We start from the raw sequence: 57,671 nt of genomic DNA on the forward strand, positions 1-57,671 counted from the left end.
CCTGCCATGAACGCCTCCGACAATTTTGACTGCGACGTACTGGTCATCGGCTCGGGGGCCGCGGGCCTTGCCGCTGCCGTGACCGCCGCCCATGCCGGGCTCAAGGTGATCGTCGCCGAGAAGCACCATCAACTGGGCGGTACCAGCGCCTGGTCCGGCGGCTGGTTGTGGATACCGGGCAACCCGCTGGCCGTGGCCGACGGCCAGGTGGAAGCGCCCGGCGCGGTGGAAACCTACCTGCGCCAGCAATTGCATACCGAGGTGCTGGACGAGCGTCTTCAAGCCTACCTGCGCCATGGGCCGGCGATGGTCGACTTCTTTCAGCGCCACACCCAGGTGCAGTTCTATTCCGGCAGCCGCATGCCCGACATGCATGCCGGCCCCGGCGCTGCCAGTGGCGGGCGCTCGCTGTGCGCGCAGCCCTTCGATGGCCGTCTGCTGGGCGATTGCTTGCCCAGGCTGCGGCCGCCGCTGGGGCTGATCAGCCTGGGCGGCATGGGCATCGCCGGTGGCGCTGACCTGGCGCATTTCTTCAACGCCACGCGCTCGCTGCGCTCGGCCGTCTACGTAGCGGGCCGCTTGCTGCGGCATTGGCGCGACCGCCTGCTGCATGGCCGCGGCCTGCACCTGGTAAACGGCAACGCGCTGGTGGCGCGGCTGCTGCGCAGTGCCCTGGACCTGGGGGTGGAGCTGCGCACCGAGGCGCCCGCGCTCAGCCTGCTATACGACGGTGCGCGGGTAGTGGGTGCGCAGTTGCCCAACGGCCAGTTGCGCGCGCGGCGTGGCGTGGTGCTGGCGGCGGGCGGCTTCGCCCATGACGCCGGGCGCATCGCGGCGACGTTCGGGCACGCCAACCACCTGTCGGCCGCGCCTGTGGCAAACACCGGCGACGGTCTGCGCCTGGGCGAACAGGCGGGCGGCGCAGCCCCGCCGCTGGCCCACGCGGCGGCCTGGGCACCGGTGTCGAAAACCGCCAACGGCGCCTTTCCACACCTACTGGACCGCGCCAAGCCCGGCTTCATCGCAGTGCTCGACAACGGCCAGCGCTTCACCAACGAGGCCGATTCCTACCACGACTTCATGCAGGCGCTGTTCGCTCACGCGCCCCACCCGCGCGCGCCGCACTGCTGGCTGATCTGCGACCACAAGGCCCAGCGCCGCTACGGCCTGGGCGCGGCGCGGCCGTTCCCGTTCCTCAATCTTCGGCTACGACGCGAAGGGTACCTGCTCAAGGGCCGCACCCTGGCCGAACTGGCCGGGCGCTGTGGCATCGACGCGCAGCAACTGCAGCGCACTGTGGATAACTTCAACGCCGGCGCCCGGGACGGCCGCGACCCAGCCTTCGGGCGCGGCGCGTCGGCCTACAACCGCGCCCAGGGCGAAGCGCTGCACGGCCCCAACCCGTCGCTGGGCGAGCTGGCCCGTGGGCCGTTTTATGCGGTAAAGCTGGAACCCGGCAGCCTGGGCACGTTCACGGGCCTGGCCACCGACGCCCGTGCCCGCGTGCTGGGTGCACAAGGGCAGGTCATCGAAGGGCTCTATGCGGTGGGCAACGACATGTCCAGCATCATGGGCGGCCATTACCCCAGTGGCGGCATCACCCTGGGGCCGGCGCTGACCTTCGGCCACATCGCCGGCCTGGACCTGGCCCGGCCGGAGGTCAGGGTTGCAGGTAACGCAGCACCGTCTCCACGATCATCTCGCGATGACGCACCTTGTGCGCTTCCTCGCTGAAGTCGATCTGGAAGATCTCGCCGAAGGTGTGCTTGTTGGACACGCGGTAGAAGCAGAACGAGCTGATCAGCAGGTGCACGTCCAGCGCGGCCAGCCCCTGGCGGAACAGCCCGGCCTTGGCACCGCGTTCCAGCACTTCGTCGAGGGCATGCAGCACGGTCTTGTTCATCGCGCGAATCGCCGAGGATTGCTTGATGTACTCGCCTTTGTGCATGTTTTCGTTACAAACGATGCGGACGAAATCGACGTTGCGGTCGTGGTGGTCGAAGGTGAATTCCACCAGGCGGCGGATACCTTCCTTTGGCTCCAACTCACCCAGGTGCAGGTCCACCTCGGTGCTGCGGATGTCGCCGTAGAGTTTTTCCAGCACCTCGACGTACAACTGCTCCTTGCTGCCGAAGTAGTAGTAGATCATGCGCTTGGAGGTTTGCGTGCGCTCGGCAATGGCGTCTACCCGTGCACCCGCCAGGCCCTGCTGGACGAACTCGGCGATTGCCGCCTGGAGAATGTTCTCGCGGGTTTTCTCGGGGTTGTTCTTGCGGCTCTTGCGTGGTTGCGCTTCGGCGGTGTCCACGGAGCGTTCTGTCATTGTTGTCATTCTGGGCTCACGGCCATCGTTAAACAGCGGCAATTATGGAGCGGCCAGCGCGGCGAAGGAAGCCTGCAAGCCTTGGTATACAACCAAAGGCTTGCAGTTATCTACAAATGGTTACAGTTTGGCGTGGCGGACACCCTTGTTACGCGCCTTGGCCATGGCAGCCAGGCGCACCGCCACGTTAGCCGCGCCATAGCCGGCATAACCATTGCGACGCTGGATGATTTCGAAGAAGAAGCGGTCTTCGAAGGGTTCGGTGTACACGTGGAACAGCTCGCCGCCGTTGGCGTCACGGTCGTAGAGCACGTTGTAGTAGGCCAGTTCGCTGAGGAACTCGTCATCGAAGTCGAAGCGCGCGGCCAGGTCGTCGTAGTAGTTCAGCGGGATGTCCAGCAGCGCCAGCCCGGCTTCCTTGGCCTTGGTGACGGCGGCGAAAATGTCGTCGCAGTCGAAGGCGATGTGGTGCACTCCCGAGCCACGGTAGGTGGACAGCGCGTGGGAAATGGCCGTGTTGCGGTTTTCCGAGATGTTCAGCGGCAGGCGGATGGAGCTGTCGCGGCTGCGGATGGCGCGGCTTTTCACCAGGCCGTAAGGGTCGGGCAGCACCACTTCGTCGTCGGCGGTGAAGTCCAGCAGGCTCTTGTAGAACAGCGTCCAGTTGTCGAGGTTGTCCGGCGGCAGCGCCATGGCCATGTGGTCGATGCGCTTGAGGCCCAGCGGGCTTGGCTTGACTTCCTGGATGCTGAAGTCGGTGTCGTAGATGGTACGGCCCTGGTCGTCCTGGTCCACCAGGTAGATCAGGCTGCCATCGGGGGCACGCACGGCGGCCAGTTCACGCTCGTTGGGGCCTACCAGGCCACGGAACGGCTGGCCCTTGTAGGCCACGGCGCGCTCCAGCGCCTTGGCGCTGTCCTTCACGCGGATGGCGGTGGCGCACAGCGACGGGCCGTGGGACTCGAAGAAGTTGTGGGCGAACGAGTACGGCTCGGAGTTGAGGATCAGGTTGATGTCGCCCTGGCGCATCAGGCTCACGGCCTTGGACTTGTGCTGGCCGGCCTTGGCGAAGCCCAGTTGCTCCAGCCAGGTGCCCAGCTTGGCGCCCTGGGCTTCGTCCACCGCGAACTCCAGGAACTCGACGCCATCGTACTGATCGGCCTCGGGCGGCGAGAACAGGATGTCCAGGTTCGGCACCGGGGTGCTTTCCTTTTCCAGCAGCTTGCGGGTCTTCTCTTCAAGGTACAGCAGCGAACGCAGGCCGTCGGCGGCGTTGGCACGCGGCGGCGCGGCGCGGAAGCCGTCGTTGAAGATTTCCAGCGACAGCGGGCCGGTGTAGCCCGACTTGATGATGGGTGCCAGGAAGCCCGGCAGGTCGAACTCGCCCTGGCCCGGGAAGCAGCGGAAGTGGCGGCTCCACTCCAGCACGTCCATGTTCAGGATCGGCGCGTCGGCCATCTGCACGAAGAAGATCTTGTCGCCCGGGATGTCGGCGATGGCCGCCGGGTCGCCCTTCAGCGACAGGGTGTGGAAGCTGTCCAGCAGCACGCCCAGGTTGGGGTGGTCGGCAGTTTTGACGATGTCCCACACCTGCTGGTAGGTGTTGACGTGCTTGCCCCAGGCCAGGGCTTCGTAGCCGATGCGCAGGTTGCGCTTGCCGGCGTGCTCGGCCAGCAGGTGCAGGTCGTCGATCAGGATCTGGCGGTCGCCCACCGAGTCGGCCGAGGCGTTGCTGCACACCAGCACCAGGTCGGTGCCCAGTTCCTGCATCAGGTCGAACTTGCGCTCGGCGCGGTCGAGGTTGCGGGCCAGGCGGTCGCGGCGGCAGCCTTCGAAATCACGGAAGGGTTGGAACAGGGTGATGGCGATGCCCAGATCGGCGCACATCTGGCGGATCTCACGGGGGCTGCCGTCGTAGTACAGGAGGTCGTTTTCGAAGATCTCGACGCCGTCGAAACCCGCCGCGGCGATGGCTTCGAGTTTTTCCGGCAGGGTACCGCTCAGGGAGACGGTGGCAATCGAACGATGCATGGTTCAGCTCCATGGGGCCGCCGACAGGGCACTTCACGGGTGCGCATCTGGGCAGCTGACCGGTGTCCGTCGCGAGCGTCAGGCGCGCCTGCAACGGGTTGAAAGAATTCTTGGAAGCTAATTTATACCGCAAATTTGACGCGTACGAACCAGTTAGTTTTGTGTGCGATTATCGACCGGAAAGCGGCCTCTTCAATTGACGATTTTTCGGCTGATCGCCAACATCCCAACCCCCATTGAAGTCCGTCACGCGGCCAAAAGCCAACCGACAAGTGAAACTGAATGTCTTATACCCACAGACCTTCAGCGCAGCGCTACTCCATAAAAATTTCAAGAATCGGGTAACTCACATGCACGCTGTAAATGCTCTCGTGCCTCGCCATGCCAGCATGGGCGAGAAAATCCGCGGTGCCCTTGCCGTGGGCAAGACCCGCTGGGGCATGCTCGCCCTGGTGTTCTTCGCCACCACCCTGAACTACATCGACCGCGCCGCCCTGGGCGTGATGCAGCCTATCCTGGCCAAGGAAATGAGCTGGACGGCGATGGACTACGCCAACATCAACTTCTGGTTCCAGGTGGGCTACGCCATCGGCTTCGTGCTGCAGGGCCGGCTGATCGACAAGGTCGGGGTCAAGCGCGTGTTCTTCTGCGCGGTGCTGCTGTGGAGCCTGGCCACCGGCCTGCACGGCCTGGCGACCTCCGCCGCCGGCTTCATGGTGTGCCGCTTCATCCTCGGCCTGACCGAGGCCGCCAACTACCCGGCCTGCGTGAAGACCACGCGCCTGTGGTTCCCGGCCGGCGAGCGCGCCGTGGCCACCGGCATCTTCAACGCCGGCACCAACGTCGGCGCGATGATCACCCCGGTGATGCTGCCGTTGATCCTCACCGTGTGGGGCTGGCAGGCGGCGTTCATCTGCATGGCCTGCCTGGGCCTGACCTGGGTGGTGTTCTGGGGCCTGAAATACTACAACCCCGAAGACCACCCGCGGGTGAAGCAGAGCGAGCTTGAGTACGTGCAGGGCGAGCCGGAGCCTGCGCAGCAGGGCGTGCCGTTCCACCGCATCCTGCGCATGCGCGGCACCTGGGCCTTCGCCCTGGCCTACTCGATTACCGCGCCGGTGTTCTGGTTCTACCTGTACTGGCTGCCACCGTTCCTGAACCAGCAATACCAGCTGGGCATCAACGTGACCCAGATGGGCATCCCGCTGATCATCATCTACCTGAGCGCTGACTTCGGCAGCGTCGGCGGCGGCATCCTGTCGTCGTTCCTGATCGGCCGTGGCGTGTCGCCGGTGAAGGCGCGGCTGACCTCGATGCTGATGTTCGCCCTGTGCATCATCGCCGTGGTGGGGGCCGCAGGCACCAGCAACCTGTGGGTGGCGGTGCTGGCAATTTCCCTGGCGATCGCCGCGCACCAGGCCTGGACCGCGAACATCTGGGCGGTGGTGATGGACTACACGCCCAAGCACATGATGAGCACGGTGTTCGGCTTCGGCGGCATGTGCGCCGCGGTGGGCGGCATGTTCATGACCCAGATCGTGGGCTATATCCTGACCGTGACCAACAACAACTACCACGTGTTGTTCATGATCATCCCGGGCATGTATTTCATCGCCCTGACCTGGCTGTACCTGATGGCCCCGCGCAAGGTGCCCGCAGTCGATTGACCCACACCACTGCGTAGCCGCTGCCGCCAGGCTGCGCTGGCCCTATGCCACGCTGGAGATCTACAGCGTAATTGCGGGCCAGCGCAGCCTGTCGGCAGCGGCTACGGACCGGCGGCGTGGCAATGATCCAGGGTTAGCTGAACAACTCGGACGCCGGGCTGGCGCCAGACAGCTCTTCAGCCGCCGCCAACAAGGCAACCGACAGCTCCTGCAAGCGCCCCTCGCTCAACCGCGCCGTCGGCCCGGCCACGCTCAACACCCCCACCACCTGGCCATCCACCGGCCGGCGTACCACGGCGGCAATGGCCGAGGTGCCCACCGCCGAGCTTTCCATCACCAGCGAATACCCCCGCGAACGCGCCTGCTCCAAATGTTGCAGCAACTCAGTGTTGGATTTCGGCGCGTTCGGCCCGAAGTCCGCCGGGTCGGCGATGCCCTGCTGCTCCACCAGCGCCAACGCCTGGGCGTCGCTCATGCTGGCCAGCCAGGCATGGCCGGAGGCGGTGTAGAACAGCGGCGCGTCGCGGCCCATTTCCGGGTCGTAGCGCAGGCCGGACCGCGCGCCCTGGGACTTGGCGATCCAGGTCTGGCGGTCACCGTCGATCACCCCCAGGCGCACCAGCTCGCCGGTGTGCTGCGCCAGCCGGTCGAGAATCGGCTGGACGATGTCGGCGCCGCTGCTGGCCAGGTAGCGGAAGCCCATGGCCACCAGCTTGGTGGACAGGTGATAGCGGCTGTTGTCCGGGTTCTGGCGCACGTAGCCCAGGCGGATCAGCTCGCCGAGCATGCGGTGGGTGGCGCTCTTGGGAATGTCCAGTTGCTCGGCCAGGGTTTGCATGGGCAAGCCGCGAGGGTCGCTGGTGAGGCTTTCGAGAAGGCTGAAAGCGCGTTCGATCTGACTGCCGGCCATGGTCGTGGGTCCTGGTGAAAGTGTGGCGATTCTAGCCACGGGCGGACGAAGCGCAACCATTGTCCGATCTTCGCCCAACTTCGGCGCCGCACCCCTTGGCCTGGCGGGAAACCCGGCCATAGAATGTGGAACTTGATTCCAGAATATTACATAACCCGTCAGCAAAAACGAATGCAGGGAGATTGCGCATGCAGAGCATCACCAACCGTCACGGGCTGAACATGCCCAAGCTGGGCCTGGGCACCTGGCCCATGGTCGGCGAGGAATGTACCGCCGCCGTGGTGCAGGCGCTGGAGGTGGGCTACCGGCACATCGACACCGCCGCCGGTTACAACAACGAAGACGCGGTGGGCAAGGCCCTGGTGCAGTCTTCGGTGCCCCGCGAGCAGATCCACGTCACCAGCAAGGTGTGGTGGGACAAGCTGGCCCCGGCCGACATGCGCCAATCCTTCGACAACACCCTGAAGGCGCTGCAAAGCGACTACGTCGACCTGTTCATGATTCACTGGCCGACCAAGGACTGGGACCTGGAACGCACCATCGAGACCCTGGTGTCGTTCAAGGAAGACGGCCGCGCACGCAACATCGGCGTGGCCAACTTCCCACTGCCGCTGCTGACCAAGGTGCTGGAAGAACTGGGCGCGCCGCTGTCGGTGCTGCAGGTGGAATACCACGTGACCCTGGACCAGACGCCGCTGCTGCAACTGGCGCGCAAGCACGACATGGCCCTGACCGCCTACAGCCCGATCGTGCGCAACCGCGTGTCGGACATTCCCCAGTTGCAGGCCATCGCCGAGAAACACGGCGTGCTGCCGACCCAGGTGGCGCTGAAATGGCTGCTGGACCAGGACGGCGTGGCCGCCATCCCGAAGGCCGCGAGCAAGGCCAACCAGCTGAGCAACCTGGCGTCGCTGCAGGTGCCGCTGGATGACGAGGACCGCCGGATCATTGCCGCGCTGCCGAAAGACCAGCGCCTGGTAAGCCCGCCGTTCGCCCCGCAGTGGGATTGATGTCCACACAAAAAAACCGCCTTTAAGGGCGGTTTTTTTTGGCTGCAAACAGGCTTAGAAGTCGAAGAACACCGTCTCGCCTTCACCCTGGATGCGGATGTCGAAGCGGTAGGCGGTCTTGCCGTTCACTTCGCAACGGGTGGCGATCAGGGTTTCGCGACGGGCCGGCTGCTCGATCAGGTTCAGCACCGGGTCCTTGGCGTTGGCCTCGGCTTCGTCGCTGAAGTACAGGCGGGTTTGCAGGTGGATGTTGATGCCACGGGCAAACAGGCTGACGTTGATGTGCGGCGCCATCGGCACGCCGGCGGCGTTCTTGACCACGCCTGGCTTGATGGTGTGCAGGTCCCACTCGCCGCCGTCGAAGGTGGTGGCGGTGCGGCCGAAGCTGTTGAACGGCTTCTCCAGGTTGTAGTCCGTGTCGTAGTGGCCGTTGGCGTCAGCCTGCCAGAACTCCAGGAACGAGTCGCGCACCTTGTGGCCGTTGCCGTCGTAGACGTCGCCCAGCAGGATGATGTGCTCGCCGGGCGCACCGGGCTTGGCCATCTGGTTCCAGATTTCCTCGTCGCGCGGCGGGTTGCCGGCAGCGGACAGGGCCAGGCCGATGTGCACGTACGGGCCAGCGGTCTGCGAAGGTGTTTCCTTGAGCAAGGTAATAGGCATGGTGGCGCTCTCCTCAGCAGTTCTCGAAGTGGGTCTTGCGCTGGCCGCGCAGCACGATGTCGAAGCGGTAAGCCAGGCAATCCATCGGGTTTGCGTGGTTCATGTCGAGCTTGGCGATCAGGCTCTGCACGGCTTCAGGGTCGGCGATCGACTTGACGATCGGGCACATCGGGATCAGCGGGTCGCCTTCGAAGTACAGCTGGGTGATCAGGCGCGTGGAGATCGACGGGCCGCTGACCGACACGTGGATATGCGCCGGGCGCCAGTCGTTCGGGCCGTTGCGCCATGGGTACGGGCCCGGCTTGATGGTGCGGAAGTTGAAGTAGCCTTCGCTGTCGGTGACCATGCGGCCGACACCACCGAAGTTGGGGTCCAGCGGCGCCAGGTAGCGGTCGTTCTTGTGACGGTAGCGGCCGCCGGCGTTCGCTTGCCAGATTTCCACCAGGGTGTGGGGGATCGGCTTGCCGTACTGGTCGCACACACGGCCGGCGACGATGATGCGCTCGCCGATGGGCAGGCCACCATTGTTGAAGTTCAGCAGCAGGTCGTTGTCGTACTTGCCGAATTTCAGGTGGGAAAAATCAGGGCCGGTAGACTCGCTGGCCGACTGCGGGATGCTCACCAGCGCCTGGCGCGGGGAACGGGCCACGGAGGTCTTGTAGTCGGGGGTCAGGGCCTTGGGGTGCCAATTGCGATCACGGATAACGAAGCGACTGGTGTCTTGGGAAGACATGCCGTTCTCCTATTATTTGATTTATTGGGTCCTGCGGACAGGCTTCGGACTAGTCTCAATGAAAATTCCCACAACGAAAATTGAATATACCAGTCGGATACATATCCAAATGGTTATCTGAATAGCGGTCGTGGAGGGTACTCACCATGCTGTGGAAAAAAGGCCGGCGCAGTGACAACGTGGTGGACGCCCGCGATGACGACCCTGGCGCAGGCGGCGGAGGCGGCGGGCTGCGCATTGGCGGCAAGGGCCTGAGCCTGACCGCGGTGGTGCTGATCGTCGGCTTCGGCCTGCTGACCGGCCAGGACCCCATGCAGATTCTTGGACAACTGACCGGGCAACTGAGCCAGCCGCAGCCCGCCCCGGTGGACACCCGCAGCCGCCCTGCCCCACCTGCCAACGACCAGCAGGCCGATTTCGTCCGGGCAATACTGGGCGACACCGAGGACACCTGGGGGCAGATCTTCCAGAAGGCCGGCCGCCAGTACCAGGATCCCAAGCTGATTCTGTTCCGCGGCCAGGTCAATTCGGCCTGCGGCTTTGCCACCTCGGCCACCGGCCCGTTCTATTGCCCGGGCGACCGCCAGGTGTACCTGGACATGGATTTCTTCAAGGAAATGGACCAGCGCTTCCACGCCGCCGGCGAGTTTGCCGACGCCTACGTGATCGCCCATGAAGTGGGCCACCACGTGCAGAACCTGCTGGGCATACCAGCGAAGGTGCAGGCCGCGCGCCAGCGTGGCGAACAGATGGAAGGCGCCAATGGCTTGTCGGTAAGGCAGGAATTGCAGGCCGATTGCCTGGCGGGGGTATGGGCGTTCCATGCGCAACAGCGGCTGCACTGGTTGGAGCCCGGCGACGTCGAGTCGGCGTTGAACGCCGCCAATGCCATTGGCGACGATCGCTTGCAGCAGCAGAGCCAGGGACGCGTGGTCCCCGACTCGTTCACCCATGGTACTTCAGCCCAGCGCGTGCGCTGGTTCAAGACCGGTTTCGCCCAGGGTCAGATCAACCAGTGAGATACCTTCGGGACGAAGAACCTGTGATCAGAACGCGGCCTTGACCTGTACGCCAGCCATCAGCGCGTTCTGGGTGTTCACGCCGTAGAAGGCGCCTGGTTCCTTGATGTACTGCACGTCAGGACGCACGGTCAGCCACTTGGTGACTTGCGCGGTGTAGCTCAGCTCGATCAGCTGCTCGCCGCTGTCCAGGTTGTCGATGTCATCAGCTGCGGCAGCAGTGGTGGCAGCGGCGATCTGGTTGTCGCGGGTGCGCTCGTTCAGCACGGCGCGGCCATAGGCCAGGCCGATGGCGTCGTCAGGACGGCTGTCGAACGGTTTGTGCAGCACTACGCCAGCCGAGTACCAGTGACGGAACGGCGAGGTGGCGGCGTCGGTCTGGGTAGCCTGGCCGAACACGTGCAGGTTGCGCTTGGGGTCGGTGGCGGAGCGCCACACGGCTTGGTCAGCCAGCACGTAGGAGCCCGAACGCCCGGCAGCGGTGCCGTTGCCGGCGATGCGCGCGGTGTCGGAGGTGTCGTAGTACCAGCCGAACTTGTACTGGCCGTCGTAGGTGCCGCCACGGGTGTAGATGGCTTCGATCGGCATGATGGTGCCGGTGTAGTGGTCCGGGCTCATGCGCAGCGCGTACTTGGACTCGCTGTTGGTGATCGGGTTGACCTCGAACGCGGCGGTCTGGATAGCCCACTCGTCGTTGATCTTGTACTTCAGCATGCCGCCCCAGTGGCCGGTCGGGGCGTTGGTCCAGCCGCTGCCACCGGACATCGACAACGGGTGGGCGCAGAAGCCGGCGTTGACGAAGTTGGTGAGGATGCTCATGCCGCCGAAGTCGTTACCCATGGGCATGAAGCCCACTTTCATGTCCAGGTTCGGGGTGAAGATGGTGCGCTCGTAGCTGACCTCGCTGATGCGGGTGTACTGGCCGCCGTAGATTTCCTGCACCGGCAGGCGGTTGCCCACCAGGTCGGCCGAGGCGCTGTTGCCGCGACGGTCGGTGACCATGACCTGCACGACGCCGCCATTGTCGATACCCAGGATCTTGCTCAGGTCGAAACGCGCGCCAATACGCAGCTGCTGGGCGTAGCGAGCACCGTGGCTCTCGCCGCCGTGCACGGTGCCGAACGTTTCGGAAACGTAGTCGCTGGTGATCTTGATGCCTTCGTTCTCGAGGCGGGTACGCTCGCCACCCCAGTTACCGGTCATGGTCGAGTCGTCAGCCAGGGCCATGCCCGGGGCCGCAACCACCAGGGAGCCCAGCGACAGGCCGGCCACCAGGCCCGAAGTCTTAATGCAACGCGAGGATTTGATCAGCATGATTCTCTACGATTTGAATTGGTTCTGGGGGGGTATCGGCAGGCAATGCAGTTCTAGCCTAGTGCGAGGGGTGCATCATAATGACGCACCCTGCAAGGATTAAGACCAATGGTAGCAAAAAACTATTTCAAAATTTAAGAAAATGATCGGAATAGTTAGTTTAGTTTCATCTGCTGGTGTGCGAAGGTCCGACGGGGGCAACCGTATCCCCAGTTGCTGCTACATCCTGTGGGAGCTGGCTTGCCAGCGAGCTGTTGGGGCCTTAAAAGCTCGCTGGCAAGCCAGCTCCCACAAGAAAGAAGTGCGCGAATGGCCGGGAAGGTTCAGGCGAGGTTGAGCAGGTCGGTGCAGGTGGGGGCGTGCCAGTCGGCCAGTTCGGGCCAGGGGTTTTCGGGCAGGTTGACCAGTACGGTGTGGGTGCCCGCTGCGCGGCCGCAGTCGAGGTCGAAGCGGTAGTCGCCGACCATCACCATCTGCGCCGGCGCCACGCCCCAGGCCCGGGCCAGCTTGAGCAGGCCGTCGGGGTTGGGCTTGGGCAGCGCGTCGTCACGGCCCAGCACGTCTGCAACGGCAAAACAGTCGGCGATGCCGATGGCTTCCAGGGTGATGTGCGCCAGCTCCCGCGCGTTGCGCGTCAGGATGCCCAGGGTATGCCCGCGTGCTGCCAGGCTGCGCACCAGCGCCACGGCGCCATCGGCGGCGCGGGAGGCCACCGCCAGCTCGCGCTCGTGTTCCAGCAGCCAGGCGTGCTTGGCCGCCGCCACCTCGGCCGGCAAGGCGGCCAGGTGGGTGAGGATGTCGTCCTCGGGCGGAATCTCCAGGGCCACGCGAATGGCCGCGAAGTCATGCACCGCCACGGTCAGGGTGCCGTCCATGTCGAACACCCAGTGGCGGATATCCCGCAGGCTCATGCCCAGTCCTTGCGCTGGCGGATCAGGCCTTCCTGGGCCGCGGACGCCACCAACTGGCCGGCGCGGTTGTACACGCTGCCACGGCAGAAACCGCGGGCGTTGGCGGCCCAGGGGCTGTCCATGGCGTACAGCAGCCAGTCATCGGCGCGCAGGTCGCCGTGGAACCAGAGGGCGTGGTCGAGGCTGGCCAGTTGCATGTCCTTGTGCCACACCGACTTGCCGTGGGGCAGCAGCGAGGTGGTCAGCAGGCCGAAGTCCGAGGCGTAGGCCATGATGTATTTGTGCAGCGCCGGGATGTCCGGCAGGGTGCCATCGGCGCGGAACCACACGTACTTCACCGGGTCGCCAGGCACCGGGTTGTAGGGATCGCGCTCGGTCACCGGGCGCACTTCGATGGGCTTGGGGCACAGCAGCTTGTCGCGGATGTGCTCGGGCAGCAGGTGCGCGTTCTTCTGCGTCAGCTCAAGCTCGGTGGGCAGGTTTTCCGGGCCCACCACGTTGGGCATCGAGGCCTGGTGCTCGTAGCCTTCCTCGTCGTACTGGAAGGAGGCGCTGCAGGTGAAGATCTGCTGGCCCTTCTGCACCGCGGTCACCCGGCGGGTGCTAAAGCTGCCGCCGTCGCGCACCTTGTCGACCATGTACACCACCGGCAGCTGGGCGTCGCCCGGGCGCAGGAAATAGCCATGCAGCGAGTGCACGTGGCGGGCGTCTTCCACGGTCTGGCTGGCCGCCGACAGCGACTGGCCCAGTACCTGGCCGCCGAACAGCTGGCGGAAACCCAGGTCCTGGCTGCGCCCGCGAAACAGGTTTTCCTCGATGGGTTCCAGGGTCAACAGGTCGACCAGGTCGTCCAACACATGGCTCATACGAACTCTCCAAAAAACGCTGACAGTGCCCGTGAAACGAGCCAACCGGGGAAATGATACAGGCTTTACAGGGGCAAACCCCACCGTCGCGACGTTGGTCTAGCCGTGCAGGGTGTGGCGCCACTCGTCGCGGTCGATGCGGTACAGCAGGTGGCGCTGCAGCTCATGGCCGGCAGGCAGGCGCGGGTGATCGAAATCGCCCCTGGGGTCGCGCTGCATGCCGATGGCCTGCATCACCTTCTCCGAGGGCAGGTTGCACTGGGCGGTGAACGACACCACTTCCTCCAGGCCCAGCTGCCCGAACGCCACGCGCAGGCTGGTCCAGGCTGCCTCGCTGGCGAACCCCAGGCCCCAGTGGCGGCGCGCCAGGCGCCAGCCGATTTCCACCGCCGGGGTGAACGGTGCCTCGAAGTTGACGTGGCTGAGGCCGGTGAAGCCGATGAAGGCCCCGGTGTCCTTGCGCTCCAGCGCCCACAGGCCGAAGCCGTACTCATTGAAATGGCCGCGCACGCGGCCAATCAGGGCGGCGCTTTCCAGGCGCGTGAGCAAGGCCGGGAAGTAGCGCATCACCTGCGGGTCGGCCGACATGGCGGCGAACTCCGGCAGGTCCTCGTCGCGCCACTGGCGCAGCACCAGGCGCGCGCTTTCCAGCTGCAAAATCGGCTTCATCGGTGCATTCCCCCGTGCAGTCCTTGAAGTTTATCGTGAGCGTGGCAAGAATCGGACATCCACCTGCCGCGAATTGCTCATGCCGCTGCCACTGATTTATCACGACGACTACAGCCCGCCCTTCCCGCCCGAACACCGGTTCCCCATGGACAAGTTCCGCCTGCTGCGTGACCACCTGGTGACCAGCGGCCTGGTGCAGGACGCGGACCTGCTGCGCCCGGAATTGTGCCCCAACGACGTGCTGGCGCTGGCCCATGACCGCGACTACATCGAGCGCTTCATGAGCGGCGAGCTGGCCCGCGAAGACCAGCGCCGCCTGGGCCTGCCCTGGAGCGAGGCCCTTGCGCGGCGCACCGTGCGCGCCGTGGGCGGCTCGCTGCTGGCCGCCGAGCAGGCGTTGCAGCACGGCCTGGCCTGCCACCTGGCCGGCGGCACCCACCATGCTCATTATGACCACCCTGCCGGGTTCTGCATTTTCAACGACCTGGCCATCATCAGCCACGCCCTGCTGGGCAGCGGCCGGGTGAGCCGGGTGCTGATCTTCGACTGCGACGTGCACCAGGGCGACGGCACCGCGCGAATTCTCGCCGACACCCCGGACGCCATCACTGTTTCCCTGCACTGCGAGAAGAACTTTCCCGCACGCAAGGCTGACAGCGACTGGGACATTCCGCTGCCCATGGGCATGGGCGACGCCGATTACCTGGCAGTGGTGCACGACACGCTCAATTACCTGCTGCCGCTGTACCAGCCCGACCTGGTGCTGTACGACGCCGGCGTGGACGTGCACAAGGACGACGCCCTGGGCTACCTGCAACTGACCGACGCCGGGGTGTCGGCCCGCGACGAGGCGGTGCTGCGGCACTGCCTGGGCCGCGACATTCCAGTCATGGGCGTGATCGGCGGCGGCTACAGCAAGGACCGCCAGGCCCTGGCCCGCCGCCACGGCCTGCTGCACCACAGCGCCCAGCGAGTATGGACGGACCTGGGGCTGTAACTTACCCACATCGGCTGTGGAGCCGCCTGTGGATAACCTGCGGGCAAGCTCTGCGACGCCAGTATCCACGCGGCCTGCAGCCCGCTGTACGTTTTTTATCCACTGGTGATGAGCTACAATGGTCGGCTTATTTCGCACCCGATGGCCGCCCATGTCTCACTCCCTGCCCGCCCCTGTCCACCACGTCGCCATCATCGGTGGCGGCCCTGCCGGGTTGATGGCAGCGGAAGTCCTGAGCCAGGCCGGCGTGCGCGTCGAGGTGTTCGACGCCATGCCGTCGGTGGGGCGCAAGTTCCTGCTGGCCGGCGTGGGTGGCATGAACATCACCCATTCCGAACCCTATGCGGCCTTTGTCGGCCGCTACGCCGAACGCCGCGACGAAGTGGCCGCGCTGCTGCAAGGCTTCAACGCCGAGCACCTGTGCCAATGGATTCACGGCCTGGGCATCGAGACCTTCGTCGGCACCTCTGGCCGCGTATTCCCCACCGACATGAAGGCCGCGCCGTTGCTGCGCGCCTGGCTCAAGCGCCTGCGCGAGCAGGGCGTGGTTATCCACACCCGGCACCGCTGGCAGGGCTGGCGCGCGGACGGCAGCCTGTGCATAACCCATCCTGAGGGTGAATTGACCCTGCGCCCCGACGCCACGCTGCTGGCGCTGGGGGGCGCCAGTTGGGCGCGGCTGGGGTCGGATGGCGCCTGGCTGCCGTGGTTGCAGGCTCGGGGCGTGAACACCGCGCCGTTGCAGGCGGCGAACTGCGGCTTTGAGGTGGCGGGCTGGAGTGAGCTGCTGCGCGAGAAATTCGCCGGTGCGCCGCTGAAGAACGTCGCGATGTTCCTGGCCGGGGCAACGCCACGCCTGGGCGAGGCCATCGTTACCGCCGGCGGTATCGAGGGCAGCCTGGTGTACGCGCTGTCGGCGCAGGTGCGCGAGCAGATCAACGCCAATGGCCAGGCGACGCTGTACCTCGACCTGCAGCCGAACAAGGCTGTGGATAAAGTGGCTGCCGCCCTGGCCCGGCCACGCGGCTCACGCTCCATGGCCAAGCATTTGCACAGCGTACTTGGGCTGGATGGCGTGAAGGCGGCCCTGCTGCGCGAGCTGACCGACAAGGCCACCTTTGATGACCCGCAGGCGTTGGCCCAGGCGATCAAGGCGCTGCCGATCGTGCTGGTGCGGCCACGGCCGCTGGATGAGGCCATCAGCACCGCCGGTGGCGTGCGTTTCGAAGCGCTGGACGCGGGGTTGATGCTGCAGGCGTTGCCTGGCGTGTTCTGCGCGGGGGAAATGCTCGACTGGGAAGCGCCGACCGGCGGCTACCTGCTGACCGCGTGCTTCGCCAGCGGCCGCCGCGCCGCCGAGGGCGCCCTTACCTGGCTGAAGACCCCACACACCCCGTAGCAGCGGCCGCCAGGCCGCGTCCAGGAGCAACGCGGGATGGCCACGGGAGCAGCCTTCGGCAGCTGCTACGCAGAGAGGCCGAAGGCGCTGCGATAGGTCAGGGCTTGCGCTTGCGCGGGCCGGTGTTGAACACGGGCACCTTGCGCACCGGCTTGGCCGCCGGGGCGACGTTTTCGGTGGGGGTGTCGCCGCTGTCCAGCCATTTGCCCAGGGTGCGCTTGCCGCCGGTGACCTTGGGTTTCTTCGGCTTTTTCGGTTTCTTCAGCACTTCGCCGCTGGCGTTGGTTTCCGGCACCCGGTGATCAGGCTCGAAACCCTGCTCTTCGGTGCGCTTGAGGGTCTGGCGGGTCAGCACTTCGATGGCCGACAGCAGCTGCACTTCGTCGGCGCACACCAGCGAGATCGCCTCGCCCGTCAGGCCGGCACGGCCGGTGCGGCCGATGCGGTGCACGTAGTCTTCGGCGACGATGGGCAGGTCGAAGTTGACCACGGTAGGCAGGTCATCGATGTCCAGGCCGCGGGCAGCCACGTCGGTGGCCACCAGAATCTGCACTTCATTGGCCTTGAAGCGGTCCAGGGCGCGCTGGCGCGTGGCCTGGGGCTTGTCGCCGTGGATGCCGTCGGCGTTGATGCCCAGGCCCTGCAGGCGTTCCACCAACGCGTCGACACCGTTGCGGGTCTTGGCGAACACCAGGGTCTGCTTCCACTTCAGGCGCTTGAGCAGGTGGATGAACAGCTCGGGCTTGCGCTTCTTGTCCACGGTCACCACCCACTGCTTCACGGAAGCAGCGGCGACGTTGCGCGGGCTGACTTCGATGCTCAGCGGGTTGTTGAGCATCTGCCCGGCCAACAGGCGGATGGCGTCAGAGAAGGTGGCGGAGAACAGCAGGGTCTGGCGCTTTTTCGGCAGCGCGGCGTAGATATCACGCAGCTCTTCGGCGAAGCCCAGGTCGAGCATGCGGTCGGCCTCGTCCAGCACCAGGGTTTCCAGCTGGCTGAACTTGACCGCGTTCTGGCGGTACAGGTCGAGCAGGCGGCCCGGGGTGGCCACCAGCAGGTCGACGCCCTTGCGCAGTTTCATCATCTGCGGGTTGATGCTGACGCCGCCGTACACCGCGTAGGTGCTCAGCGGCAGGTGCTGGCCGTATTCCTGGATGTTGGCGTGCACCTGCTCGGCCAGCTCGCGGGTCGGCACCAGCACCAGCGCGCGCACCGAGTTGCTGGCCACTTTCGGGCCTTCCATGGTCAGGCGCTGCAGCATCGGCAGGGCGAAGCCGGCGGTCTTGCCGGTGCCGGTCTGGGCCGCGGCCATCAGGTCGCGGCCGGCCAGCACGGCCGGGATGGCCTGGGCCTGTACTGGCGTCGGGGTCTGGTAGCCGAGGGTTTCCAGGGCGCGCAGCAGGGGTTCGATCAGGCCAAGGGTGGCGAATGTCATCAGGGGTACCGTAAGGTCAAGTTCTGCAATGGTGCGCAGTTTACCTTGTCGGCGCCTGTTGCGGTTCGCCGGCGTTCAACCGCGCTGCTTGCGCAGGGCCTCGCCGATCTTAGCCGCGGGGATCTTCTGCAAGGTGCAGAACAGGTCGTGACCGACGTTGCTCAGGCCGTGGGTGCTGCGTAGCTCGCCGGCCAGGTGCTGGATCAGGTTGGCGGCCATCTCGGCGTCGGCCATGGCCCGGTGGGCGGTGCCGGTGTTCGGCAGGCCGGCCCACTGGGTCAGGGTGCCGAGCTTGTGGTTCGGCGCCGCCGGCATCAGGCGGCGGGCCAGCAGCATCGAGCAGGCGAAGCGCTGGCGGCGCTCGCGGCGCAGCAGGCCCAGTTCAAAGTCCCAGAACCGTTGGTCGAATGAGGCGTTGTGCGCCAACAGCGGCGTGTCACCGACGAAATCCGCCACCTCGTTCATCACCTGGGCCACTGGCGGCGCGCTGCGCACCATGGCGGTGGTGATGCCGGTCAGGCTGGCGACGAAGCCCGGCACTGCGACGCCGGCGTTCATCAGGCTCTGGTAACGGTCCACGATCTGCCCGCCCTCGAGCATCACCACGGCGATTTCAGTGGCGCGGCAGTAGGCGTTCGGCGAGATGCCGGTGGTTTCAAAGTCGATGACGGCAATACGTTCCAAAAACAACTCCAGGGGTTCAGTTCTTGAGCAGCAACGCGCCTTCGATGGGCACGTAGCGGCTGGCAGCGCGGATCAGTGAATTGGCGGTGAGCCCCGGCACGCCGTAGGCCACGGCGGTGACGCCGTGCTTGCTGATGATGCGTTCGAGCAGCAGGTCGAAGTCGCCGTCGCCGGAGGCCAGCACCACTTCGTCGACGCGGTCGGCGGCGTCCATGATATCGATGGTAATGCCCACGTCCCAGTCGCCCTTGGCCGAACCGTCGCTGCGCTGGATGTACGGCTTGAGTTTTACCGTGAAGCCCAGGTTGCGCAGGATCTGCTGGAACTGCTGCTGTTTGCTGTCACCACGGTCGATGGCATAGGCGTAGGCCTCGACGATCTGCCCGCCCTTGCTGATGTCAGCCCACAGGGCGGCATAGTTGAAGTGGCAACCATACGCCTGACGAACGGTGTAATAGAGGTTTTGTACATCGGCGAACACCGCGATTCTTTTCACCGCACATCCTCGTGGCGCCAAAGCGCTCGACCTTGATCAGGCCGTCAGTATGCCAGTTGCAACGCGGGTGCTGGGAATTGTCTGGCGAAACGGCCCGCCAGGGGGTGGCGGGCCGCCTGCCGAGGGGGTCAGACGAAGGTGTCGTCGTCGTCGAAGAAGCTGCCGCCGCTATCGTCGTTGAAGTCGGAGTCAGCGAAGCCGCCGCCGTTGTCGCCGCCCCACGAATCGTTGTTGGCGAAGCGCTCGGACTCGTTGCCCCAGCCGCCCTGGTCCTGCATCGGCACTGGCTCTTGCAGCACTTCGACGATTTCCTGGGGCTGGTTGTTGTGGTGGAACAGGCTGCTGATGCCTTCGGCCAGCATCACGCCACCGGCCACGCCGGCTGCGGTCTGCAGGGCGCCACGCATGAAGCCGCCAGCGGCTGGAGCCGCCTGTTGTGGCGGCGGTGGCGGCGCGTACTGCGGCTGTTGCGGCGGTTGCTGGTACTGCTGGTTGCCAGGTTCGCGCCAGCCGCCGGAGGACTGCGGGGCCGGGGCGGATTCACGGGAACCGCCACCGAAAATGCTCGACAGGAAACCGCCGCTCTGTTGCGGCTGTTGCTGGGCGGCAGCGGCCTGGGCCTGGGCTTGCGCCAGGTCGGCCTGCAGTTTCTTCACCTGCTCGTCCATGCGCTTGAGGGCCGCTTCCTGTACCAGGATGGCCTGGGCCATGTAATAAGGTACTGCCGGTTGCGCGGCCACATGTTCCTTGATCCGCTCGAACGCCTGGGCGTCGCGTGGGGCTGCTCCCGTTTCGGCTTGCTTGAGCCGGGTAAACAGACCATCGATCAGGGTTTGCTCTTCGCTGTTCATGGCGACCTCGTTAGATTGCCGGTAAAAATTCGGCCCGGCCCGGTATGGGCGGCCTGCGTACAAAATGGGGCACGTGCATGACGGTTTCAATGGTAGCGCCCCATGAAACTTCCTTCAGGCAGCGACACGCCAGCGCGGTTGGAGCCACCTGGCGCATGGGCTAAAGTGTCGGCCTGCTTTGACTACTGCGATACCGACTGATGAACCCCTTGAGCGTACTGCGCGACTCCCTGTATTTCTTCCGCCGCAACCTGCTGGCCATTGCCCAGCTGTGCCTGCCACTGGTGGTGCTGGAAGCCCTGGCCACCCAGATGGTGCAGCACACGGTGGGCGAAGACGCCTCTCCCATGTATGACATCATCGTGGGCCTGCTGTTCTACCCGCTGTACACCGGCGCGCTGATTCTGTTCCTCGACGCCCGCAGCAAGGGCCTGCAGCCGCTCAAGCGCAACCTGCTGGCCGTAACCCTGCGCCTGTGGCCATTCTTCGCCGTGCTGGCGGCGAGCAGCACCGTGCTGATCATGCTCGGCCTGTCGCTGTTCGTGCTGCCGGGCGTCTACGTCATGATCAGGCTGGTGTTCGCCGAGTATCTGCTGGTGTTGCGCGGCCTGACGCCCATGGCGGCCATGCGCGACAGCTTCCAACTGACCCAGGGGCACTTCGTGCGCATCCTGATCTGCGTGTTCGGCGCGCTGATACCGTTGTGGGCCATCGACCTGGTCAGCAATTCGGTGTGGCCCGAGCCCAGCAACTGGCAGGCGCTGCTGCTGGACAGCGTCAACGGCTTCCTGCAACTGTTCACCAGCGTGGTGCTGTACCGCCTGTTCATGCTGCGCGTGGGCGACACGACCCAGCCCTGAGGCTTGGGCGCGGCGCCTGGCTCGGTTATGCTCCGGTGATACCGCGAAGCCAAAGCCGAGCCCATGACCCGACTCCTGCGCAACACCCTGCTGGTACTGGTGGCCCTGGCGCTGCTGCTGGGCATCCTGGCCTACACCCTGACCTGGCACCCGCCCCAGCGCGAGAAGCTCGCCAACATGTGCCGCGGGCCGGCGCCGCAACTGGTGCCGGGCCAGGCCGTGAAGGTGATGACCTGGAACGTGCAGCACCTGGCGGGCAAGCAGTACGTGTTCTGGAACGACCTGCCCGATGGCAGCGGCCCGGACGACCGCGCCACCGCCGAGGACCTGGCCTATAACCTCGATGAGGTGGCCCGGGTGATTCGCGATGAACAGCCCGACCTGGTGCTGCTGCAGGAGCTGGACGACGGCGCCAAGGCCAGCGACTACCAGGACCAGCTGACCCTGCTGCGCGCACGCATCGTCGACCTGTACCCGTGCAGCGTCGAGGCCTTCGACTGGAAGGCCGACTTCATCCCCAACCCGCATATCCTCGGCAGCGTCGGGCGCAAGCTGGCGACCCTGAGCCGCTTCCAGATCGTGCAGGCCGAGCGCCAGCAACTGCCCCAGGCCGAAGGCCATTGGCTGACCGCACCCTTTGCCCCGCGCCGCGCGCTGCTGACCAGCTACCTGCCGATCCAGGACGGCGGCCAGCTGGCGGTGCTCAACACCAACCTGGATGGCCCTGTACCGGGCGAGGATACCCAGGGCCGGCAGATGCAGGCCATTCTCAAGCGCATCGACCGCATGGAAAGCCACGGCACGCCGTGGCTGCTGGGCGGCGACTTCAACGCCCTGCCCCTGGGCCAGGCGTTGCGCCTGCCGCTCGCGCAGCGCAATGCGTATCCGGCAGACAGCCCCCTGCATCTGCTGTGGGACCGCTATCCGATGATCCCGGCCAACACCGAAGCCAGCGGCGAGGACCGCAGCGACTGGTTCACCCACTACCCCAACGACCCGGCGATACCGGCGCCCGACCGCACCCTGGACTACCTGTTCCACAGCCCCAAGCTCAAGCGCATCGAGGCGCGGGTGCGGCAGGATGACACCGAGGAGATCTCGGATCACCTGCCGCTGACGGCGCGGCTTTTATTGCCGCCCCCCGCCCCCTGACGATCGATACCCGTGTGGGAGCTGGCTTGCCAGCGAGCTTTTAGGGCCTCAACAGCTCGCTGGCAAGCCAGCTCCCACATGGGGTTATTTGCGGGGTTTGATGCGGGCGGTGGCTTCGGCGATCAATGGGTCGTCCGGCCAGTAGTGCTTGGGGTAGCGGCCCTTGAGGTCTTTCTTCACCTCGGCGTAGGTGCTGCGCCAGAAGTTGGCCAGGTCCTGGGTCACCTGCACCGGCCGCCGCGCCGGCGACAACAGGTGCAACAGCACCTGCTGGCGGCCGTTGGCGATGCGCGGGGTTTCGGCCAGGCCGAACAGTTCCTGCAGGCGCACCGCCAGGATCGGCGGCACTTCGCTGTAGTCCAGGCGCACGTTGCTGCCCGACGGCACGGTCAGATGCTGCGGCGCCAGCTCGTCCAGGCGCTGGGGCAGCGGCCACGGCAAGGCGTTGCGCAGGATCGAGGACAGGTCCAGGTTGCCGAAGTGGCTCAGGCGCGTGACCTTGCCCAGGTAGGGTTCCAGCCAGGCTTCGAGGTTGGCCAGCAATGCCAAGTCGCTGACGTCCGGCCATTCGCTGCTGCCGCTGCCGGCCAGGTCCAGCTGGCGCAGCAGGTTCACCCGCGCCTGCCACTGGCGCAGCTCCGGGGTCCACGGCAACAGCTCCAGGCCCTTGCGCCGCACCAGGCCCACCAGCGCCCTGGCCCGCGCGGCGTCGTCCAGGCCCGGCAACGGCTCGCGGCTGAGCACCAGCTCACCGACCTTGCGCTGGCGCTCGGCGCGCAGCACACCCTCGCGCTCGTCCCACTCCAGCTGGTCGACCTGGCGCACCTGCTCGGCCAGCACGCCGTCGAGCAGCCCGGCGTCGAAGTCGGTGGCCAGGTAGATGCGCTCTTCGCGCTGGCCCTGGCGGCTGCCCAGGTCGGCGATGACAATCCACTCGTGCTTCATCAGCGCATCCGGCTCGCCGAACTGCGCGGCGCGGCCGTTGGCCAGGCGGTATTCGCCACCACCGGCACGTCGTTGTTGCGCCACGCGGTCGGGATCGGCCAGCGCCAACAGCGCGCCCAGCCAGCGCGGGTGCTCGGGATCGGCCACAGGCGCGCTGGCGTCGCCGCGCAGGTAGCCACGGTATTGCCGTGCCAGCTGGCGCACTCGCTGCACCCCGCCCTGGCTGCCGCGCGCGCCGCGCTGCTCGCCGGACACCAGGCCCAGGCGGCTGTGCAGGTCGGCGCCGGCGCCACGCAGGATGTCGCGCTCGCCCGGCAGCGCCGCCACGTCACACGCCAAGCCAGCCAAGCCCAAGGCCTGCCCACGCAGCAGCAGATGGGCGATGCGCGGGTGGGCCGGCAGTTGCGCCATGGCCTCGCCGTGTCTGGTCAGCGCCGTGGCGCCCGGTTCGGCCAGCGCCCCCAGGCGCACCAGCAGGTCCAGCGCCTGGCCGTAGGCCGCCGCCGGTGGCAGGTCGAGCCAGCTCAGCTGCTCCGGGGTCACGCCCCAGCGGCTCAGTTGCAGCGCCAGCCCGGCCAGGTCGGCCTGGAGGATCTCGGCCGCGCCATAGGCCGCCAGTTGTTCATGCTGGGCCTCGGACCACAGCCGGTAGCACACGCCCGGCTCCAGGCGCCCGGCCCGGCCGGCGCGCTGGGTGGCGCTGGCGCGGGAGATGCGCTGGGTGTCCAGGCGGGTCATGCCGCTGCCAGGGTCGAAACGCGGCACCCGCGCCAGGCCGGCATCCACCACCACGCGCACGCCGTTGATGGTCAGGCTGGTCTCGGCGATGTTGGTGGCCAGCACCACCTTGCGCTTGCCCGCCGGCGCCGGGTCGATAGCCGCGCGCTGGGCGTTGAGGTCCAACTCGCCGTGCAAGGGGCACAGCAACACGTTGCCATCTTCACCCAGGGCGTCGGCCAGCTGCTGGTGCACGCGACGGATCTCGGCCTGGCCGGGCAGGAACACCAGCAGGCTGCCGCTCTCGTCGTTGAGCGCTTCCAGCACGGTGTTGACCACCCGCGGCTCGATGAACTCGCCCGGCTGGAACGGCCGCCCCCAGCGCATGGCCACCGGGAACATGCGCCCTTCGCTGCGCACCACCGGCGCATCGTCGAGCATGGCCGCCAGGCGCTCGCCTTCCAGGGTTGCCGACATCAGCAAAATCTTCAGCGGCGGCTCGTCGCGCAGCAGCGCGCGGCCGTTGAGGCTCAGGGCCAGGGCCAGGTCGGCGTCGAGGCTGCGTTCGCAGAATTGACCGATTGCACCATCCCGTCACAATGTCAAAAAGCCCTAGATAGAGCGTTAAAAGCGACATTATGCGAGCGATTAGAAATTGACGATTATCAAAAAAACCGCCTCGTTGGCGAACTATCCGTACAAAGCCCTAGCACCGGAAGTTGTAGAACTGCTTGAAAGTACATTTAAGAGGGTTAGCAGGACCGCTAGCCACACCACCGCCCTTAAGCTACTCGAATGCTATTTCGACCTGCAAAACGCCCAGGCCACCTACCCTGATCTCTCCAGCCCCAAATACTTGGATTTGGTCAGGGGATTCATGGGTGCCCTGATGAGTGACGTCTTTGTGGAAATGCACGCTGCCTCGCGCCGCCCCATGGCTCGCCTCATGGCTGTTGCTCATCAGGCTCTTTGCGAGGAGATCCCCGCAATGGAACGGGTGGAACATGACCGTGTGAGCATGGAGCGATACGATGGTATCTGGCAGGAGCATCGTTCGAAACTATGCCCAATACGCATGCAATATTGGAATGGGTGGATTGCAGAAAGCTCTAAAGGCCAAAATTATTACCTTGCCCTTGCAGATCTCTGGACAAGCCATGGTCAAAGTTTTACCGAGGATTATTTCCATCAGTGGCAACAACATTTTAAAAAACTCGCACGGCCTCCATGCTCCTTAGTCAACAGACTGGCACAGTTTCTTTCAGCCAACAGTAATGACTGGCCCGCTGTAACATTCCAGCACCCTCAAATGATAAAAGCATTTTTCCTTGCCTTCATGAAAACCTTCTTTATAGATCTACATACTCGCGGACTTACAATTAATCCAAAAATTTTGTATTGGACTAATTTTATGTCGACCTGTGAGGAAATTTTCATAGAGACCGGCAAGTGGGCAACTCCCTACCAAGGCGGCTTGCCTAAACCAAAGTCAAGGCCTGACCTCGGCCATGACAGCAGAAAGAAAATGGGGGAGGACGGCATACTGGTGCATGAAAAATTAATCACACCTATCCCTCTAAATCTTACTGATGAAGAAGCAATTGAGATTTTATTCAGCAGAATTCACACAGATATTACAATCATAAAAAGCTGGGCTCTCGATCAGAGTTCAAAACTCATTAGCAGTGCTCGTCTGCGAAAGAAGATCGCCGAAACAGGTACCCCAATTAGCTCCGGGATGTCAGCAAAAACCATAGCTGAAATCGCCCCAGAGGATATTTTCGCCACATTTGAAAAAGATGGTTTCCAACGAGGCGAAGATTATCTGCTTACGCGCTTTGGAAAAGATAGCGTCAGAAAAACTGCCGAATTATTGGGATTACCAACAGCTAACAGCCTTCATCCTTATATGTTCCTCCTAGTAAGCGAGCACCCAGAAATCACACCAGGCTTTCTTAACAAATTTCAGCTCCAACATGACAACGGGGACTACATAGGCTACATCAAGTCGAACAACGGCGCAAAGCTAGTAGGTTACAAAGATCGAAGAGGCAGTAAGCTGAGCGAGCAAGTTATCGATCTCAATGAAAACTCCCAGCGATGGATTGAGGAGATCATTGAAATCACAGCACCGCTCAGAAAGGCTCTTCGTGACGAGGGAAGCCCTATTTGGAAGGAGCTTTTCATCACTTGCGGCCAAGGATTTGCTCCTCCATCAAGTTCCAAACAGCCCCTTTGGGGTCGAGCTAGATTGAAATCGCATAGCCACTTACGTGAAGGCCTGCTTAATCAATTTGCTCCATATAAAGAAATGATTCCCTGCGACATACTACTTTTCTTGGAAAGGGTTTCCCTCTCATCTTTCCGATCCTCATGCGGTGCTGAGGTGTACCTTCGGACGAAAAGTGTTACGGAAATGGCAAAAGCTTTGGGTCATGCCAGCTATAATACAGCCCTATTGAGAAGATATCTTCCTGAAGCAATTCTGTCTTTCTTTCAAACCAGGTGGATCAGAATTTTCCAACGCAGCATGATCTGTGAAGCCATGAAGGATAGTCCACACCTGTTGGATGCTACAAGTTTTGAAAGCATGCACGATTTGCACTCCTTCCTCCAAAATCACGCACTTAAAGATATGCCTCATCACCTGAGAAACCCAGAGAACAAGCCAAGCGATAAAAAGACCACATCACAAAATAGCCGGGTCTACATATCAATTAATGCAGGGATCATGACGGCTCTCCTTTCGTTAGAAGCCGCCGTTAAAACTGCCGACCAAGAACAAAATGTTTGCGGCAGAGCTAGGTATTGGGCCGAAGTCTCCAAATACATAAGCGAAGAGATCGAGCGTGGTCATGATAGCTTACTGAAAGAGCATCTGAACACCGCAAAAGCTCATTGCAATCCAAACCGAATGAAAAAGATCATATATGCAACTGCCGGCTGAGCTCGACTTTTTGGAACCATTTTTCGTTGAACCAAGTATTGCACTAAGGCACGCAGATTGGTTGCTCAGTGCGTTCGATGACAATATTTGGAAGTATAGCTTTGGCTTCGCAAAGCCTAAAAGCATTGATTGGAACGTCCTGCTTGATGATAGCAGTCGCCTTACTGAACCTAAAAACAATGACTTGTTAAAAGGATTCAAATACTACCTTTCAGGCTCTACTTATTCTCTCGACCAGTCTGGCTCCGGCACCGGATCGCCTGCAACAAGGGCTATCGATTTTAACCATGCCTTGGACATTATCGATTTTTTGTTACTCAACGCTAAGACCTTTCAATTGGCTAAGTATGGTTTTGCTGGCTTGGGCAGGGACGCACTTAAGACTATTTTATCTGAAATCTGCTCAAGCAAATTCGCAGCAGAGGCAGTGTATGGCTGGAGTAAGAGGTTATCGCTTTTCTGCTTGAACCTCACCCTCAATACGAGCGCAAGCCAAATTGACCACACACTCAAAGAGCTCCCTCACCTAGATGTTGTCACTCCAGACCAAGCTGAGAATAATACACTTGAGATCCCGTTGGAAATGATCCCTCGTGTTCGTGCGGCCTTGCATTTGAACGGTTTCTATAGACACTCCGCGAAAGGCTACAACGCCAACTCTATAAAAATTTCTAAAATCATCTACCGCGACACACTGAAAGGTCGCCACGAACTAAAACCGGCAATCGAAATTCTTACCACGAAAGAGCACGAACTATTTAACCGAGAGCTGCTCCCAATACCGGTAAATACTGGCAAAGCTGAAACGATATGTGACTCCAACTACTACGGGTATAAGAGAATTCTTTATAGTCTTGGCAACCTTCATGAAGTTGGATTGCCTGCACCATCTATAAGCGACCTAGCCGCCGTGAAGCATTTTATGGTTGATACAGGTAAGCGGGGTAGGTTTAGGACTCTACCTTCACGGGTGGTATTCAGCGCGATAAGGAATGCGATTGAATTTCATGTAAAACATGGCAAAACGCTGATTAGTGGCTTATGCAAAATCGCACTGCACTGCAAAGTAAATGGCATAAAAACTGGTGAGCTTGACGACCATTCAGTATGTCACATTATTGGTGAAGACCTTCGAAAGCTTGGGGTTAAGCACCTTGGGCTGTCTCGGCGGGCAGTAGGCAGTGGCTACCGTTGCCGTGTTAAGAAGTCAGTCTCTGAGTATTACTTAGACCTCCGAGCCAACAAAGGCCTACTTGAACTTATCAAAGTTTATATCGGGAGCGCCCAGATCGTTGTCGGAGCCCTAATGGGTCGTCGAGTAGGAGAACTTCAGGAGCTTCACGCATCCAATTGCCTAGATATTTCTGAGCAATGGCTTGTATTTCAAAATCGGAAAAGCACTTCCAATCTCTTCGGAGTTCGTCAGGTTGAGGTCAGACCCATTGAGCCCATTGCGACTCAAATGGTTAAAAATCTTGTTCGAATGCAAAAAATCCTGAAACGCTTAGGATTTATTGATGAACCAATGGAAGTATTCAGCAGCCCATCAATTAATTGCGCTTTAACTCTCGCGAGATCTAACGCACACAACTACAATCAAAACCTTGATTTCTTCTGCGATTACTTTGAAACCGAAAAAAATGAAAATGGCAATCGCTACTACATTCGCCAACATCAGCTCAGACGATTCTTTGCGATGCTATTCTTCTACTCAAGCAGCTTCGGCGGTCTCGAAACCTTACAGTGGATGCTTGGGCACACCGACGTCCAACATGTGTGGAATTACATCACTGAAGCAATAGATGGAGCGACTCTTGCGGGCGCCAAAGTCCAGTATGTGGCTGAAGCTTTGCACAGCGGCGACATTGAAAACTACGAAAGCCTGGCTGCGTTAATTACCGCCCGCTATGGCACTGAGGATTTCACGCTCGCTGATACTAACGAACTGGAAGACTACCTCGCTGATCTGATGGAAGAGGGGGCGATTACCATCGAGCCCGATTTTTTCGAAGATGGCGATGGCCAACGCTTTAAAGTAATCGCAAAAGTCAAAGGGGTTGACGCATGAAGAAGGTTGATGCTCGCGTGGAGAGAAATAACTTGGCATTTAGTGTGCTTTTGGAGTTTCTTCATCAGGTCTATAACTCACCCGATAGTTTCAAGGACAATAAGGAGCTGATCCGGTCCCTCAAGAGCCAAGAGGCGACGGCGCGCCTGAACATCAGCTTCCAGGCGGGAGATACAGCCAAGACGACATCGCCCATGAGCTTGAATACGCTGAAGACCTATGCCGAGCGAAACGTCTCGACAGGGTTTGGTGGGTTTAACAGGCTACGTGTTTCAGCTCTGGAGGCAGTTGCAGCTGCCGAGCGTAGGGCGGAGCGCTCCAATAAGCGGACTAAGGTAGGGCTGACCCTGTGCGTTGAGGAGCTTGAGCACAAGCTCTCTGCGCTGCAGAAGACGAACATGGTGTTGTTACAGGCCCTTAATCGTGCCCTTGATGACATAAAAAGTGTTCGAGACGCATCCACCACAGGCGTCAGGGCGCTACGAGCGACGGAGGCAATCAAGGCGCTATCAGCAATCACATCGCTCAATGCCCCGCCATTTAACAGGCTTGCAAATCCAGATGAGAAGGCCGTCATTAACCTTGCCGAGTATCGATGATGAAAAAGGAGCCCCCTCATCAGCTTCACTCGCTCGTTGATGAGTTAACACTTTTTTCCCACATGGCGCTGGGTAGAATTGAAACCAATACTTTTAGCAGCGTCCCATTTATAACATGGCCAAATGGTTTTCCATGTATTCCAGCGAATCTCTTCATATTGTCTCTGCTTGAGCGTGCAGGTCGCGGCGGCAAGCGTGGTCTATCTACTCGAGGCTCTAAGGGAGGCTCACTTGGTGAATACGCGTCTAAAATAGGTCAACTGATCCGCTATTGCTATTACAAAAACATAGATCTCATACACCTCACAGATTCGACCTTCACGACTTTCATTGATTCATTGAGAGTCGAGAAGTCCCCTATCTACCCAACCGCCAGGAAAAAGTCTGAGCCGACCATTCTAGCGATTGGCCGCCTTTGCCTGGACTTTTTAGAGTTTGTGGGGCGACTCAATGGAAAACCGGAGTTCGTGGCGAAAGGTGGTACGATTCGAATAACCCATGAGACCTTCACCATTACGTCCCGCAATGGTCGAAGCATTAAGAAAAGCTATACCCACCATCATTCCCTTAGCCTAGGGGGACGGACACGAAGCGTATTCCCGATTTCAGACTCCAACATCAAGAAATTGACCGATGCCGTTGATACATTGCCCGGCTCTCGATTCGTTAACATGAGGCGAAAGATTATGCTTCTGCTCTTAGAGCATACGGGGGCTCGGCGAGGGGAAATTTCAAGAATCCGGGTCGAGGATATCCTGAGCGCATTTAATTCTGATAACCCAATGCTTCGATTGGAGACTTGGAAACAGGGAACCTCAAGCGAACGGTTGATTCCGATTCATAAAATGATGCTCAGCGATATAATTTCCTTCATCGATCTGCATCGCAGAAAGGTTGCAAAGAAATTCAACAAAGGTAAAAACGATGGTTTCTTGTTTATAGGTGAAACAACTGGTGAGGGCCTACTGCCGGATACAATCACGTCGGAGGTTACGGCTCTCAAAATAGCAGCAGGCGTTAAAGAGAAAATTTCTCCACATATGTTCAGGCACGCATTCATCACAAAAAAATTCGTGAGGATGATCAAAGAGCATGAGATGTCAAACTCCGATGAGTTCCGACGAGCACTTCTCGACGTCAAAGGCTTTATCGCGGAGGTCATGATGTGGACAGGACATCAATCGCTAGAGTCAGTAGAGCGTTACATCCACCTAGCCTTCAAGGAGATTACAGGTTATTCCGCGACAGTTTCTTCAGTGTATCTCACCAGTGCCATGGAGCTGTTTGATAGAAAACAGGAACAACTTATACAGCGATTAAAAAATAATTTAGCCGTAGAGGAATATGAAGCCGAACTGTTGAAGCTGAAGCGTTTGAGAGATGAGGACTTTGAGATTGCACGCAAGCTCTCTCCAACCTCCTGACACAGTGATCCACTTCGCGCCCCCGTTTTGGAAAATCATGTGGGACAAAATGGCTTAAGGTGCCGTTGTGGGGGCACTTTGACATGCGTTTTCGGCTTCCCCCTCCGGGGGGACGGCGTGAACCAAACCTCGGTTGCGCCCGGTTTTGGCCCACGGGCTTCCATCCGTAAGCGTTCGCCCGACTCACCTGGCGTAAGTCAGGCCGGCACCCACTGATGCGGTAGCAGCTGTCCGATCTCGTTTGCACGCTGCGTGGGCAGCGTTTCCACACATCTTTGAGATATGATTCTAGGGTGTGAACGTAGGTGCACAACGTCCGACTCTCGAAAACGCCTGCGTAAAGTGGTGGTAGGTATCATCCAGGTTCTTGAACAGTGCGAGCCCCGCCCACGCTTTCCCGAAAGGGATACAAGGAAATCTTGTTTCATGGAAAATGCACCAGAGAAAAATTCGGCTAACTTACTGCAGCCGCCCACGACATTTCGAGTGGCGGCGCGAACTATTATCCATCTGGGGCGAGAGCTCATCACCTCAGACGAGATTGCTATCAACGAACTGATAAAAAACGCTTTCGACGCGGGCTCTGAGGTGGTGGATGTCACCATCTGCTGCCCAGTTCCTACCGAATGGCTGTCCCAGCTAATTCGCCACTCACTGGAAAGTCAAGACGACTTCGAGGAAATCAGATCAGGGATTGTCCTCGCCCTTGAAGAGGCACGCCTCGATCGTGAATGCGGTCCTGCGACCGAAGCCCATGTAGACGCAAGCATAAACAGGCTTAATGCGTGTGAGACTCTCGAAGAAGCAGTTGAGATCTTAGAAGAAGTCAATTTTATAGAGGTTGCAGACACCGGCTGTGGAATTGAAGAGCGGGAGATCGTGCCGATTTTTCTCACGGTCGGTACCGATAACAGGCTGAGCAGCCCTAAACCGGATGGCCCAGATCAGTATCTGGGGAACAAGGGAATTGGCCGTCTGGCGATGATGCGGCTCGGACATCGTGCGCGGGTGACGACCTGGACCGAAGGTCAGCGGAGCGCTTACCAAGTGGAGTTCGACTGGCGCGAGTTTGATACCGCGGACCGGCAGATAAGTGATATCCCTTTAAACACCACCCGAGTACGAATAGAAAAGGACAGCGAATCCGGTACTCGCGTGCGCGTACTCGCGCTGCGCAGCGACTGGACTCAAGATGGCGAGCAGGCGACAAACCTGCAAACGTTTGTAAGGAGGCTGAGAAGTCCATTTTCGCCTGTTAGAAAATTTAAAATACGGGTGAAGATCAACGATGGGAAAGCGATGCCATTCCCCAAGCTCTCTGATGAAATCCGAAAGCTTGCAGATCAGCACCTGACACTCGAGTTCTTCCCGCAAAAAGCCTGGACGCTTAAGGACGCGGTATTGTCACTCACTTTAAAGACCGCAGCGGACGCAGAATCGGGAACACCTCAGCTACGCTCCGGTGAAGCGGTTCGTCGAATGTTAATCGACGTTACCAAAACGCGAGACAAAAGTGACGTACCTCTTGACTTGAAAACGCTTCAGGCCATTGGGCCGTTCAAGCTCAACATTCTGCGTTTTAACCGGCGAATACTCCGGGAAAAGGTCAAAACCGACTGGCCTTCGGTGAAAAAAGAGCTCGACTTGTGGGCGGGAGGAATCGCCATCTACAGAGATGGATTCCGAGTCGGGTTCACCGGCTCAGAGCGAGATGGCGACTGGCTGGGACTGGACAGCAAGGCCCTACGAGGAAGCGGTTACGTGGTGAACCGCATCCAAGTCATGGGCGCACTGGAAATCACTCACCGAGGCAACGACCAGCTGAAAGATCTCACCAACCGCGAGGGTCTGGTCTCGACCCCCGAAGCAGACATGCTCAAGGAGCTGTTGCTGCAAGTCGCCATTCAGCCTCTGCGGGCCCACGTTCAGGACGAAGATGAGAAGACCAAGCAGAAACAACTGGAACAACTGGTCAACGATGGAACGGCGACTTTGGCGGATCGACTGCTGCTCGCCAAGCAAGACGTCAACGCTCTGAAGGATGGAGTGCCAAAAGGTCTTAGATCGAGCGTATCGTCCCTCAATGAGCACCTGCACTTCATCACGACGCAGGTGAAAAAGTTTGAAACTGCCATCGAGAAGAGCAATGAAGGTCGCGAGGATATCCTAGAACTTGCGGGGATTGGTAATGTGATGCATGGCGTCATGCATGAACTCACTCGGACGACTGCCCAAACCCGACAGCTTATGCGTGAGTTGGCCCATAACGCCGACAGTGAAACTCAGGAGCTTCTCAACAAACTTGAGACAGAGATCCGAGCTATTAACGTGCGCTTGCAGCAAATGGATCCCCTTATGCCCGGGGCTCGCCACGTCAAGAAACAGATCGAAGTCGAAAAACTGACCAAGACGATCGTCAAGGGCTATGAAAGCTTGTTCGCTCGCAACAACATTGATTGCAGCATATCGGTCTCGCCTGCAGACGCTTCGCTGAGCGTCAAGATGGTACCAGGGTTCCTTAGCCTGGCACTGGAAAACCTGGTAAGTAATTCCACCTACTGGCTCGGGCAACGCGATGACCTACGCGAGCGCGGCCTCATCACGATCGAGATCGACGTCACCGCGAAAACCATCTCCTTTAGAGACAATGGCCCTGGTATCGACTACGCCGACAGAGACAGGGTTTTCCTGCCAGGGTTTAGTCTTCGAAAAGGCAAAGGGTATGGGTTGTACTTGGCTCGAGAGGTTTCCGAATATCACGATGGCCGGCTTTACCTCGACCCACAGACAGACGCTAACGGTCGTCTGCACACTTTTGTACTTGAACTTCCTAGGACGGAATGATGAGCGTTACTGAATTGCTAGTTGGTGCGGGTGTCACCCGCATCCTGATGGTTGACGACGACCTGAGAAATGCCCCCTCCCTATCCGATGTCAATGCATGCGCTCCGTCGGCCCAAGGGAACGTAGAGGCGATTTTGCAAGACCCAGACAACGACGCAACCGAATTTTTGGTTGCTTTGTTGCAACAGAATGATCGTCCCCACACCTCACTTACTGATCTATTTCAGGGCTTAGCGGACGACAGCATTCGAGAGCAGTGCCCGGAGGACCTGCGCAAACCTTACAACGACGCCCTGCGAGACCTTCGCGGATTTCAGGCGCCGTTACGTAAAATTCAGTCTTGGGTGAACGCTCCGGGGCAAATCGAACTGGCCACCTGCTCAAAAATTTCCGAGGTGGAGGAAAATTTCTACGACCTCCTCATCGTCGATTACTACCTCACGGATAACGAAGCCGGGCCCACCCGAGCATTCATCAAAGAGATGATCCAGAGGCACAAGGATTGCGCAAAACCGCTGTTGGTTATCCTGATGTCGTCAAACAAGGAAGGAGTCAGCAACGAACTATCGATGATAAGAGACGAGGTGAGCGCCTCGGCCTCGCGCTTCCGAATCCTCGTCAAACCCAGCAACGCCCAAGGCGAGCCGGAGCCGGTGGTAAAAGAGCGCTGGCTTCAAGCCCTCACTCAATTGGCGAACGAGCGAACGCTAATCCAACCAATCGAAAAATTCATCGCGGCTTGGGAAACCGGCCTGACTCTGGCCACTAAGACTATCATCAAGCGCCTGTACGAGCTCGACGCGAGCGCCTTTGCAATTTTGTCGGCGACGGCCAGCAACGACTCAATGTCCATCGAAGAATACATGGCGGATGTTCTGGCAAAACGTGTTTCAGCAGAAACCGAAGAGCACACCGACGTGTCCAATTTCACCATCGCATTGCAGCAAGCTTTGGCAGCGTCCGCAGCATCAGTTGGTCCGACGATCAATCAAGGCGTGGAAATAAAAAATGCTCAGCATGCTATTCGTCGATTGATGTCGGATGTAGTCTGGCATCGCTCGCCGTGGCATCAACCTCAAACCGAACTGCCCAGCAAAGAGATTTCGCCCCCCGAAGCTGAAGGACCTCAAGCGGAGGTGAAGGACTCACCTGAAGCGAAGACTGAGCCGACTGAAGAATTGCAACTCACGGCTCCCCCCCCCATACCCGAAGCAACTCAAGCCACAATTGACGATGTTACGCCGACGATGCAAAGCAACTCACCCTCTGAGCCGACCGTTGAAACGATCACTCTCGCGGCTGTGGAAGGAGTAGAAAAGCTGGCCGGACTAACGGAAGCCCGAATGGTCTGGATGAAAAGACATCTAAGGTTTGGCACCGTACTGCGCGAAAAAAATGGACTCAAGCGTTATTTTGTCAATATTACACAAGCTTGCGATGTTCAAAACGTAAAGCTCGCCGCCGTCAGCGATTACCATTATTTGTTCGTTCGTGGTGAAAAGCTTCCCGTGGATCGCGTCCCGCTAGGTGAGAAGATTTTTGAATCGCCATACTTTGCCCAAAGCTCAAACGTTGATGCGTTCTCCTCGTTTCATTGGAGCCTGCGACAACCCTTTACCCCGTCAATGGCCGACATACTTGATCGCTTAGAAGACTATTCGATCGAGGGTCAGCTACGAAACGAGAGTGCTTACGCGGTTCTGGCAAAGTTTCTCTCACAGGCTTCTCGAGTCGCCCAACTTCGGATGCCAAAGATCTATCGTTGCCCAATCCATATATTGAAATTCGGGGAAGACGGCTTGCAACCAATCACTTTCGATAGATCTTCGGAGATCTATGCGAGCTGTTGGGAGAAAAAACCAGGGATTTGGTGCAGCCAATTTCAGCTTGACGACGCTTATAGCATCGTGTGCGCTATGAGTAATGTGACCGAGGATATTCAGGCAAAATCAGTGGCTTGCTTGGGGCGCAGCAACCAATTTGATCTGAAGAAGGGTCATGTCATTAAGAAACTGGATGGTAATCGAGTGTACTTGGCACGCATGAAGGCAGATGTAGATATGGACGTCAGTGCTGTGATAGGTCAAATCACGAACAATCCAGCTTTAAAAAATGCGGCAGAGGGGGATTTCGTTGTTGTGGTGAGGACGGCGGAAGGCTTCACATGATCATGGCACCGCCCACACCCACTGCCATTCCAGCTTCCTCCGAGGTGTAAAGCTATGAATGACCCGGGAAGCTAGCCGACACGCGCGTTAGCAACTCCACCGCTCGGTCGTTATCGGTCACCGTGACGGCCGCTGTGGAGACTAAGAGAACGCACAAGCCACTGCAAGGCGCATTGTCACCTGGGATTTGGACGTTGTTTCGCCCGGAAGGGGAGCGAATGGCAATACACCATCATCAACCGGCCCCTCTCAAAGTCGGTCCATGTGCCCTCTGCTGCAACCTGTTCCTGACCCTATGACAAGACATTGCCCGCGTCCGAGGATACAATGCCCCATCGGACCCGCGCGAACTGGATGACCTCTCCAGTCCGCGACCACCTGCGCTGGGGAGGGTCACCAGTTTGGAAGGCTATCAATGATCGGTTCACCACAGGACAAAATCGATGCCCATTTTTCCGGGCATGAGACGTTTCCACTGCGCCAAATGTGGTTGAAAAAAGCAGTCGACAAGGCTGATCCAGAGGGCCGCTTAGCTAAAGAAGTCTTTACGGATGAGCGTGCGATCGCCGACTTCGGTGTCGGGAGAAACATGGTCTCGTCCATACGGCATTGGGCGCTCGCCTGCGATGTGTTGGCAGAGGACGACTCTCGTCGGCATTTCAATGTCACCGACGTTGGCGCGCAACTGTTCAAATCAGGTGGACTAGACCCTTATTCAGAAAGCCCGGTGTCAGCGTGGTATGCCCATTGGTGCCTCGCCGGCCGGGCCACTCGCTCAACCACATGGTATTGGTTGTTTAACATATTCTCCTCTCAAGCTTTCAGCCGAGAAGACGCTCTGCCTACGCTCACAGCTTTTGCCATGTCACTCACTGCGGGTAAGAAGCTGTCAAGCGCTACTCTCGCCCGAGATTTGGACACGTGCCTTCGCGGCTATGCCCCTCGCTCCGCGACGGCGTCAGTCGAGGAGTCGGCCGAATCAATGCTGGCCGAGCTTGGCCTGCTGCAAGAAGAGCGAAAAGGGATTTTCACGTTTCGCCGAGGACCAAAGTCAACGCTGCCCGATGCGCTGTTCGCCTGGGCTCTCCTAGATTATTGGATGCGCCATAGGCGTGCAGAATCATCCTTGACGTTTGAAACAGCAGCTTATGCACAAGGCTCTCCTGGCAGGGTCTTCAAACTTGATGAAGAAAGTGTAGCGGAACGTCTGTTCGCCCTTGCTGACTTGACCAACGGGCGACTTCGTTGGTCTGACACATCGGGGCTACGCCAAGTTCACCGAAGTGACTTCGATCCAGAACTATTGATGACCCAACTTTTAAGAGAATCTTATGCCTGACGGTTTGAGCATCGATGGGAGTGATAATGCGGTTAAAATCGTAAGACATTATCAGCGCTCAGTACGACTTGATTCTGATCTTGGCCGCCAGGACGCGTTAGACGGCTATGTATTAACAGCAACATCGCGCGAAGCTATCTCAGTCATGGCGCGCCAAATTGCCGGCAGCAATCAGCGCGCCTTTACCTGGACGGGGCCTTACGGTGGGGGCAAATCCTCCCTAGCGCTCGTACTCGCAGCTGCCCTTTCACCTGAACCGTCTGTGAGACAAGCGCCTCGAGATCTGTTGACGAACATCCCGCATTTCCAAGACGCCTTTCCTATCGACCAAGGTGAGTGGTTGGTAGTGCCCGTTGTGGGTCGTCGCGTGCCAATTCGCGCCGAATTATCCAAAGCATTGGCTAAAGCGCTGAACACTACGCGCAACGCCAGTGACATCGATTCGCTGATCACTGATCTAGCAGCCGAGTCCGAGAAGCCAGAACGCGGAGGCGTGCTGGTGGTTATCGATGAAATGGGTAAGTTGCTGGAGGCAGCTGCAGCTGGTGGGGATGATGTTCATTTCTTCCAGGATCTGGCCGAAATGGCAGCACGCTGCAATGGCAAACTGGTTATTCTGGGTATTTTACATCAAGCATTTCGCCAATATGCCTCACGCTTAGGCCTCGAGGCGCGGGAGGAGTGGGCCAAGGTTCAGGGCCGCTTTTCGGATGTATCCTTTGTTGCCACGGGCGATGAGGTGGTTGAACTTATCGGCCGCGCCATCGACTGCAAAAAGCTGCACGCTGCCACCCGCCCCCTCAGCGAAGTAATTGGCCAGGCTATCTCTGGTCGGCGCCCTGCAGTTGGCGCTGCGATGGGCGAGCTTCTCGACAAATGCTGGCCTCTGCACCCGATCACAGCTGCCTTGCTGGGTCCGGCATCGCGAAAACAGTTCGGCCAGAATGAGCGCAGCGTATTTGGTTTTTTAACCTCTCTTGAACCCTATGGATTTCAAGACTTCCTACAAACTTGGGACGGCGTCACTCCCTATGGACCCGACCGTTTTTGGGATTATTTAAGAGCCAATCTCGAGCAGGCGATCCTAGCTTCCCCGGATGGTCATCGATGGGCTCAAGCAGTCGAAGCGGTTGAGCGCGCGTCAGCAAAAGGTGCGATTGGCTCAGAAATTTCATTGGCGAAAACGCTTGCCCTTATTGACATATTCCGGGGTGCATCTGGTTTGGCGGCAGAGAATTCGGTGCTGAATACCGTATTCGAACACAGCAGTCGCGAAACGCTCACCGAGTCTCTCGATCGATTAACCGCTTGGCGTGTTGCCTTGTTTCGCAAACACGTCGGCGCATGGAGCATTTTCGAAGGAAGCGACTTCGATATCGATCAGGCGATCTCAAAAGCCCGCTCAACATTCGTCTCAGCGGACATGAAGTCGCTCACCGCACTGGCAAATCTCACGCCGGTCATAGCCAAGCGTCACTATGCCGACAGTGGTTCATTCCGCTGGTTGGGCGTAGCGATGCACTCGCTGCAAGACGCCGAGCGGCTGACCCAAAGTTACCACCCTGAGAGCGGCGAATTTGGACGCCTTGCACTGGTCTTGCCAGAGCGAAATATAACCGCCGAGGAAGCCAAAGGTGTGTTGAGCGCACTTCCTTCCTGCGCCGCAGCACCATTGATTTTTGGGGTGCCCGCCAATCACGAATTGATATCGGACCTGGGCTCAGAGCTATTGTCACTTCGTCTGGTCTTTGAAGGAAGCCCCGAACTTGAGGGCGACACGGTCGCGCGACGAGAAGTAGCTGCGCGGCTTTCCTCGATCAAAGGCGCGCTCGAGGAGGCCCTAAGGGCTTCGCTTCTGAATGCGGAATGGTATGTGGAAGGCTGCTTCAAGCGAATTCCGAGCTTGTCATCAATGGCTTCCGAGCTAGCGGAGCGCATCTTCCCCGACGCGCCCAAAGTATGGAGTGAGCTGGTGAACCGTGATTCGCCGTCATCTAATAGCGTTAAAGCTCGGCGAGACCTGATGCACCGCATGATCAGCGGCACTGCCCATGAACACCTGCAGATTGAGGGTTTCCCAGCAGAGCGTGGGCTGTATGAAACGCTCCTTTCATCGACACAGCTTCATGCACAAAGCTCTGAAGGTGCCTGGGCCTTTTGCGCCCCCAACTCGCAAGATCCGCGAAATCTCCATCCCATGTGGAACGCCACGTTAAAACTAGTCTCGGAAAAACGTGCGCAGCCGGTGCGGATGAAGGACCTGTACGTGCTTTGGGGAGCCGCGCCCTACGGAGTGAAGAGCGGGCTGATGCCGGTGTTTGCCCTCGCCTTCCTGCTGGCTCACGCCAACACAATCGCGGTCTATCGCGACGGTATTTTTGAGCCGAGCATCACCGAGGTTGATGTCGACGAAATGCTCCAAGATCCGAGTCGGTTCTCGTTGCGCTGGGTACAGGAAACGGGGGAACGAAAACGCGCCTTGAAAGCGATCGCTGCCGTCACTGAAACCTTCAAGTTTAAAGCCTCAAGCGCTACGCCACTGGAAGTGGCAAAGTCACTGGTCGCCCTCGCCTTCTCCATTCCCAACTGGTCACGAAGAACGCAGGGACTTGGGTTTAATACCCGGGCGGTCCGCGATGTGTTGCTCAAAGCGTCGGACCCACACCGTTTGCTATTCATGGATCTGCCTGAGGTATTGAAGGTAGGCCCAACCGAACTCGCAGACAAATTAGTGGCCCCGCTTCAGGAGCTACTCGGAGCTTATGAAGGAATGGTTCGCCGGCTCGACAGACGGCTTGCGCAAGCCATTGACGCTCAGGGTGACGACGACCCAGACCTTAGAACGCGCGCCTCGGCGGTTAATAAAGGTTCTGGCGAACTCCGGTTGCGCTCTTTCGCTGCGCGGCTTATGGAACGCGATGGTTCGCTTAAAGGAGCCGAAGGAGTTCTCAGCCTGGCACAAAGTAAGCCGCCGACTGAATGGTCGGACCTTGATGTGCAGATGGCTACGATCAATCTAGCAGAACTTGCTCTGGATTTTCGCAGAACCGAATCGCTCCTCACCATCGAAGGCCGTAGCCCTGGTCGAGAGGTGTTTTCCGTGGTGCTCAGCTCAGGCGGCGACTCCAAACTGATAACCCGGGATTTCGAGGTAGCTAGCCGAGACAAGGCGGCCGTCCAAGGGACTGCCAACAAGATTGTTGAGCTGCTGAAGAGTTCGGGGCTGCAAGGAGATTTGCTTCTAGCGGCCCTCGCACATGCCAGCCAAGATATTGTTCAAAAAGGAGAAGCTGAGCATGCGTGAACGGCACCTTCTCGGGTTGTCAGGCGGCCGGGACAGTGCCGCTCTGGCGGTTTACATCCAGCAAACGCGTCCAGAACTCGACATCGAATATTTTTTTACCGATACAGGTGAAGAGCTTCCTGAAGTCCACGATTTCCTCGGCCGACTAGAGGGCTTTATGGGCAAGCCCATCCTCCGTTTGAATCCGCGGCGAGATTTCCGGTTCTGGCTGCGCGAGTACAACAACTTTCTGCCTTCGGCTCAGACCCGCTGGTGCACTCGACAACTGAAGCTCGCGCCTTTCGAGGAGTGGACCCGGCCAATGCTCGCCGCTGGCGAAAAAGTCTATTCCTATGTCGCTATTCGAGCCGACGAAGATTACCGAGAGGGGTACGCGTCAAAACACAAGAATTTAAAAGTTCTGCTGCCGTTTCGCGATGACGGGATCGACAAGGCAGGGGTGCTGGAGATATTGGAATCTTCAGGTATTGGACTCCCGAAGTATTATGAGTGGCGCAGCCGGAGTGGATGCACCTTCTGCTTTTTCCAACAGAAAATTGAATGGGTTCGCTTACGCGAGCGGCATCCAGCAGCCTTTGAAGAGGCCAAGGCGTTGGAGAAAACCGCATTAGAAAACGGCTCGCCTTTCACCTGGACCAAAGGTGAACCGCTCTCTGATTTGGAGCAACCGCAACGGGTGGAAATGATCTTCAGAGAGTACGATGCCCGCCGCCAAAGAGCCAAGCTAAATCGACCGCGCAATCCCCTCCGCCCTTGGGAGGACAACATGGAAATCGATGATATGTATGGCATAGACGAGGCGGACGGAGGTTGTGCCATTTGCCACAAGTAACCAGGCGCCCTTTGCCGCCAGCTACCACCCAACGCTGGCGCCTTTCCAAGCAACTGCTCGACTACATCGACAGGCGCTTCATTGACTGGAAAGTACGGGCCTTCTTCACTCACAAAAAAACAGAAGGTACTTCTTAGACAATTGCATTCCACTTTTCAATGACGACGTCGGTCCCCCCGAAATCGCAACGGCCAGTGCTCAACTCTAAAGGTTGGTCGAGACGGCCAAAGCCAACGGCCTAGAGGCTTATGCGTGGCTGCGCCACGCATAGCAACGCCCGCCCCAAGCGTCGCCAGTGGAAGACTTCGAGGCGCTACTGCCGTGGAACTGCACGCCACGATCGCGTAGCTGATCGCACTGCCAATCTTTGGTCCGGTGGGGTACATGGAGCGCTTGCAACTAGCTGACGCTGGAGTACTTACAGGCATTGGGACTGTGCTCAAGAGTTAGAGTCCCGATGACAGTCAGGCTTGTTCGCTCAACAGTTCATAATCCTGGTGGGGTGCCTACCCAGGCCTTGGGCGCCACTTTCAAAAACTGAACGAGCTCCGTTAGTATTGTCTCTATCGAGTAACGGCTGTAACCGATGCCTTGGTTTTTCAGAGCAGGCATGATGTGTTGCACGCCATCATAATTCCAGACAACTCCTTTACCCTCCCCCTGCTGCAAAGCATTTGTAAAAATTGCCAAATCTCTACGTGCCCGTGGGATACCTGAGACACGCTCAACCCAGCTTTCATAGCGTTGGCGGATCTCGAGCTGGGAGCCCCTGACCAACGCTAGGACACCACATTTCGTTCTGTTATGGAACGAGATATTCGATAACCCTAGGTACGGGCGATACTGATTGAGCAGTGTAGACTCGGCGGAGGACGGCAAATGGAAGACCGCCAAGTCCACCTCATGATGCTCAACCAACCGTGTGTCGGGATGGTCTAGCAGGCGCTCGGTTCTTTCAAAATGGCTCAAGTTATCAAGATACAACTCTGAAAAATCGTCTATTTTACCTAGCACCTTGGATACCATGGGTAAGACGGCTTGGTACACCTGCAGCAATGCAGAATGCGGATTACCAGCAACATTTGACCTGGCATTTTCGGCCAAAGCGTTCAGTGCAAAACCCACACTCAGCGCCTGCCGCGAAGTACCTCGGGAAAAGTCCCCAAGCTTCGCCACCTCGACCAACACGTTTTTATGAATTAAAGCAGTCTCCGGTGCCAAAAATGCAAAAATGGACGCGACACCGTCAAGGTCGAAATGATCGCTTGTTACAATCACAGCATCAGGTTTGCTTGATTCCTCACAGAGGTAGCGGAACGAACTTTGGGTAGAGAGGTTTGCCTTGTACTGCGCTGGAGTCCTGTTAGCTGGCCAGTGGGACAGCGTTAGCACTGTTGAGGCATTATCGATCGAGTCCAGCGAAATATTGGGTATGTGCCCAGTGCAGCCGAACGGCAAATATCCATATTGGCTGTCTGGGTGGATACGTACAGCTTGCTCAACCCCCAAATGAACCGCAGACAGGCTATTCGGTAGCTCAAGCTTAAATTGGCGACTTTCGACAGGGGCATAGGACAATGTGCCATCACCGCCGATATGGTAGCGCGCGCCTAGCAGGTTTTCACGTCGAACGTCATAGGGTTGCCCATTTACTTGAACAGTGCCAGCCCCACCTATTTTGTTGAGTAGATCAACAAAATGATTGTCAACTATGCCGATTGGGCGCCCACCCAATAACCTGATATCCAATGCACCAATTCGACCCGCGACATCTGCGTCTGCGAGCAGCCCATTAGCACGCTCTAAAAACTGAATCGGCTGGTTCATCGTTGTTCATCCAAGAATAAGTGCCGCGCCTGCTCGCAACGCGGCAAGATAAAGGCCTAAGCACCTCAACCCCATAAGCTATCAGGCTTGGCCAAGCGAACCGTCCTTTATACGGGTACGGATAATCGGTCTTACGGACACAAAGATTAATAACGACAGTGCCGCATAGGAGGTAAACAGCCAGGCCGCAGCCCCAGAAGCCCCTTCAACTCCCCCAGGAGAAGAGAAGCCACCGAGGTTGACAAGCATGCCGGCAAGCGCCGCGCCGGTGGCAGTTGCGATTAGCTGTACTGTGGTTATCGATGCCCCAGCGAGTTCCTTTTCACTCTCTGGAACTGCCGCTAATACGCGAGTCAGGAGGTGCGGCCAACCTAATCCGATACCAATACCAATTATCAACATTGCGGCGCTTACCCCAACTACGTTCATAATGGAAGGCCCCGCAAGTGGCACGAAAATAACGCTGCATACCAACCCCAAAACGATGAAAAATGGCGAAGCAGTAATCGCGATAGGTATTGAGCTCTGCTTGAGGCCAGAGCTATAAATCGCACCAAGCGTCCAACCTGCAGCCATCAGTGCACTGATGTAACCCGCAATGAGCGGGGTCTGAAGGTGCAAAATCTGTAGAAAATACGGGACGAACACTTCACTGGTCATGCCGATGACCATCAGGCTCATGGAGCAGTAGAGTGGGAGAAGCGCACTACCAGATGCCAGTGCGCCCTTTGGCAGAAGACGGACACCAGAGCGAGCCTCAACCCGGAAAACGCAATAGAGCAACAGCAGACCCACCGCTAGGCCGGCAGTGTTGTAAACCGCGCCCGGCTTGATGCTCCCTACCGATATAGCTAGTACGACGCCAATTAAAAGCATGAGCTGGGTTAGCGGTACGCCTGCAGGGTTTGGAGCGTCCGAGCTCTTCCTCGGGAGTAAACACCACGCAAGCAGCATGAACAGAGCGGACACAGGGATCAGGGCCCAAAAAGCTGCTCGCCACTGCCCATATTCAGCGAACAGTCCGCCCACCGCTGGCCCGATTAAGGTGGCCGCCCCCCACATACCTGATATCAACGCCATAGCTCTTGGCCAAAGCTCTTGGACGAATACCAAGCGGATCATGGCGTAGGGCAACGCAAACAACAAACCGCCGCCCAACCCTTGAATCGTCCGACCTAGGACCAAGATGCCCATGTTTGGGGCCAAGCTGCAAACCGCACTACCCAAAACAAAAATGATGCCAGCCCAGACGTAAGCGGCTCGTGCACCCGTTCGAGTCAGAACGTTCGTGGATAGCACTGAGCCAACAATTGAGGCGATCACAAATAACGTGGTGTTCCAAGCGTAGTAGTCCAAGCCGCCTATATCTGCGACCACTGTGGGCAGTATGGTCGTCACTAGGTAAACGTTGATGGCATGAAGCGCGACGCCGCCCGCCAGGGCCGCGGACCGCAGCCCATTCTTTCCGAGTAGGAGGGCTGACCAACCTGTTGCAGTACTCATCATGAGATACCCCGTCTGATTAACGTAACCCCACTCTATTACAAAAGTATTTGCTTGTGTAATTAATTGCCGGCGCCCAGACTCCACCTGGACGCACGGTCAATCGGAGATCGAATCAGCTGGGGCGCAAGCGCAAACGTAGATCCGGCCCAACTTGGCATTGCTCGATAATGCTCAACCTTGGAGCCTGCGCGAGACAGTTCAGGTTGTCTAATTGGAGCAGTGGTCGAGCTTCAGGCCCTAGCAAAAGGGGAGCAACGTAGACCAGCCATTCATCCACTAGCCCAGCAGCGGCCAGGGCCCCGCAGAGTACAGGGCCTGCTTCAACCATCACCTCATTGCACCCTTCTGCGGCAAGCAATTCCATGACCTGAGGCAGGTCTAGGCGACCATCAGCTGTACGCGTCGGCAGGTAGCGCACGGAGGCCGGAGGGGAAGCTCGCGCCTCAACTGCAGAGCCGTGGAATACCAAAGTAGGTGCCTCCCCATCAAACACATGAGAATTGGCGGGTGCGCGTAGCTGCCGGTCAAGAACAACTCGCAGCGGTGGTGAAAAAGCCAATCCAGGGTCTGGCAGGCGCACCGTCAGCCGGGGGTTATCCGCGAGCAGCGTGCCACTGCCCGTTAATAACGCGCAGGATCTGGCGCGCCATAGCTGCACATCGGCGCGCGCCTGAATAGAGGTGATCCACTTGGATTCACCGCTGTTCGTGGCCGTGCGTCCGTCCAAGCTCATGGCCAGCTTCACCCTTACCAGGGGCCGCTTACGCTCTATACGCGAGAAGAATCCAAGGTTTATCTCCTGGGCCTCGGGGCACGGCTGATACTCAACTTTGATCCCAGCAGCGGCGAGGCGCTCAAGCCCGTTGTGTTTATGCTGAGAGCGGTCCATGCTGCCTACGACCACCCGAGCCACCCCCGCTCTGATCAATGCCTCCGCACATGGCGGCGTGCGTCCATGGCTACCGCAAGGCTCCAGCGTGACATAGGCGGTGGCACCCTGCGCGCTATCGCCTGCTTCATGCAAAGCATTGATCTCGGCATGGGCCCGGCCAGCCCATTCATGCCAGCCTTGGCCAAGCACTAATCCGTCTTTGGCAATTACGCAACCAACACGGGGGTTAGGACTGGTAGTAAATACCCCCCTTTCAGCCAAGCCTGCAGCCTGCAGCATGAACGCCCGATCAGAGGCCTGGCTCATGTGCGAACCAACGCCAGCAGATAAACCGCTTCTCCGTGTTGACGCTGGATCACAACCAAGTCCTGCCATGTGAAGCCAAAAGCTTCCATGGTTTCTCGAACACCTGCTTCGGTGAAAAAATACCCTTGCCGCTGGTTATCCATCTCCCGCCAGCCAGGTGTTGGGTTGCTCGAGTCCACCCCAAAGACATTCAAACCGACCAACGCCCCAGGCCGGGTATAGCGACGAATAGCAGTCAGGTAGGTCTGCCATTCGGCTGGGTGCTGGTGGTGAAAACAGCCGTTGTCGAGCACCCCGTCAAACAAAACGCCGGCGGGCGGCTGCCAATCTTGCAAGGCACTACAAACCAACTCAAGCCGCCCCCCCCAACGTTTCCGCAGCAGCGGCCAACTGGAGTTCTCGACGATATCGAGACCGGTAACGCGGTGACCAGCGAGGATAAACTCCGAAGCATCACGGGCACGCCCCACACCGACATCCAGTAGATGCTGGTCTGGTGTAGGCCCACAGGCCTCGAGGAACACCCTCGCAGCCTTCGCCATACCGATATCCCAAGACCACTCGTCCTCGCCGTGGGTGTAGCGGTGCACGAATGAAGTATTCAGGGCTCCGCGATACGCGGGGACGTCCATGAACTGTTCTGGCTTGCTCATAACCACACTCCCCTCCTCAAGATGCTCGACGGCTGGTGATATCGTAGATTTGGCCATCGTAAGAACTGGCCAGGAAATCGTCACTGGTTTCGCAGTGCGTGATGCAGGAGATACCGCTAGCCGTAGGCCGGTTCACCTGAATCCAGCGGCGGTTGGGCAAGTCGAATAGCGCGATCGTCCCGCCATAGCTGGCGGTGGCAATGACCGCGCCGTCTGATGATCCGCAGATACACTTGATCGAATTGATGTGAGGGGTGTCGTAAACCTCATCGCCAGTATCGAGCCAGAGCCGCAATTTTAGATCACGACCTATACTGGCAAAGCCTCCTTCCACTCGGCAGCAGCCATTGGAAATTCGAGTGTGTGCTCTGTCAATATGTCGCGCGCAACTGAAGTCGTCGATATTGTGCATTGCCGCAGCAGCCGATGCACAGACACTAAACAAGTGATGATCGTCGGCTGCCACCCCCTTGATTGCATTGTCATGCATCTGGATGGACGAAATCAGTTCAAGCCCGCCGCTACTGTCCATCGCAAAGACCAGGCCTTCACCTGTATAGGTCCCCACCAACGCGTGCAATCGACCATTGCGCTTAAAGGCAGTAGCGCAGTTAAGGGGAGAACGGTGTTGATAGAGAAGCTTTCCGGTCAGGGCGTCGAACACTTGCCCCAGTTGCCCGCCAGTAAGCAGTAGCGGACCAAACGGTAGGAGAAAATTACACAGACTGCCCATGCCCTTTACGGGTAAATCATCGCGGAACAACACGCCCGCGTCACCAATGCTGTATTGCTGGCCTTGGCTGGTTATGACCGCATTGATGCTGACTGCTGGCTGGATTCCATCAACGATCCAGCGGTCACTTTCGTAATCCCACGTCGCATAACGCGAACCGAATGTGGCGAAGACAAGCACATCACTGCCGACGAAAGCACAACTGCGCGGCCAGACAATACCTGGAAGGCTAGTGCTGCGCAGTTGCGTCAACTGTTGCCCGTCAAAGCTCCACAGTATTGCTGAACGGTCATAGCTCAATGTTACGAGCAGCTGCTTGTCATCGTTCCAAACGATCCGCTTGACGCCAGCCTCATGGGCAGGAATGGAGCGCACCTCGCCCTGGACGATGATAGACACGCGTCCCTCGTCATCGCCTGCAAAGATGACCCCTGAGCGAGTAATGGCCACCGTGTCTGTCTCTACACCACCGATATCAATTTCGGCGCACTGCTCTAAGGTCTTGGTGTCCCATTGGCGAACAGTTCCGTCATCGCTGCTGGAAATGAGACGCTTGCCGTCAGGCGACCAAACTACGGAAATTACGTCGGCGTCGTGCCCTTGGCAAACACCCCTGAGGTTGCCTTCGAGATCAAACAAACGCAATTTATGATCCCGCGAACACGTAGCAACCAAAGTGCCATCCGGAGAAAACACTGCCATTTCTACGTCATCAGTATGGCCCGACAGTACGGCCTTCAAGTGCAAGCTCGGTACTTCCCAAACTCGAGCTGTATAGTCGCTGCTAGCACTTACTAGATATTTTCCATCGGCGCTAAAAGCACATTGATTGGCAAGATGATCGTGGCTGACGCGGTGGATTGAGTCACCAGTGCGCGCATTCCAAAGAATTACCTGATTATCGTAGCCAGCGGTGGCAATAAAATCAGCGCGATGCGCAGCAACGCCGCTAATTGGGCCTATATGTTTCATCGAAAATTCCCTTTCTGCAGAATGGCATCAAATCTTGATGGTATGTCGCGACTTACTTACCTTTGAACGAAGGTAGCTATGGTTATGCTCAGTCAGGAACACCCCAGTAGGTACCGAATTCACCACATCAATCCCCCCCTCACGTAATTGCCAAACCTTATCGGGGTTATTGGTCAACAACCGGCAACGTCGTACATTCAGAGCTCGTAGGATGGCAACTGCGGGTGCAAAGCTCCTTGCATCTTCTGGGTGATTGAGCTTAACGTTGGCCTCATATGTATCGAGACCGGTATCTTGTAGCAGGTACGTTTCAAACTTCGAATACAAACCAATGCCCCGTCCCTCTTGACGAAGGTAGATTAAGTAACCGCCCTCCGCATCCAAGGTTCTCAATGCTTCATGCAACTGAGGACCGCAATCACACCGCTGCGAGCCAAACACGTCCCCTGTGATGCATTCGGAATGCACTCGCACCAGCGGTACATCCGCGTCTGGCTTGCCAGCCATTACTGCAAAATGCTCATTGTTTTTATCAAAGCCCTTGAAACCAAAGAACTGAGCTTTGACCGACCCGCCTAAGATCGAGATTGGCACTTGAGTATGAAGTTTAACTTCAGTTTCCATGACATAACTCCCAGGTGAATTAAACATCATGTTTAATATCATTTTCCACTAATCTAAAGCCCATGACGTAGATAGGCCTCGGATAACGCCCGTGACGCCGTTGATTTCGTGCGAGATCCCTAAAACGGGTAAAACTACCGCCCCGAGCTACCCGATGGCGTCCCACATCCGAAACCAAATCGTCAGTGATTTCGGGCCCACCAGGATATTTTTGATAGTCGTCCGCCACGTACTCTTCTACGTTGCCGGCCATATCTAGCACGCCAAATACCGAAGCGCCCTCTACAAAAACACCTACGGGCGTGGTTGTTAGGAGCCCTAGCTCAGCGGTATTGGCATACCCGGAGTTGAAGGTCTCACCCCATGGAAATTGTCTGCGCTGCGGTCCAGATGCGGCGTACTCCCATTGAGCCTCTGTGGGCAGCGCAAAGTTTCGGCCAGTGCGCTGGCTGAGCCATACAGCGTAAGCATCAGCGTCTTCATCAGTGACGCTATACACCGGGTGGTTCGCTTGATGCTGAGGGAAACGTCCAAACACCCAACCTGTTGGCAGTGATGGGTGACCGGTGTCAAGCAGGAACGCTCGATACTCGCTGTTTGTCACGGGATAGCGCGCAATACGAAAGGCTGCGAGATTAACCCGATGCTCCGGCGTCTCCTTCTCGATCCAACTTCGATCCAAGCCCAAGCCGGGGTAGTCCGCCATAACGGCATCTACATTGCCCGGGTCCAGGCCAATCTGTACGTGCGCTGCGGGAACGTCTTGCATCTGCGGATCTAGCAAATTAATTCGCGGATCCCCTTTGACGCCCAGCAACTCGCCTGCCGCAATTCGCCAAATCAGCTTTTCGCGAGGTGCTTCAACAATTCGCAAAAGATGGTCGGTAGAGGCCGTAATCAATTGCGCAGTGGCATCGGCTATCTGCCGTACTAAATCATGCTCCACATAATTCTGTGGATACCCCATTAAAAACCGGTCCGATACATCTTTGGGCAGCGGAGTAGGCAACGTTGGCCAGTGCCCACCGAGAGGATAGTTCATCGATACACCTTTTTTGAGACAAACGAATCCTAATTCAGGTTCGATCAGCCGCAACCTGATAGTTCTGGATTTTCGTTAAATCAAAGTTGGTCTAGTAACAACCTAGGATTGCTCTCGATCATTTCGATCTCGCTGGAGTAAACTTCTACCACCAAGCCGTCTGGGTCTTCGAAATACACCGCCGTGCGCACATTGTCTGGGCCGTAATGGAATCCCGGCTGAGGCCCATTTCCTTTGACCAGCTTAATACTGCCATCCGCAGCAACTAAATCGGCGATACGCTGGACATCTTCCGGTAACGCTCGGATACCGATGTGATAGCCCTCTGGGTATACGAAGTCGGTGCTAAGCTCAATGAAGAAGTCAAATCCATTCAGTTCCATCACGACCTTTCGTGGACCGAGGTTGTAACAATAGCAAGCTCCGAAAATTCTGGTGTAGAACGCTTGGGATGCCTCAAGATCTCGCGTCAGGATGTTGAGGTGAGCCAACCTGGGGCGCTGAGCTTCCAGCGCTGCGGTTTCCAAAGAAACCCCATCTAACGACCGCCACATTTTGATCGCGGCCACAAATTTGGAGAATCCCGCAAGCCAAGACTCCATCTCGCCTGATGCCAGTTTTGCCACATTCACCGCCCAAGCATGCGGATAGATAAAGCATGGCACTCCTGGCAAAAGAACCACGCTCGAGGCATCTTCGGCTGTGCTGGCTTCGCCGACGGTGATGAGCGCGACGACACGGTTTTTATAGTCATTAGCCAAGACTTTTAATCTGGAATTCAGAGCGTCGAAGCTATCTGCAGACGAGGCCAAGACAATGAATCCATCCGCATCAGGCACTTGAAGTCCCTGATCCGGCACATAAACCTCAAAGCCTGCAGCCTTCGCACAACCATTCAGACTCTGGACAAATTGGGAATGCGCTGCCGCTGTGTTGCTAGAGCAAAGCGTGATGAGCCGCAGCATCAGAGACCTCCCGACCCAGCACGGCGTCCGATCAACAAGCTATAGCGGCCGATAGGCTCCTGCACCACCTCAAAGCCTTGGTCCTCAATCTGTTGGGCAATCCATGCAGTGGGATGCAGTTCACCATGCACAGTATTTACCATCATGTGCAATGAGAAATCGGCCGATAGCGCTGGGTGAATTTCGTCCTCATCCAAGCTCATGCTCAAGACCAGGAGCGCCCCGCCTTCGCTCACTAAGCCCGACGCATTCCGGATCAAAGTGGTGGTCTCAGCTCGAGTAAAGTAGTGGAGACAATCATTGACCATGATCACGTCTGCGCTTTCGCTTTGATAACTGGCCAAGTCCAACAGGTTGCGCTCCTTGAACGTTAGGCGCCCTGTCAATTGGTATTTCTCAGTCGTTTTTTCCGCAGATTGCCGTGTCGCTGCCAAGTCCCAGATTTCTCCTTGTACCTGTGGATGGCGTGTCGCTACCTCCGCGATGTAAGTGCCATGGCCGCCGGCCAGGTCAATGACCTTCTTGGCGCCGTCGAAGATAGGCAATTCCTTTAACACGTCGACCATCGGCTGGCTGAACCGCACCATCGCATCGTTGAAGGCATCCCGTGCAGCGATATCATGTTTAAAGCGGTTCTCTTGCTGGAAATCCATCGAACCAGTACTTTGTAAGATCTCTCCAAGTCGTGGCCAGTTCTGCCATTGCAGCCGCTGATGGTCGATGATCGGACCGATAAATTCAGAACTGGTGCTGACCAGAAAACGCTGCGTTAACGGGGCGTTGGTATAGAACTCGCCGGTCTTACGCAGCAGACCAAGCGCAACAAGCCCATTCAGGAAAATCTTTGCTTTGTTGCCAACCCAACCTAGCTTCTGGCTAATGACCAAGGCTGAAACAGCATCGGTGGTATGGTCAAAAAGATGCTGTGATACAGCGAAGTGGAGAATGGCAGATTGCCGGTATTGGTCTGAGAGCTTCACCAGATCCACAACACCGGACAACACAGTTACGTCCTCGGCGTGCTCATAGATGGTATTCGGCTTTTGGCTGTTCATGGTATCTCCTCGTCCTTGACTAATCGATTTTCGTTGGATGCCCGCGCAGCTTGGTCCTTGGCACAACCGTGTGGCCGGGTCCAGTACGCTTGGGCGGGTGGATTGGCGTCATGCGGCTTCAAAAATCTAGAACCACCCTAGCTCTGCTGCTGAAAAAAGCAAGTACGACCTTTTATATTTATGGTGAACCTTTTTTTTAATTTATATTTCCAGAATTTGATGTTTTCCTAGGGAGCAAAATTGTCTAAGCTCAAGCGTCACCCCTCCAAGCGGTCCCGCGCTCCAGGGATCGATGCCCCTCAAATGACCCAGTGACTGACACGGTTACGCAGGATTTATGACCTCCCAAGCCAACGACGAAACCCAGTCCTCCACCGCAGACCGCATCCTGTTTTTGCTCAAGACTCGCGGTCCCTTGAAGACAATGGAACTCGCCGAGCTGCTGGACGTGACCTTCGAGGCGACTCGGCAACATGTTCAGAAATTGCAGGCTTCTTCCCTAATTCACGGGGTTTCCGCGCCGACTCGAGGTGCTGGCCGCCCCTCACTAAAATGGACATTGACTGATTCCGCCAGCAAAAAATTTCCCGATACTCATAGCGTCCTTACCCTCCATTTGATCGAATCGATCGAGTCAGTCTTCGGGTCTGACGGCATCGAGAAAATCATCTCAAGCATGGAGGTGAGCAATCTCCAGGAGTATGAAGAGGCGTGCGCAGGGGCCTCTTCACTGGAAGAAAAAGTCGGTATCTTAGTCGGCATTCGCGCCTTGGCTGGGTATATGGCGCATATGGAACCTGACGGACAAGGCTGGCTGCTAATCGAAAATCACTGTCCAATTTGCGTAGCAGCGCGCAAATGCCAGGGTTTTTGCAGGTCTGAGTTGCATATTTTCCGGACCGCTATGGGCGATGATGCAGTGGTTGAGCGCTGTGAGCACCTTATCTCGGGCGACCGACGTTGCGTTTATAGCATTCAGCCAAAAAACTCAGTTTAACCGCCCATCGCATCCCTCTCACCTTAAAGGAATAAGGCCATGACACCCACCATTGAGCTCCTTACAAACCACCGCAGTGATCGTAGCTTTCAAAACACCCAGATCTGTGATGAGCAGCTCGAGGCTATCTTGCAGGCTGGGCACCACGCGCCTACGTCATTCAACGCCCAACATATCTCAGTAGTTGTGGTGCGCGATGCCGACAGGCGCCAACGAATTTCCAATGTGGCGGGTGGCCAACCTTGGGTGGCAAACGCCCCTGTATTCTTAAACCTAGTGGTCGATTTTCATAAAACGGGGGTCTGCAACGCGCTTCAAGGCGGCGAACAAAAGATCCACCGCCACCTTGAGGGCATGATCGCTGCGAGTACTGATGGCGGGATTATCCTTAGCGCAATGATGATTGCAGCCCGATCGCTAGGTCTGGGAGTGGTGCCCATTGGAGGCATTCGCGCTAACGCTTCAGAGATGATCGAGTTGCTAGGGCTGCCTGAAAATACCTTCGCTCTCTGCGGCATTGCGCTTGGATACGTCTCAAAGCCGTCTGTGCCCAAGCCGCGGATGCCTATTGAGACTTTTCGTCATGATGAGCGCTACAACCAGACTGCACTCGAAGCTGTCATCGCTGACTACGACAAAACGCTTATGGGTCATTGGCAGTTTGTCGGGCGTGCCGATGGCGAACCTTGGTCATGCTCCATCGGCCGGACCTACGCCAGAAACTACCGCCCCGACTTAAAAGCCCAACTACTAGCAAATGGCCTATCGGTCGACTAAGGACCAAAGGATCCCAATCCTATACAGCACTAGGGCATTGACGGTGTAGCTAGCAGTCGACATGACAACGAATTACCCAACTGGAATGCATGTTGTAGATGGCTTCAAGGTTACATAGCGGAACCTTCGGCACGATAGGTTTCTTTCTGAGCACCAGGCGAACATCCTTTACTGGGAGCGCAACGGCTTCTGTCTCTGGCTCAAACGCCTAGACTAGGACCTGTAAGCATACCGACTGGCTCCTCCAGCGCATTTCCCAAGCGCAGCATTCCCATGAGGAGATTATCGGTATCGTTGCGTACCCTGCAGACACGTATCGCTCTAACTTTTCTCAATCCAAAGGTGTCCTGGGATCTATGCTTGCCAGCCTTTCCGCGAGATGTAGGTTTGATTTTGCTCATTACATATCCCTCAATCATTTTCAACTGGCCCCGCCCAAGCAGACGATGAGCCAACGATCCTCTCGGTAAATCGCTGATGCGAGTGTTTGCCTGCTTTAGGATCGCGGCATCAACACTACTTGCCCTCACGTATTCCGCAATGCCCTCTGTGTCGCCTCATAATGGCGGGTCGGGTACAGAAGGCGCCTGTACCTTTAGGCCTCCCCCTATCAAGTCCCCAGGATGCAGCCAGCTTGTCATACCTTCTCGAGTAAGGCGTCGCAGCATGAAGGCAATGTGCCCCTACCCCGGGGCCCAGTCGTACTCCGCGTGGAGCACGTGAGCGGGTCAGCTGCAGCACAGTGGCGATTTGCTCCAAGACACCTAATTTGAAGAGGGCTCATTCGAATTTGGAGCTTGCTTACCACTAGGTATATGGATCCTGACAGGGGTGCCCGCATCAACAGGATGCTTTATCAGCCCCTCCGGCGGGCCATCAGAAGTGAACAGATTCGACAATACGGTAAGCAAAGCGCCCAGGATCAAGTAACCAAATAAGACATTACTTATGACTAGCGTTTGAGATAGCCAGCTTGACTTATTGGCAGCAATATCCCCATAACCAAGAGTTGTCATGGTGACGACGGAAAAATACAAACTTTGAATTATATCTAAATCACCATCTCCACTTCCTGATGTTGATTCGGGTATTAACCAGTAAAGGACCGAGTAGGAAAAGCACACAATCAAAAATGATATTGCGACCTGTCGAGGAGATCTCCCATAATCCGAGGCCATCCAGAATAATTTAGCTAGCAGGCTTTTTACTTTATCGGTTTTTTCATACCATGCAATCCAGTTATGCCTGCGATTACAGTACTGAAGAGTTTGGCGAAGCCCGGCAGAGTAACAGGCACTCTCAAAGGTTACAGTTCTAAAATCTGTTTTCCTCGAAACATTCGCGAGGTGAAAGTAAGTCCCACTTGTAAATTTTGCACCTACAAAACTTGCCCCACACATATTAAATCTTGACTCTCCATTTAGAAATGGGTCTCTGCCACCGCCTTGGAACTGTGCGTCCGAAAGGTCAGCGGCGTAGAATCTACACTCGTAAAAATTTGAGCTAAGAAATCTCACCGAAGTTAAGTTGCTTTGTTGAAAGCTTGCTTCATTGAAGCGACATAGTGCAAAGAAGGAGTTGGCTATTTGCGCCCTGTCAAATATAGAGGTTTGAAAAATAGATCCGGCCGCCTCAATGCCGGTCATGTCGGCGTTCAAGAAAAGGCAATCTGACATATCGACACCTTCTAGTTTTGCGCCCTTTAAGTTAGCATCAGAAAAGTTCGCACCTTTGCCATCAGCATTTATGAAACTGGCGCCAACAATCTTTATGCCCTGCAGGTTTGAATCTCGAAAATCGATTATATCTTTAGTTTTCGAGACATAATCATTCCATTTCGAAAAATCTTCCTCCTGGGAGCATTCAATTAATAGCCCGTATTGTACTGCATTGAATTTTTTCTTCATAAAATATGTAGTTTCCTTGTTAATTTTGTATTCGCTGACGCCATGATGATGGCGCATTCCCAGAACATACGTCAAATTGGAACGTATCCTCCAGAGCTTGTGCCTCCACTGATTGTTCGCACCTAATCGAGGGACTGATACGCGCCTTCACTTTGCCTTGAGTGAAGTACGTTCGCGGTTATTCACGGTTTTGAATTTGCTGCCGTCGATGGCAATTATGGATTGAGAGAAAAGATTGAGGTTGCGGCACAGCACTACAAATTGCCGGCACACGCTGCGAGAAAGGACGGACTGATCCCGAGGATCAGCAGATCAAGATGGTGCGGTTTTCTAGCATATCCGCTGGAGCGCTCGTGCTCGACGCAACCGATCAGGTGAAAAGGGTGACCGACGGCCGCGTGGACTTAGGGGAGAAGTCGGGGCAGTAACGAATGCGGTTGGCACTTCAGATGCTGGGCGATGCGGTAGAGCTTCTCGATAGTGAGGTTCACTTCACCTCTTTCGATTCGACCCATATAGCTTCGGTCCAATTCGCAGGCGTGAGCTAATGCGTCTTGGGAAAGCCCCTGCGAAGCCCGCCGCTCGCGAATATTCTGCCCCAAAACCTTCGCCAACTCCTGCCGCATAGCCGCCTCACCTTGATCAAGGCGGGACTATCGGTCGTTTACTGGTTGAGGGGCGACGGATTATAATCCGCATTTTGCCTTTCGAATGGCCAGCCTCGGTGCTTGTATGAAACCTGCGACATTTAAGCTAGACAGGCACATAAATTGTCTGCTGGAGAAAGGAGATCTTCATCGATTCACTGTCCGTTCAATGCGTGACGCTTACGTAGGGCAACTGCCTACAGCTGCGGCTGTGTCCCCTGTCGAACTCTGGCGGTATATATATGAGCAAATCAGCCGCTTGATTCGGGTTGGGTGGGTTCGCCGAGATGAGCTGCGTCGGAAGCGTGACCAGTTGTACTACGTCCAGACCCCGTCAGAGTCGATAACCATTTACTTGACGGATGGACCTTTCGGCAGTCACGGCACCGGTGCGCCGGTTGATTTTGTGCATCGCGGGTCCAGTGCTGACGTGTCCCCGAGTGAGCGTCTAGAACGTCTGGCGAAAGAAATTCGGTTGGATATGCTGAGCTTTCTTGGTGAGGCGGAACGCTACAAGCAGCTTTTTGCTGAAATGCCTCAGTTGAAGGCACGGCTCGAAGACGAATACATTCACGCCCGGGATCGGAGCTCTCGTCTACTGGGGCACCTACGCGCGGTAGAGAAAACCCTCAAGTCCTTGGTTGCTGCATGAAGGCTCTCCGAAAATGGCAGCAAGAGTGCGTTGAAATAGCCCTGAAGCAATATCGGACGTCCTCCCATTTCTTCTGCCAGGCAACCCCTGGAGCAGGAAAAAGCCGAATGGCCGCCGAGCTAGCGCATCGCTTGCTCTTACAAGGCGATGTGGATCTCGTACTTTGTTTTGCGCCGTCGTGTCAGGTAGTTGAAGGGCTTTCAGGCACTTTCTCAGCAATTTTGGGCCGAACGTTCGATGGGCGTCTTGGGTCAATTGGCGTTGCAGCGACGTATCAAGCAATGGGCCATCAGAGTGACTCATTTTGGCAGTTGCTCGACACCCATCGAGTATTTGTGGTGTTTGATGAGATACATCACTGCGCTGGCCACGACCCGCTTCTGAGCAATGCCTGGGGACAGATCGTTCTGCAGCGTATCCAAGATCGAGCAGCTTACACATTAGCTCTTTCCGGAACACCTTGGCGATCTGATGAGAAGGCGATTGCGCTAGGTAGATACTCAGATCCTGAAGGCCGCTTGGTATGCGATTACCAGTATGGTTTACGGGAAGCAATTGCTGACCAAGTATGTCGTTCACCTCGAATCTTACTAATCGACAATAGCGCAATCCAGTTGACTGAGCGCGCGGGGAGTAACCCAACGGTTTCGGTCTACTCAAATATTGAGCATCTGCTAAAGGAGTCGCCTGTCACCTTTGAAGAGCTCCTGAACGATGAAGCCTTGATCCAAGAGGTAATTGAGCTAGGTTGCAGTCGCCTAACACAGGTTCGGGAACTTATCCCGAACGCTGGCGGCCTTGTGGTTGCGACCAGCGTTCGCCACGCCAACAGCGTTGCAACGGCAATAAAGGCTTTGGGAGAAGACTGCCGCGTAGTCACAAACCGGATGCCAAGTGCTCAAGCAATCATAAATGAATTTCGTGAGGGACAGGGGAGGTGGA

The 57,671-nt window shown here is 58.0% G+C and carries 44 protein-coding genes and 3 pseudogenes (1 of these 47 only partly in view); 21 read left to right on the forward strand and 26 right to left on the reverse strand.

The genetic code is table 11. From position 1 onward, the window contains the following. Positions 1–6: 6 nt before the first annotated feature. A complete protein-coding gene (locus tag AC0J42_RS26965; protein ID WP_416427017.1) occupies positions 7–1,734 on the forward strand; it encodes an FAD-dependent oxidoreductase in 1,728 nt (575 codons plus the stop codon). Here the strand turns inward: AC0J42_RS26965 and AC0J42_RS26970 are convergent. Together AC0J42_RS26970 and quiC are read right to left on the reverse strand one after the other, a co-directional pair. Continuing rightward, positions 1,661–2,332, reverse strand: a complete 672-nt coding sequence (locus AC0J42_RS26970; protein WP_416427018.1) for a TetR/AcrR family transcriptional regulator — start codon at positions 2,330–2,332, stop codon at positions 1,661–1,663. The genes AC0J42_RS26965 and AC0J42_RS26970 overlap by 74 nt on opposite strands. Before the next feature lie 111 nt (positions 2,333–2,443). Continuing rightward, a complete protein-coding gene (gene quiC, locus AC0J42_RS26975; protein ID WP_473004559.1) occupies positions 2,444–4,354 on the reverse strand; it encodes a 3-dehydroshikimate dehydratase QuiC in 1,911 nt (636 codons plus the stop codon). Between the two features lie 350 nt (positions 4,355–4,704). On the opposite strand from quiC, the gene AC0J42_RS26980 reads away from it, so the two are divergent. Then, a complete protein-coding gene (locus AC0J42_RS26980) occupies positions 4,705–6,021 on the forward strand; it encodes an MFS transporter (protein ID WP_473004560.1) in 1,317 nt (438 codons plus the stop codon). A 133-nt stretch (positions 6,022–6,154) separates the two neighbouring features. Here AC0J42_RS26980 and AC0J42_RS26985 read toward each other — a convergent pair whose 3' ends face one another. Beyond that, positions 6,155–6,931 carry an IclR family transcriptional regulator gene (locus AC0J42_RS26985; protein WP_473004561.1) on the reverse strand — a complete coding sequence of 259 codons (777 nt, stop codon included), beginning with the start codon at positions 6,929–6,931 and terminating at the stop codon, positions 6,155–6,157. A gap of 188 nt (positions 6,932–7,119) precedes the next feature. On the opposite strand from AC0J42_RS26985, the gene AC0J42_RS26990 reads away from it, so the two are divergent. After that, positions 7,120–7,941, forward strand: coding sequence for an aldo/keto reductase (locus tag AC0J42_RS26990; protein ID WP_473004562.1), 822 nt, complete (start codon positions 7,120–7,122; stop codon positions 7,939–7,941). A gap of 54 nt (positions 7,942–7,995) precedes the next feature. On the opposite strand, the gene pcaG is transcribed toward AC0J42_RS26990, so the two are convergent. Both pcaG and pcaH read right to left on the reverse strand, forming a co-directional pair. Beyond that, entirely contained in the window at positions 7,996–8,601 is a 606-nt protein-coding gene (gene pcaG, locus AC0J42_RS26995; RefSeq protein WP_027981146.1) for a protocatechuate 3,4-dioxygenase subunit alpha, read from the reverse strand. A 13-nt stretch (positions 8,602–8,614) separates the two neighbouring features. Further along, the gene (gene pcaH / locus AC0J42_RS27000) at positions 8,615–9,334 is read right to left on the reverse strand and encodes a protocatechuate 3,4-dioxygenase subunit beta (protein WP_027981145.1); all 720 of its coding nucleotides are present in this window, start codon (positions 9,332–9,334) and stop codon (positions 8,615–8,617) included. Positions 9,335–9,480: 146 nt separating this feature from the next. On the opposite strand from pcaH, the gene ypfJ reads away from it, so the two are divergent. Then, the gene (gene ypfJ / locus AC0J42_RS27005; RefSeq protein WP_473004563.1) at positions 9,481–10,353 is read left to right on the forward strand and encodes a KPN_02809 family neutral zinc metallopeptidase; all 873 of its coding nucleotides are present in this window, start codon (positions 9,481–9,483) and stop codon (positions 10,351–10,353) included. A 27-nt stretch (positions 10,354–10,380) separates the two neighbouring features. Here ypfJ and AC0J42_RS27010 read toward each other — a convergent pair whose 3' ends face one another. The 4 genes from AC0J42_RS27010 to AC0J42_RS27025 all read right to left on the reverse strand — a co-directional run bounded on the left by AC0J42_RS27010 (position 10,381) and on the right by AC0J42_RS27025 (position 14,113). After that, complete coding sequence (locus AC0J42_RS27010) at positions 10,381–11,667, reverse strand: carbohydrate porin (RefSeq protein WP_416427025.1); 1,287 nt, start codon at positions 11,665–11,667, stop codon at positions 10,381–10,383. A 323-nt stretch (positions 11,668–11,990) separates the two neighbouring features. Continuing rightward, positions 11,991–12,578: an HAD family hydrolase gene (locus AC0J42_RS27015; RefSeq protein ID WP_473004564.1), complete on the reverse strand. Its 588-nt coding sequence runs from the start codon at positions 12,576–12,578 to the stop codon at positions 11,991–11,993. After that, entirely contained in the window at positions 12,575–13,444 is an 870-nt protein-coding gene (tesB, locus tag AC0J42_RS27020; RefSeq protein ID WP_416427027.1) for an acyl-CoA thioesterase II, read from the reverse strand. Before tesB ends, AC0J42_RS27015 begins: the two co-directional genes overlap by 4 nt. 99 nt (positions 13,445–13,543) lie before the next feature. Continuing rightward, positions 13,544–14,113, reverse strand: coding sequence for a GNAT family N-acetyltransferase (locus AC0J42_RS27025; RefSeq protein ID WP_473004565.1), 570 nt, complete (start codon positions 14,111–14,113; stop codon positions 13,544–13,546). Between the two features lie 79 nt (positions 14,114–14,192). On the opposite strand from AC0J42_RS27025, the gene AC0J42_RS27030 reads away from it, so the two are divergent. Next, positions 14,193–15,110 carry a histone deacetylase family protein gene (locus AC0J42_RS27030; protein ID WP_416427029.1) on the forward strand — a complete coding sequence of 306 codons (918 nt, stop codon included), beginning with the start codon at positions 14,193–14,195 and terminating at the stop codon, positions 15,108–15,110. 151 nt (positions 15,111–15,261) lie between these two features. After that, entirely contained in the window at positions 15,262–16,509 is a 1,248-nt protein-coding gene (locus AC0J42_RS27035) for a TIGR03862 family flavoprotein (protein WP_473004567.1), read from the forward strand. Positions 16,510–16,606: 97 nt separating this feature from the next. On the opposite strand, the gene AC0J42_RS27040 is transcribed toward AC0J42_RS27035, so the two are convergent. The 4 genes from AC0J42_RS27040 to AC0J42_RS27055 all read right to left on the reverse strand — a co-directional run bounded on the left by AC0J42_RS27040 (position 16,607) and on the right by AC0J42_RS27055 (position 19,975). Then, the gene (locus tag AC0J42_RS27040) at positions 16,607–17,944 is read right to left on the reverse strand and encodes a DEAD/DEAH box helicase (protein ID WP_416427031.1); all 1,338 of its coding nucleotides are present in this window, start codon (positions 17,942–17,944) and stop codon (positions 16,607–16,609) included. Between the two features lie 75 nt (positions 17,945–18,019). Further along, positions 18,020–18,628 carry a 3'-5' exonuclease gene (locus tag AC0J42_RS27045; protein ID WP_416427032.1) on the reverse strand — a complete coding sequence of 203 codons (609 nt, stop codon included), beginning with the start codon at positions 18,626–18,628 and terminating at the stop codon, positions 18,020–18,022. 16 nt (positions 18,629–18,644) lie between these two features. Further along, positions 18,645–19,124 (reverse strand): LabA-like NYN domain-containing protein, encoded by a 480-nt coding sequence (locus AC0J42_RS27050; RefSeq protein ID WP_416427033.1) that lies wholly within the window; start codon positions 19,122–19,124, stop codon positions 18,645–18,647. 128 nt (positions 19,125–19,252) lie between these two features. Next, positions 19,253–19,975 carry a DUF2076 domain-containing protein gene (locus AC0J42_RS27055; RefSeq protein ID WP_473004568.1) on the reverse strand — a complete coding sequence of 241 codons (723 nt, stop codon included), beginning with the start codon at positions 19,973–19,975 and terminating at the stop codon, positions 19,253–19,255. Between the two features lie 200 nt (positions 19,976–20,175). Here AC0J42_RS27055 and AC0J42_RS27060 point away from each other — a divergent pair, with 200 nt between their 5' ends. Together AC0J42_RS27060 and AC0J42_RS27065 are read left to right on the forward strand one after the other, a co-directional pair. Then, positions 20,176–20,835, forward strand: coding sequence for a YciC family protein (locus AC0J42_RS27060; RefSeq protein ID WP_473004569.1), 660 nt, complete (start codon positions 20,176–20,178; stop codon positions 20,833–20,835). A gap of 63 nt (positions 20,836–20,898) precedes the next feature. After that, the gene (locus tag AC0J42_RS27065; protein ID WP_473004570.1) at positions 20,899–21,987 is read left to right on the forward strand and encodes an endonuclease/exonuclease/phosphatase family protein; all 1,089 of its coding nucleotides are present in this window, start codon (positions 20,899–20,901) and stop codon (positions 21,985–21,987) included. 84 nt (positions 21,988–22,071) lie between these two features. Here AC0J42_RS27065 and hrpB read toward each other — a convergent pair. After that, positions 22,072–24,225, reverse strand: a pseudogene (hrpB, locus tag AC0J42_RS27070) (ATP-dependent helicase HrpB); the annotation flags it as partial. 79 nt (positions 24,226–24,304) lie between these two features. On the opposite strand from hrpB, the gene AC0J42_RS27075 reads away from it, so the two are divergent. The 10 genes and pseudogenes from AC0J42_RS27075 to AC0J42_RS27120 all read left to right on the forward strand — a co-directional run. After that, a complete protein-coding gene (locus AC0J42_RS27075) occupies positions 24,305–26,596 on the forward strand; it encodes a hypothetical protein (protein ID WP_473004571.1) in 2,292 nt (763 codons plus the stop codon). Next, a complete protein-coding gene (locus tag AC0J42_RS27080; RefSeq protein ID WP_473004572.1) occupies positions 26,580–28,664 on the forward strand; it encodes an integrase in 2,085 nt (694 codons plus the stop codon). Before AC0J42_RS27075 ends, AC0J42_RS27080 begins: the two co-directional genes overlap by 17 nt. Then, positions 28,661–29,263: a hypothetical protein gene (locus tag AC0J42_RS27085; protein WP_473004574.1), complete on the forward strand. Its 603-nt coding sequence runs from the start codon at positions 28,661–28,663 to the stop codon at positions 29,261–29,263. The genes AC0J42_RS27080 and AC0J42_RS27085 overlap by 4 nt, the downstream gene beginning before the upstream one ends. Next, positions 29,263–30,687 (forward strand): tyrosine-type recombinase/integrase, encoded by a 1,425-nt coding sequence (locus AC0J42_RS27090; protein WP_473004575.1) that lies wholly within the window; start codon positions 29,263–29,265, stop codon positions 30,685–30,687. Before AC0J42_RS27085 ends, AC0J42_RS27090 begins: the two co-directional genes overlap by 1 nt. 426 nt (positions 30,688–31,113) lie before the next feature. Beyond that, positions 31,114–33,531 carry an ATP-binding protein gene (locus tag AC0J42_RS27095; RefSeq protein ID WP_473004576.1) on the forward strand — a complete coding sequence of 806 codons (2,418 nt, stop codon included), beginning with the start codon at positions 31,114–31,116 and terminating at the stop codon, positions 33,529–33,531. Continuing rightward, positions 33,531–35,699 (forward strand): hypothetical protein, encoded by a 2,169-nt coding sequence (locus AC0J42_RS27100; protein ID WP_473004577.1) that lies wholly within the window; start codon positions 33,531–33,533, stop codon positions 35,697–35,699. The genes AC0J42_RS27095 and AC0J42_RS27100 overlap by 1 nt, the downstream gene beginning before the upstream one ends. A 415-nt stretch (positions 35,700–36,114) precedes the next feature. After that, positions 36,115–37,038, forward strand: coding sequence for a DUF4007 family protein (locus AC0J42_RS27105; RefSeq protein WP_473004578.1), 924 nt, complete (start codon positions 36,115–36,117; stop codon positions 37,036–37,038). After that, complete coding sequence (locus AC0J42_RS27110; RefSeq protein ID WP_473004579.1) at positions 37,031–40,342, forward strand: ATP-binding protein; 3,312 nt, start codon at positions 37,031–37,033, stop codon at positions 40,340–40,342. The genes AC0J42_RS27105 and AC0J42_RS27110 overlap by 8 nt, the downstream gene beginning before the upstream one ends. Then, positions 40,335–41,174, forward strand: coding sequence for an adenine nucleotide alpha hydrolase family protein (locus AC0J42_RS27115; RefSeq protein WP_473004580.1), 840 nt, complete (start codon positions 40,335–40,337; stop codon positions 41,172–41,174). Before AC0J42_RS27110 ends, AC0J42_RS27115 begins: the two co-directional genes overlap by 8 nt. Positions 41,175–41,325: 151 nt before the next feature. Further along, positions 41,326–41,526 (forward strand): annotated as a pseudogene (locus AC0J42_RS27120) (transposase domain-containing protein); the annotation flags it as partial. Between the two features lie 134 nt (positions 41,527–41,660). Here the strand turns inward: AC0J42_RS27120 and AC0J42_RS27125 are convergent. The 9 genes from AC0J42_RS27125 to AC0J42_RS27165 all read right to left on the reverse strand — a co-directional run bounded on the left by AC0J42_RS27125 (position 41,661) and on the right by AC0J42_RS27165 (position 51,749). Continuing rightward, the gene (locus AC0J42_RS27125) at positions 41,661–43,001 is read right to left on the reverse strand and encodes a DUF6687 family protein (RefSeq protein ID WP_473004581.1); all 1,341 of its coding nucleotides are present in this window, start codon (positions 42,999–43,001) and stop codon (positions 41,661–41,663) included. An 81-nt stretch (positions 43,002–43,082) separates the two neighbouring features. After that, positions 43,083–44,507, reverse strand: a complete 1,425-nt coding sequence (locus tag AC0J42_RS27130; RefSeq protein WP_473004582.1) for an MFS transporter — start codon at positions 44,505–44,507, stop codon at positions 43,083–43,085. A gap of 112 nt (positions 44,508–44,619) precedes the next feature. Continuing rightward, positions 44,620–45,705, reverse strand: coding sequence for a bifunctional diaminohydroxyphosphoribosylaminopyrimidine deaminase/5-amino-6-(5-phosphoribosylamino)uracil reductase RibD (ribD, locus tag AC0J42_RS27135; RefSeq protein WP_473004583.1), 1,086 nt, complete (start codon positions 45,703–45,705; stop codon positions 44,620–44,622). Next, positions 45,702–46,358: a class I SAM-dependent methyltransferase gene (locus AC0J42_RS27140; RefSeq protein WP_473004585.1), complete on the reverse strand. Its 657-nt coding sequence runs from the start codon at positions 46,356–46,358 to the stop codon at positions 45,702–45,704. The genes ribD and AC0J42_RS27140 overlap by 4 nt, the downstream gene beginning before the upstream one ends. Positions 46,359–46,374: 16 nt before the next feature. Further along, positions 46,375–48,063, reverse strand: a complete 1,689-nt coding sequence (locus AC0J42_RS27145; RefSeq protein ID WP_473004586.1) for a WD40 repeat domain-containing protein — start codon at positions 48,061–48,063, stop codon at positions 46,375–46,377. A gap of 27 nt (positions 48,064–48,090) precedes the next feature. Further along, on the reverse strand, positions 48,091–48,687 hold the full coding sequence (locus AC0J42_RS27150; protein WP_473004587.1) for a GTP cyclohydrolase II: 597 nt from the start codon (positions 48,685–48,687) through the stop codon (positions 48,091–48,093). Positions 48,688–48,706: 19 nt separating this feature from the next. After that, on the reverse strand, positions 48,707–49,729 hold the full coding sequence (locus AC0J42_RS27155; protein WP_473004589.1) for a formylglycine-generating enzyme family protein: 1,023 nt from the start codon (positions 49,727–49,729) through the stop codon (positions 48,707–48,709). An 80-nt stretch (positions 49,730–49,809) separates the two neighbouring features. After that, positions 49,810–50,694 carry a VOC family protein gene (locus AC0J42_RS27160; protein ID WP_473004590.1) on the reverse strand — a complete coding sequence of 295 codons (885 nt, stop codon included), beginning with the start codon at positions 50,692–50,694 and terminating at the stop codon, positions 49,810–49,812. Continuing rightward, positions 50,694–51,749, reverse strand: a complete 1,056-nt coding sequence (locus tag AC0J42_RS27165; protein ID WP_473004592.1) for a methyltransferase — start codon at positions 51,747–51,749, stop codon at positions 50,694–50,696. The genes AC0J42_RS27160 and AC0J42_RS27165 overlap by 1 nt, the downstream gene beginning before the upstream one ends. 337 nt (positions 51,750–52,086) lie before the next feature. Here AC0J42_RS27165 and AC0J42_RS27170 point away from each other — a divergent pair, with 337 nt between their 5' ends. Beyond that, complete coding sequence (locus AC0J42_RS27170) at positions 52,087–52,746, forward strand: helix-turn-helix transcriptional regulator (protein ID WP_473004593.1); 660 nt, start codon at positions 52,087–52,089, stop codon at positions 52,744–52,746. Between the two features lie 39 nt (positions 52,747–52,785). Beyond that, positions 52,786–53,523: a nitroreductase family protein gene (locus tag AC0J42_RS27175; RefSeq protein ID WP_473004594.1), complete on the forward strand. Its 738-nt coding sequence runs from the start codon at positions 52,786–52,788 to the stop codon at positions 53,521–53,523. Positions 53,524–54,287: 764 nt separating this feature from the next. On the opposite strand, the gene AC0J42_RS27180 is transcribed toward AC0J42_RS27175, so the two are convergent. From AC0J42_RS27180 to AC0J42_RS27190, 3 genes and pseudogenes are all read right to left on the reverse strand, one after another. Next, positions 54,288–55,430, reverse strand: coding sequence for a pentapeptide repeat-containing protein (locus AC0J42_RS27180; RefSeq protein ID WP_473004595.1), 1,143 nt, complete (start codon positions 55,428–55,430; stop codon positions 54,288–54,290). Positions 55,431–55,533: 103 nt separating this feature from the next. Next, positions 55,534–55,730: pseudogene (locus AC0J42_RS27185) on the reverse strand (IS5/IS1182 family transposase); the annotation flags it as partial. Positions 55,731–55,834: 104 nt separating this feature from the next. Further along, entirely contained in the window at positions 55,835–56,056 is a 222-nt protein-coding gene (locus AC0J42_RS27190) for a helix-turn-helix domain-containing protein (RefSeq protein WP_473004596.1), read from the reverse strand. Positions 56,057–56,725: 669 nt separating this feature from the next. Here AC0J42_RS27190 and AC0J42_RS27195 point away from each other — a divergent pair. Further along, positions 56,726–57,671: the 5' portion of a DEAD/DEAH box helicase gene (locus AC0J42_RS27195; RefSeq protein WP_473004597.1), read on the forward strand. It continues 443 nt past the right edge of the window; the window shows 946 of its 1,389 coding nt (coding positions 1–946); its start codon is at positions 56,726–56,728; its stop codon lies off the right edge, out of view.

The organism is Pseudomonas sp. Tav-5-1A (assembly GCF_055755055.1).

What these genes read in the sequence shown, in the direction of transcription:
- pcaH (WP_027981145.1), bottom strand. Translation starts at nt 9,334, where the DNA reads ATGTCTTCCCAAGACACCAGTCGCTTCGTTATCCGTGATCGCAATTGG.
- AC0J42_RS27190 (WP_473004596.1), bottom strand. Translation starts at nt 56,056, where the DNA reads ATGCGGCAGGAGTTGGCGAAGGTTTTGGGGCAGAATATTCGCGAGCGG.
- AC0J42_RS27090 (WP_473004575.1), top strand. Translation starts at nt 29,263, where the DNA reads ATGAAAAAGGAGCCCCCTCATCAGCTTCACTCGCTCGTTGATGAGTTA.
- AC0J42_RS27105 (WP_473004578.1), top strand. Translation starts at nt 36,115, where the DNA reads ATGATCGGTTCACCACAGGACAAAATCGATGCCCATTTTTCCGGGCAT.
- tesB (WP_416427027.1), bottom strand. Translation starts at nt 13,444, where the DNA reads ATGAGCCATGTGTTGGACGACCTGGTCGACCTGTTGACCCTGGAACCC.
- AC0J42_RS26965 (WP_416427017.1), top strand. Translation starts at nt 7, where the DNA reads ATGAACGCCTCCGACAATTTTGACTGCGACGTACTGGTCATCGGCTCG.
- AC0J42_RS27085 (WP_473004574.1), top strand. Translation starts at nt 28,661, where the DNA reads ATGAAGAAGGTTGATGCTCGCGTGGAGAGAAATAACTTGGCATTTAGT.
- AC0J42_RS26970 (WP_416427018.1), bottom strand. Translation starts at nt 2,332, where the DNA reads ATGACAACAATGACAGAACGCTCCGTGGACACCGCCGAAGCGCAACCA.
- AC0J42_RS27035 (WP_473004567.1), top strand. Translation starts at nt 15,262, where the DNA reads ATGTCTCACTCCCTGCCCGCCCCTGTCCACCACGTCGCCATCATCGGT.
- AC0J42_RS27065 (WP_473004570.1), top strand. Translation starts at nt 20,899, where the DNA reads ATGACCCGACTCCTGCGCAACACCCTGCTGGTACTGGTGGCCCTGGCG.
- AC0J42_RS27110 (WP_473004579.1), top strand. Translation starts at nt 37,031, where the DNA reads ATGCCTGACGGTTTGAGCATCGATGGGAGTGATAATGCGGTTAAAATC.
- AC0J42_RS27140 (WP_473004585.1), bottom strand. Translation starts at nt 46,358, where the DNA reads ATGAGCAAGCCAGAACAGTTCATGGACGTCCCCGCGTATCGCGGAGCC.
- ypfJ (WP_473004563.1), top strand. Translation starts at nt 9,481, where the DNA reads ATGCTGTGGAAAAAAGGCCGGCGCAGTGACAACGTGGTGGACGCCCGC.
- AC0J42_RS27015 (WP_473004564.1), bottom strand. Translation starts at nt 12,578, where the DNA reads ATGAGCCTGCGGGATATCCGCCACTGGGTGTTCGACATGGACGGCACC.
- AC0J42_RS27165 (WP_473004592.1), bottom strand. Translation starts at nt 51,749, where the DNA reads ATGAACAGCCAAAAGCCGAATACCATCTATGAGCACGCCGAGGACGTA.
- ribD (WP_473004583.1), bottom strand. Translation starts at nt 45,705, where the DNA reads ATGAGCCAGGCCTCTGATCGGGCGTTCATGCTGCAGGCTGCAGGCTTG.
- AC0J42_RS27030 (WP_416427029.1), top strand. Translation starts at nt 14,193, where the DNA reads ATGCCGCTGCCACTGATTTATCACGACGACTACAGCCCGCCCTTCCCG.
- AC0J42_RS27115 (WP_473004580.1), top strand. Translation starts at nt 40,335, where the DNA reads ATGCGTGAACGGCACCTTCTCGGGTTGTCAGGCGGCCGGGACAGTGCC.
- pcaG (WP_027981146.1), bottom strand. Translation starts at nt 8,601, where the DNA reads ATGCCTATTACCTTGCTCAAGGAAACACCTTCGCAGACCGCTGGCCCG.
- AC0J42_RS26980 (WP_473004560.1), top strand. Translation starts at nt 4,705, where the DNA reads ATGCACGCTGTAAATGCTCTCGTGCCTCGCCATGCCAGCATGGGCGAG.
- AC0J42_RS27095 (WP_473004576.1), top strand. Translation starts at nt 31,114, where the DNA reads ATGGAAAATGCACCAGAGAAAAATTCGGCTAACTTACTGCAGCCGCCC.
- AC0J42_RS26985 (WP_473004561.1), bottom strand. Translation starts at nt 6,931, where the DNA reads ATGGCCGGCAGTCAGATCGAACGCGCTTTCAGCCTTCTCGAAAGCCTC.
- AC0J42_RS27100 (WP_473004577.1), top strand. Translation starts at nt 33,531, where the DNA reads ATGAGCGTTACTGAATTGCTAGTTGGTGCGGGTGTCACCCGCATCCTG.
- AC0J42_RS27025 (WP_473004565.1), bottom strand. Translation starts at nt 14,113, where the DNA reads ATGAAGCCGATTTTGCAGCTGGAAAGCGCGCGCCTGGTGCTGCGCCAG.
- AC0J42_RS27175 (WP_473004594.1), top strand. Translation starts at nt 52,786, where the DNA reads ATGACACCCACCATTGAGCTCCTTACAAACCACCGCAGTGATCGTAGC.
- AC0J42_RS27160 (WP_473004590.1), bottom strand. Translation starts at nt 50,694, where the DNA reads ATGCTGCGGCTCATCACGCTTTGCTCTAGCAACACAGCGGCAGCGCAT.
- AC0J42_RS27150 (WP_473004587.1), bottom strand. Translation starts at nt 48,687, where the DNA reads ATGGAAACTGAAGTTAAACTTCATACTCAAGTGCCAATCTCGATCTTA.
- AC0J42_RS26990 (WP_473004562.1), top strand. Translation starts at nt 7,120, where the DNA reads ATGCAGAGCATCACCAACCGTCACGGGCTGAACATGCCCAAGCTGGGC.
- AC0J42_RS27060 (WP_473004569.1), top strand. Translation starts at nt 20,176, where the DNA reads ATGAACCCCTTGAGCGTACTGCGCGACTCCCTGTATTTCTTCCGCCGC.
- AC0J42_RS27125 (WP_473004581.1), bottom strand. Translation starts at nt 43,001, where the DNA reads ATGAACCAGCCGATTCAGTTTTTAGAGCGTGCTAATGGGCTGCTCGCA.
- AC0J42_RS27080 (WP_473004572.1), top strand. Translation starts at nt 26,580, where the DNA reads ATGCAACTGCCGGCTGAGCTCGACTTTTTGGAACCATTTTTCGTTGAA.
- AC0J42_RS27055 (WP_473004568.1), bottom strand. Translation starts at nt 19,975, where the DNA reads ATGAACAGCGAAGAGCAAACCCTGATCGATGGTCTGTTTACCCGGCTC.
- AC0J42_RS27155 (WP_473004589.1), bottom strand. Translation starts at nt 49,729, where the DNA reads ATGAACTATCCTCTCGGTGGGCACTGGCCAACGTTGCCTACTCCGCTG.
- AC0J42_RS27130 (WP_473004582.1), bottom strand. Translation starts at nt 44,507, where the DNA reads ATGATGAGTACTGCAACAGGTTGGTCAGCCCTCCTACTCGGAAAGAAT.
- AC0J42_RS27145 (WP_473004586.1), bottom strand. Translation starts at nt 48,063, where the DNA reads ATGAAACATATAGGCCCAATTAGCGGCGTTGCTGCGCATCGCGCTGAT.
- AC0J42_RS27180 (WP_473004595.1), bottom strand. Translation starts at nt 55,430, where the DNA reads ATGAAGAAAAAATTCAATGCAGTACAATACGGGCTATTAATTGAATGC.
- quiC (WP_473004559.1), bottom strand. Translation starts at nt 4,354, where the DNA reads ATGCATCGTTCGATTGCCACCGTCTCCCTGAGCGGTACCCTGCCGGAA.
- AC0J42_RS27040 (WP_416427031.1), bottom strand. Translation starts at nt 17,944, where the DNA reads ATGACATTCGCCACCCTTGGCCTGATCGAACCCCTGCTGCGCGCCCTG.
- AC0J42_RS27170 (WP_473004593.1), top strand. Translation starts at nt 52,087, where the DNA reads ATGACCTCCCAAGCCAACGACGAAACCCAGTCCTCCACCGCAGACCGC.
- AC0J42_RS27010 (WP_416427025.1), bottom strand. Translation starts at nt 11,667, where the DNA reads ATGCTGATCAAATCCTCGCGTTGCATTAAGACTTCGGGCCTGGTGGCC.